General features: G+C 66.6%; 32 protein-coding genes and 5 pseudogenes. 25 read left to right on the forward strand and 12 right to left on the reverse strand.

Annotation, left to right across the window (positions count from 1 at the left end; translation table 11 throughout):
- Positions 1 to 76: 76 nt before the first annotated feature.
- From MFF01_RS11655 to MFF01_RS11665, 3 genes and pseudogenes are all read left to right on the forward strand, one after another.
- Positions 77 to 1108, forward strand: coding sequence for an IS110 family RNA-guided transposase (locus tag MFF01_RS11655; RefSeq protein WP_238225513.1), 1032 nt, complete (start codon positions 77 to 79; stop codon positions 1106 to 1108).
- A gap of 239 nt (positions 1109 to 1347) precedes the next feature.
- Positions 1348 to 1566 (forward strand): annotated as a pseudogene (locus MFF01_RS11660) (integrase core domain-containing protein); the annotation flags it as partial.
- A gap of 52 nt (positions 1567 to 1618) precedes the next feature.
- Positions 1619 to 1735 (forward strand): annotated as a pseudogene (locus MFF01_RS11665) (peptide-methionine (S)-S-oxide reductase MsrA); the annotation flags it as partial.
- 99 nt (positions 1736 to 1834) lie between these two features.
- Here MFF01_RS11665 and MFF01_RS11670 read toward each other — a convergent pair.
- From MFF01_RS11670 to MFF01_RS22055, 3 genes are all read right to left on the reverse strand, one after another.
- Entirely contained in the window at positions 1835 to 2710 is an 876-nt protein-coding gene (locus MFF01_RS11670; RefSeq protein ID WP_238225514.1) for an SDR family oxidoreductase, read from the reverse strand.
- 288 nt (positions 2711 to 2998) lie between these two features.
- Entirely contained in the window at positions 2999 to 3373 is a 375-nt protein-coding gene (locus MFF01_RS11675) for a VOC family protein (RefSeq protein ID WP_238225516.1), read from the reverse strand.
- Between the two features lie 78 nt (positions 3374 to 3451).
- On the reverse strand, positions 3452 to 3583 hold the full coding sequence (locus tag MFF01_RS22055) for a hypothetical protein (RefSeq protein WP_283207181.1): 132 nt from the start codon (positions 3581 to 3583) through the stop codon (positions 3452 to 3454).
- Between the two features lie 80 nt (positions 3584 to 3663).
- Between MFF01_RS22055 and MFF01_RS11680 the strand changes: the two genes are divergently transcribed.
- The 3 genes from MFF01_RS11680 (at position 3664) to MFF01_RS22210 (ending at position 6989) form a co-directional block, all read left to right on the forward strand.
- Positions 3664 to 4131: a hypothetical protein gene (locus tag MFF01_RS11680; protein WP_238225518.1), complete on the forward strand. Its 468-nt coding sequence runs from the start codon at positions 3664 to 3666 to the stop codon at positions 4129 to 4131.
- 329 nt (positions 4132 to 4460) lie between these two features.
- Positions 4461 to 6089: an inorganic phosphate transporter gene (locus MFF01_RS11685; protein WP_238225521.1), complete on the forward strand. Its 1629-nt coding sequence runs from the start codon at positions 4461 to 4463 to the stop codon at positions 6087 to 6089.
- Positions 6090 to 6464: 375 nt separating this feature from the next.
- Positions 6465 to 6989, forward strand: a complete 525-nt coding sequence (locus MFF01_RS22210; protein WP_494337865.1) for a CorA family divalent cation transporter — start codon at positions 6465 to 6467, stop codon at positions 6987 to 6989.
- 305 nt (positions 6990 to 7294) lie between these two features.
- On the opposite strand, the pseudogene MFF01_RS22230 reads toward MFF01_RS22210, so the two are convergent.
- Both MFF01_RS22230 and MFF01_RS11700 read right to left on the reverse strand, forming a co-directional pair.
- Positions 7295 to 8143: pseudogene (locus MFF01_RS22230) on the reverse strand (carbohydrate porin); the annotation flags it as partial.
- Between the two features lie 45 nt (positions 8144 to 8188).
- Positions 8189 to 8629 (reverse strand): hypothetical protein, encoded by a 441-nt coding sequence (locus MFF01_RS11700; RefSeq protein ID WP_238225523.1) that lies wholly within the window; start codon positions 8627 to 8629, stop codon positions 8189 to 8191.
- Positions 8630 to 9174: 545 nt separating this feature from the next.
- On the opposite strand from MFF01_RS11700, the gene MFF01_RS11705 reads away from it, so the two are divergent.
- A complete protein-coding gene (locus MFF01_RS11705) occupies positions 9175 to 9636 on the forward strand; it encodes a hypothetical protein (protein WP_238225525.1) in 462 nt (153 codons plus the stop codon).
- Positions 9637 to 9687: 51 nt separating this feature from the next.
- On the opposite strand, the gene ctrA is transcribed toward MFF01_RS11705, so the two are convergent.
- Positions 9688 to 10389, reverse strand: a complete 702-nt coding sequence (ctrA, locus tag MFF01_RS11710) for a response regulator transcription factor CtrA (protein ID WP_238225527.1) — start codon at positions 10387 to 10389, stop codon at positions 9688 to 9690.
- A gap of 803 nt (positions 10390 to 11192) precedes the next feature.
- Here ctrA and MFF01_RS11715 point away from each other — a divergent pair.
- The 5 genes from MFF01_RS11715 (at position 11193) to MFF01_RS11735 (ending at position 27079) form a co-directional block, all read left to right on the forward strand.
- Complete coding sequence (locus MFF01_RS11715) at positions 11193 to 11897, forward strand: efflux RND transporter periplasmic adaptor subunit (RefSeq protein WP_238225529.1); 705 nt, start codon at positions 11193 to 11195, stop codon at positions 11895 to 11897.
- A gap of 1 nt (position 11898) precedes the next feature.
- The gene (locus tag MFF01_RS11720) at positions 11899 to 13311 is read left to right on the forward strand and encodes an efflux RND transporter periplasmic adaptor subunit (protein ID WP_238225532.1); all 1413 of its coding nucleotides are present in this window, start codon (positions 11899 to 11901) and stop codon (positions 13309 to 13311) included.
- A complete protein-coding gene (locus MFF01_RS11725; protein WP_238225534.1) occupies positions 13308 to 15449 on the forward strand; it encodes a site-2 protease family protein in 2142 nt (713 codons plus the stop codon). Before MFF01_RS11720 ends, MFF01_RS11725 begins: the two co-directional genes overlap by 4 nt.
- Before the next feature lie 104 nt (positions 15450 to 15553).
- Positions 15554 to 25420: a tandem-95 repeat protein gene (locus MFF01_RS11730; protein ID WP_238225536.1), complete on the forward strand. Its 9867-nt coding sequence runs from the start codon at positions 15554 to 15556 to the stop codon at positions 25418 to 25420.
- An 81-nt stretch (positions 25421 to 25501) separates the two neighbouring features.
- A complete protein-coding gene (locus MFF01_RS11735; RefSeq protein WP_238225538.1) occupies positions 25502 to 27079 on the forward strand; it encodes a TolC family protein in 1578 nt (525 codons plus the stop codon).
- Positions 27080 to 27484: 405 nt separating this feature from the next.
- Here MFF01_RS11735 and MFF01_RS11740 read toward each other — a convergent pair whose 3' ends face one another.
- The 3 genes from MFF01_RS11740 to MFF01_RS11750 all read right to left on the reverse strand — a co-directional run bounded on the left by MFF01_RS11740 (position 27485) and on the right by MFF01_RS11750 (position 29532).
- Positions 27485 to 28465, reverse strand: a complete 981-nt coding sequence (locus MFF01_RS11740) for a phosphohexomutase domain-containing protein (RefSeq protein ID WP_238225539.1) — start codon at positions 28463 to 28465, stop codon at positions 27485 to 27487.
- A gap of 84 nt (positions 28466 to 28549) precedes the next feature.
- Positions 28550 to 29071, reverse strand: a complete 522-nt coding sequence (locus MFF01_RS11745) for a hypothetical protein (protein ID WP_306421598.1) — start codon at positions 29069 to 29071, stop codon at positions 28550 to 28552.
- Between the two features lie 122 nt (positions 29072 to 29193).
- Positions 29194 to 29532, reverse strand: coding sequence for a hypothetical protein (locus MFF01_RS11750; protein WP_238225543.1), 339 nt, complete (start codon positions 29530 to 29532; stop codon positions 29194 to 29196).
- 318 nt (positions 29533 to 29850) lie between these two features.
- Between MFF01_RS11750 and MFF01_RS11755 the strand changes: the two genes are divergently transcribed.
- The 8 genes from MFF01_RS11755 to MFF01_RS11790 all read left to right on the forward strand — a co-directional run bounded on the left by MFF01_RS11755 (position 29851) and on the right by MFF01_RS11790 (position 47160).
- Positions 29851 to 31245, forward strand: coding sequence for a flagellar hook protein FlgE (locus tag MFF01_RS11755; RefSeq protein WP_238225545.1), 1395 nt, complete (start codon positions 29851 to 29853; stop codon positions 31243 to 31245).
- Between the two features lie 178 nt (positions 31246 to 31423).
- Positions 31424 to 33250, forward strand: coding sequence for a flagellar hook-associated protein FlgK (flgK, locus tag MFF01_RS11760; protein WP_238225547.1), 1827 nt, complete (start codon positions 31424 to 31426; stop codon positions 33248 to 33250).
- Positions 33251 to 33452: 202 nt separating this feature from the next.
- Complete coding sequence (locus MFF01_RS11765; protein WP_238225549.1) at positions 33453 to 35294, forward strand: hypothetical protein; 1842 nt, start codon at positions 33453 to 33455, stop codon at positions 35292 to 35294.
- A gap of 477 nt (positions 35295 to 35771) precedes the next feature.
- Entirely contained in the window at positions 35772 to 35993 is a 222-nt protein-coding gene (locus MFF01_RS11770; protein WP_238225551.1) for a hypothetical protein, read from the forward strand.
- Between the two features lie 313 nt (positions 35994 to 36306).
- Positions 36307 to 42114, forward strand: coding sequence for a glycosyltransferase (locus MFF01_RS11775; protein WP_238225554.1), 5808 nt, complete (start codon positions 36307 to 36309; stop codon positions 42112 to 42114).
- 902 nt (positions 42115 to 43016) lie between these two features.
- Positions 43017 to 44411 carry a cytochrome P450 gene (locus tag MFF01_RS11780; protein WP_238225555.1) on the forward strand — a complete coding sequence of 465 codons (1395 nt, stop codon included), beginning with the start codon at positions 43017 to 43019 and terminating at the stop codon, positions 44409 to 44411.
- A gap of 46 nt (positions 44412 to 44457) precedes the next feature.
- Positions 44458 to 46821 (forward strand): putative bifunctional diguanylate cyclase/phosphodiesterase, encoded by a 2364-nt coding sequence (locus MFF01_RS11785; RefSeq protein WP_238225557.1) that lies wholly within the window; start codon positions 44458 to 44460, stop codon positions 46819 to 46821.
- Positions 46822 to 47019: 198 nt separating this feature from the next.
- Positions 47020 to 47160: a hypothetical protein gene (locus tag MFF01_RS11790; RefSeq protein WP_373319737.1), complete on the forward strand. Its 141-nt coding sequence runs from the start codon at positions 47020 to 47022 to the stop codon at positions 47158 to 47160.
- Positions 47161 to 47436: 276 nt separating this feature from the next.
- Here MFF01_RS11790 and MFF01_RS11795 read toward each other — a convergent pair.
- Positions 47437 to 48444 (reverse strand): annotated as a pseudogene (locus tag MFF01_RS11795) (IS3 family transposase); the annotation flags it as partial.
- A gap of 91 nt (positions 48445 to 48535) precedes the next feature.
- Between MFF01_RS11795 and MFF01_RS11800 the strand changes: the two are divergent.
- The 5 genes and pseudogenes from MFF01_RS11800 to MFF01_RS11820 all read left to right on the forward strand — a co-directional run.
- Positions 48536 to 48763, forward strand: a pseudogene (locus tag MFF01_RS11800) (hypothetical protein); the annotation flags it as partial.
- Between the two features lie 321 nt (positions 48764 to 49084).
- Positions 49085 to 50773 (forward strand): methyl-accepting chemotaxis protein, encoded by a 1689-nt coding sequence (locus MFF01_RS11805; RefSeq protein ID WP_238225559.1) that lies wholly within the window; start codon positions 49085 to 49087, stop codon positions 50771 to 50773.
- Between the two features lie 295 nt (positions 50774 to 51068).
- On the forward strand, positions 51069 to 51371 hold the full coding sequence (locus MFF01_RS11810) for a hypothetical protein (RefSeq protein WP_306421593.1): 303 nt from the start codon (positions 51069 to 51071) through the stop codon (positions 51369 to 51371).
- A gap of 375 nt (positions 51372 to 51746) precedes the next feature.
- Positions 51747 to 53366, forward strand: coding sequence for a putative bifunctional diguanylate cyclase/phosphodiesterase (locus MFF01_RS11815; protein WP_373319743.1), 1620 nt, complete (start codon positions 51747 to 51749; stop codon positions 53364 to 53366).
- Between the two features lie 34 nt (positions 53367 to 53400).
- Positions 53401 to 54333, forward strand: a complete 933-nt coding sequence (locus tag MFF01_RS11820) for a BLUF domain-containing protein (RefSeq protein WP_238225561.1) — start codon at positions 53401 to 53403, stop codon at positions 54331 to 54333.
- A gap of 1187 nt (positions 54334 to 55520) precedes the next feature.
- Here MFF01_RS11820 and MFF01_RS11825 read toward each other — a convergent pair.
- Positions 55521 to 56708: a hypothetical protein gene (locus tag MFF01_RS11825; protein WP_238225562.1), complete on the reverse strand. Its 1188-nt coding sequence runs from the start codon at positions 56706 to 56708 to the stop codon at positions 55521 to 55523.
- A gap of 173 nt (positions 56709 to 56881) precedes the next feature.
- Complete coding sequence (locus MFF01_RS11830) at positions 56882 to 57628, reverse strand: hypothetical protein (RefSeq protein ID WP_238225564.1); 747 nt, start codon at positions 57626 to 57628, stop codon at positions 56882 to 56884.
- Positions 57629 to 57671: the final 43 nt, after the last annotated feature.

Here is a 57671-nt window from a genome sequence, read left to right on the forward strand (position 1 = left end):
CCGTGGGAGATGGCGTAATCGGTCCCGAGTCGCGCAAGCTCTGTGGACCGAACCATCGATCCGAAAGGCTACTCCCATGCCCGACTATGTTGGCCTCGACGTTTCCCTCGACCAGACCAGCCTGTGCGTCCTCGATGCCGCCGGCCAGATCGTGCGTGAGACCAAGCTTGATACCGATCCCGACGCCATCGCCGAGTACCTTGGGCAAGCCGCTCTGGTCATCGAGCGCGTCGGCCTGGAGGCGGGGCCGCTCTCGCAGTGGCTTCACGCCGGTCTCGTCGCCCATGGGTTACCGGCGGTTTGTATCGAAACCCGTCACACCAAGGCGGCCCTCGGCGCCATGCCGGTCAAGACCGATCGCGGGGATGCGCGCGGCATCGCGCAGTTGATGCGTACGGGCTGGTTCAAGGCTGTGCACGTGAAGACGCACCAGGCGCAGGAGTGGCGCCTGTTGCTCACGCAGCGCCGTTTACTCGTCAACAAGTTGATCGACGTCGAAGCCGAGATCCGCGGCACACTGCGCGGCTTCGGCTTGAAGATGGGACGCGTGGGGCGCGCTGGGTTCGTGGGACGCGTACGCGAGTTGCTCGCGGACCGACCGAGCTTGCTGCGGGTGGTAGAGCCCGTCCTGCTCGTACAGGCCATGCTGCTGAGCCAGCGCGAAGCCCTGCATCGCATGGTGCTGCAGGCTGTTCGCGAGGAAGAGGTTTGCCGCCGGATGATGACGGTACCCGGTGTCGGCCCGATCACCGCACTGGCCTTCCGGGCGACGGTCGATAAGGCCGAGCGCTTCGCTCACTCCCGCGACGTCGGCGCCCACTTCGGCCTGACGCCGCGTCGCTACCAATCGGGCGAGACGGATCGCTCGGGCACGATCACTAAGACCGGCGACGCGCTCATGCGTCACGCGCTGTACGAGGCCGCTACCAGTATGTTGGTGCACGCGACGAAGCCCTCGGCCCTGCGCAATTGGGCACTGGTTGTCGCCAAGCGCCGCGGGCTGCAGAAAGCGCGCGTCGCCCTCGCGCGTCGCCTTGCCGTCGTGTTGCATCGGATGTGGCGTGACGGAAGCGTGTTCCAACCGCAGGGCCGGCTCCCCACGATCTGAACCGACCGCGATCGAGATCCGCGCACGACGCGGAATGGTGTCCCCGTGGGGACGAGGGTTAGGCGAGGACGGAGCCGTTCCTGTGCCCGGCATCCTTCGATGCCGAGGCCGCGTAAGGGAGATTGGTCCCGCCGCCCTTCAGCACCCCATCCTGAGGCGACCTCGGGTCGACCTCGAAGAGAAGCATGAGATCCACGGGGGATCCCATAATCCGTTGACACGCGCATCGTTGATTAGAGAAGAATGGCTATTGTGAGAGCTTCAATGGCAAGTTGAAGGACGAGTGCCTACGCCAAGAAATCTTCTACTCGCTCAAGGAGGCACAGACCGTGATTGGGATCTGGCAGAATATGTACAACCGCGTTCGACCGCATTCGTCCTTGGGCTACCGGCCGCCCGCGCCTGTCACCTTCCCGGATCTGGCCTTCCGGCTACCCATGGCCGCTACCATGCAGTAGCCTCTCAATCGGCTCGGTCCAAAATACCGGTCAGGTCAGAGGTCGCGCCGGTGGGCCGTTCTGGGCGGCCGAGCCGGAGCACCAGGACTATTTGGAGCGCAGGCCCGGCGGTTACACCTGCCATTTCGTCAGGCCGAACTGGACGCTGCCGGTCCGGGTCGAGGTTTAAGGTCGCCTGAGTTGGCGCTCGGGAGGCCGTGCCATGTTGCATGGCCTCCCTCATTCACGCTGAGCTGCCGGAAAGGCCGACGGCCGCGATACGGCTCGATCAGAGAACAGGCATGCCACCGGCCACGGTGACCAGGGCCCCTGAGGTGTAGCTGCTCTCGTCGGAGGCCAGCATTACGTAGGCCGAGGCGAGCTCCGCCGGCTGGCCCGGGCGGCCGAACGGTACCTTCGAACCGAACGACTTAACCGAGTCTTGATCCATGCCGGAGGGGATGAAGGGCGTCCAGATCGGCCCTGGCAGGACGCCGTTCACCCGGATGCCCTTCTCGGACAGCAACTGGGCGAGGCTCAGCACCATGTTGCTCAAGGCCCCCTTGGTGGCACTGTAGGCGAGCAGCGACGGCATCGGGTGTTTCGAGTTCACGGACGAGGTAAAGATCACCGAGCCGCCGGGCTTCATGTGGGCCATGGCGGCCTTCGTCACGTAGAACGGGCCGAAGACGTTCGTGCGGAAGTGGTCCTCGAACACCCTATCCTCGATGTTGTCGAGCCCCTCGTTCGGCTGCTGGAAGGCACCGTTGTTCACGAGGAGGTCAAGGCCGCCGAACGCCTCGGCAGTGCGTACCACGATCTCGCGCCCGTAGGCCGGGTCCTTGAGATCGCCCGGCAGGAGGAGTGCTCGCCGACCAGCCTTCTCGATCCAGGCCTGAACCGCTTCCGCGTCCGCTTGCTCCTCGGGAAGGTAGGAGATGGCCACGTCCGCCCCCTCGCGGGCGAAGGCGATGGCGACCGCGCGCCCGATGCCGCTATCACCGCCGGTGATCAGTGCCGCTTTGCCGGAAAGCCTGCCCGATCCCTTGTAGCTTTCCTCGCCATGATCGGGCTCAGGGGTCATTTTGCCGGTCTTGCCGGGAAAGTCCTGCGGCTGGGCTTCGAACGGTGGCCGGGGATACCTGTTAAGGGGATCTGTGGTCATGGCATGTCTCCGAAGGGAATGCCGACCCAACAGGATTTCCCGGGTGGTGTTCCCGTGGCCGGCGCATGCCCGTCCAGCCTTTCATCCCGCAGCCTGAGCAGGAACCGGTCTCTCGGACCGTTTTAAATGGTTAACGGACTCTCTCCAACGAGTAACGATATCGGATCACGCCGCATTCTTCTTCGAAGCCCGCCATCGCCCTCGTCATTGACCGGCGCCCGTCCCGGGCGAATGCGGGCCAGATGCCCAGATGAGATTTCGGTGGACACACCGAGGACGAGCCGTAGGTCATCCAGTCGGCTTGGATCCCGCGATTAGCTTGTTTCCGTCCAGATAACGGAGGTAGGCGGCGAATGTACCGTTCGGGCGCTCGGCGGGGGGGCTCTCGACCGCGTTGCCCCTGTGCTCGGTGCCTGCCCAGGGCCAGGCAAGATCATTGTCCGGGCTCGCGGCGGCTATGCCGGTTGTGCCACCGTTGGCCGAGGTCGCGGCTTGGCCGTTGATCGCCTTGGTAATTATCAAGCGACCGCCCTCGTGGACGTAGATCAATCTGCCTCTGGGGTCCATCTCGCCAGGCTGGTCGCCAAACGCGGCGAACGTGGCGTCGTAGAAGACCCTGGCTCGCTCAAGGCCGTTGCTGCCGATCATAAAGTGGGCAAACATGCCATCCCTCCAAAGACCGACGGACCCCCGCTCCGAAGGTCAACGGAGCGTGCGCTGGTACATCGCCCTCAGTTCGCCCTAGCCACGCTCGGCGCCCTCAAAGTCATGCAGGGGAAAATCCGGCATCATCCAGCCGTGCTCGGCCGGGTAGGTCTCAGTACGGAACGTCACGCCGGCGCCGGTCAGCGCTCCCTCAAGCTTGGCAGCCATTTCGGGCGGGTAGCTCCGGTCATTCTCGGCCGCCGCGGCGAGCGCCATGCCCCGCCCATGCAGAAGCCGACACCGGCGACATGGCGGTCAACGACGTCGCTGCACGTATCGAGGCAGGCAAGGAGTTCGCCCGTATCCTCGGCGGCCTTGTCGTTCCCACTCGTAGCCATCAGTGGACCGAGGATGGCTCGAAAATTGCCCTTGAGCATCTTTGCGGGCACGAACGGCTCGTAGGATCCGTAGCGTTAGAACAGGTCCAGCAGCAGCATGATGTGGCCGATGTCCGCGAGACGCTGTGCCATCTCCATCGGGCGGGCCGGATACCGCCAGCATCCATGTACATGATCGCTGCCGGCCACGGGCCAGCGCTTTCGGGCGTCAGGCTATGCGTGGGGCATGTGTCGTCGTGGGTCGGGACGGTCATTCGTTCGTGCGGCACGAGATGGCTACAGGCGTGCAACGCGGCCGGCGGTTTCGCCGCTGGCATGCGGCGTTCAGTAGGCGCTGAGTGGCTGAGTTGGGTCGGGATCTTCCGGTCCGCTCCATGACCGGGGTGGGCGGTAAGTTGCCTGTCTGCCTTCGACGAGCAAAGTCGAAAAACCGAACGTTCGCTTCAATAGTGACCCATATCAGTTTCGCGCACACCTAAGTCATCCAGCGTTACGCTGAAAATATCGAAGCATTCACGTCTTTTGCGGCTGAGCGGGTTCGATTCTCGGCTTAAATTTATATCTGTAGGCCTGCGTTCGAATGATGAATGCCCGGACATAATTTTATGTATTGATAGCTAATTTCATCTGGTTGCCGCACGATAGCGTCACTCAACTGTCATCAGCCGAATTTAATCCCGGGGGCACCAAATAAATTGAGGGTGTCCATGTCCGACGCGATTCTAGCACCGGCCTCTACGGCCGGACACGTGGCGACAGGCAAGCCCAGCCTGGACCATGGCATCCATCCCGGAGGCGTCATTGCTTTCCTGCTCGTGCTCGTCGCCGGTCTCGGCTACGCGGTCTTCAGCCTAATCGCCGACATGAACGCGGTACACCAGGAGCCCTTGGCGCTTGGCGCCTTCGCTCTCCTCGGCCTAGCACTCCTGATCGCGCTCGCCTTCGAGTTCGTGAACGGCTTTCACGACACTGCCAACGCGGTGGCGACCGTGATATATACCCACTCGATGCCGCCGCTCGTGGCGGTGATCTGGTCCGGGACCTTCAACTTTCTCGGCGTGCTGCTGTCCTCGGGCGCCGTCGCCTACGCCATCGTCACCCTGCTGCCCGTCGAACTCATCCTGCAGGTCGGCTCGAGCGCCGGCTACGCGATGATCTTCTCGCTGCTCATCGCGGCCATTATCTGGAACCTCGGCACCTGGGCGCTCGGCTTGCCGAACTCGTCCTCGCACGCGCTGATCGGCTCGGTGCTCGGCGTCGGCCTCGCCAACCAGCTCATGGGCGGCCAGGACGGCACCTCCGGCGTCGACTGGAACCAGGCGCTCGGCGTGTTCAAGGCGCTCGCCTTCAGCCCGATCTGCGGCTTCGTGGCGGCCGCCCTGCTGCTACTCGCCCTCAAGTTCACCGTGCGCCGCAAGGACCTGTACGAGGCCCCCAAGGGGGACGCGCCGCCCCCGCGCTGGATCCGCGGCGTCCTGATCCTGACCTGCACTCTGGTGTCGTTCTTCCATGGCGGCAACGACGGTCAGAAAGGCATGGGCCTGATCATGCTCATCCTGATCGGCGCCGCCCCCACCGCGTACGCCCTGAACCGCACCATGAACGCCGACGCGACCCCGGCCTTCGTCCAGACCTCCGAGTCCGCCAGCACGGTGTTCGCGACCTATGCCGGCGGCGGGGCGCGGCCCGACGCCGCCCAAGCCCGCAAGACGGTGGCCGACGCGCTGAAGGCGAAGGAGCTCAACAAGCCGGAGGTGTTCGGTGCCCTGTCCGCGCTCTCGACCGACATCGCGGCGTCGGTGAAGGGCTACGGCTCGCTGCAGCAGGTCCCGGCTGGGGCGACCTCGAACGTCCGCAACGACATGTATCTCGCCTCCGACGCGATCCGCCTGCTGCCGAAGTCGGGCGCGACCTTGTCCGAGGCCGACGCCAAGACCCTCAAGGGCTACACCGAGTTGCTGAACGAGGGCACCCGCTACATCCCGGGCTGGGTGAAGGTCTGCGTCTCCCTGGCCCTCGGGCTCGGCACCATGGTCGGCTGGAAGCGCATCGTCGTCACCGTCGGCGAGAAGATCGGCAAGACCCACCTAACCTACTCCCAGGGCGCCTCGGCTGAGATCGTCGCCGCCGGTACCATCGGGCTCGCCGAGCTCTACGGCCTGCCGGTGTCGACCACGCACATCCTGTCGTCGGGCGTTGCGGGAACCATGGCTGCCAACGGCTCGGGACTGCAGGTTTCGACCGTGCGCAACATGGCGCTGGCCTGGGTGATGACCCTGCCGGCCGCGATCGTCATCGCCGGCACGCTGTTCTTCATCCTGCGCCACGTGTTCTGAGCCGGATGGAGGCCGCCACCGCGACATGCGCTCGCCGTTTGTGCGACGAGCCGGCGCTTCCGGGTCTGCTCTGGGCGATGCACTTCGACGAGAGTGGCTGCGGTCACCTCGTCGACCACGGCGAGGCGCTGTCCGCCCGGGGGAGCTTCGGCGAGGCGTTCACCTTGCTGCACCTTAGCCGGAAAGACGCGCGCTTGCCGATTCTAAACGACGAAGGGCGCCTCGGCCCACCTCCCCTTGCCGGCGGCCTTTGCCAGCGACCCACACCAGCGCCTCATCGTCGAGGCGGGCCATATCGGCTGCGTCGTGGCCGATCTCGTCCGGGAGATCGGCGAAAGCCTTGGGATCGACGCCGGCGGTCCCCTGCATTTCGTCATGGGCCCGCGCCTGCTCGCGAGCGGTCGACGGCATCCTGTTCTCGGACTGGACGTCGCCCGTGATGCCGCCGTGGAAGGTCGCGGCATCCTGGCCCCGATGCAGCTGCTCGATGTCAACGTCGAGCCAGTCGTGACATCGATGGCCGAGACCGGCGCTCGCCTTGCCAACGAGCTTGACGAGATCGAGGACCACATCCTCGACGAGCGCGTTCGTGGCGAGCGTCAACGGCTCGGGCCGATCCGCCGGGACGCGGTCCGGCTTCACCAGCAGCTTCTCGGCCTACGTGCTATCTTCCGTCGGCTTGAGACCGCCGGGGCCGACGAGGAGGTCCCGGATGCCGCGATCGCTGCGGCCACTTGGATCGCGCAAAGGCTCGACACGCTCGACCGCGACATGGTCCTGCTCGCGGACCGCAGCCGTCTGATGCAGGAGAGCTGTCCTCCTATCTTGCGCAGGCCTCGAACCGGCAGCTCTACATGCTGTCGGTGCTCACCGCGCTGTTCCTGCCGCCGACCCTTGTGACCGGGCTGCTCGGCATGAACACCAAGGGCCTGCTGCTCACGGACAACGAAGCCGGCTCCACCGTTGCCATCGCCGTCGCCTGCCTCACGGCGGTCGTGGCCTATGCGCTGATCCGCGTCCTTGGCATCCGGCGGTCGCGGGATTGAGCAAGGGAGCGCGTTCGGCTGAGTAGCGGGTGATGGCGCGCAGGCCGAACACCCAGGCGTTGTGCACCCGTGTGCCATCGGGATCGCGGGGCTGGCGATCCCGCCTCCCGGGTGGACGACGTACTGAACGGTAGGCTGCAAGGCGATGCCGGGAGCGAGCACGGCCTGATAGGTCGCCTCCAGCAACAGCTCGGCGCTGCGGCGAGGGGCGGGCGTCGCGCTTTGCAGGGCGGCAATCGCGTCGAGCCGCCGCGCTACGGGGGAGATGTGCGTGACGCCGACGCCGAACCCGAGAGTGTCGTCCGAGCGACCGGGGAAAAGGCCGCGATAGGCAATGCCACCGTCGAGGTAGAAGTCCACGAGGTTACGGTCGCCCGGGGACGCCGAGGCCCGCAGGAACACACTAGCGCCGTCGTTGGGATCGTTCGGCTCCTGGTAGATCGTCTGGTCAATCACCCCGTAAGTTCCGGAATCGCCGGAAACTCTTGGGACGAGACCGCTCAGGGGGTAGGGCATGAGGGCATCGACGCGGCCGAACCGGTGCCAGCCCCCGAACGTCACGGTTCCGGGCAGGCCGGTGTCGCCGGGGCGAACGTTGTAGGCGTAGGAGACCTCCGCGATCGCGAGCGGCGGATCGGACAGCGGGAAGGGGGTACCGTTCGGATTGCGCCGCTGCTGATCGACCCCCGAGCGCGGATTGCCCCCGCCGGGCGTGCCGTCGATCAGGCTCGCTTGGAACGAGAGCTCCCGGGTCGGCACGTATTTGAGGCGGACGGTCGGCGCCGAGAGCGGGTAGGCCGGTCCACCATCGGTCATGTTCGCCGCAAAGATCGCCGGCCAGCCGAAGGTGCCGTTGGTGAACAGGATGCTGGTCTGGCTCACCATGTACTCGGTGTCGGCTGAGAGCTGGCCGACGCGGAGGAAAAGCCGGTCGTCAAACAGGCTCTGCTCCAGCCAAAGTTCGGACAGGCGCGAAGCTGGCAGAGCCTCGATCTCGCTGATGGTCATGAGGTTGCCGACGCGGGAGCGAGAGGTGCCGCTGCCCTGGATCTGCTAGACCGTGGCATGGGCGCTCGCCCCCTTCCACCCTGCCAGGGTGTCGAGATCGACGTCGACGTCGAGCAGCGTCAGGCCCGTGGAGCCGCGCTGCAAGCCGCCGCGGAGGTTGCGGTAGGTCTCCGCCACCGTAATCAAACCGAAGGTGATGCCGTGGCGCTCCAGGAAGGCGCGGTATCCGCCGGGGTCGCCCAAGGATCCGAGAAGGGGCTGGAACGAGGTCGTCACCTCCGCCGCCCGGCCCGCCGAGAAGACCGGCTGGGCCACCGAGGTCTGCGGATCGCCGCCCGCGCCGGATGGCGAGCCGATGGCGATGCCTTCGGCCGCGACCCGTTCGGCCGTGGCCTGCGCCTCGCCTCCCTCCGTCTGGGCCGCGACACGGCTTGGCTGCGGCCAGAGGGCGAGCGCAAGGAGGATGGCGCGGAAGGAGGAACGCACCTCGACACCCGATCCGGATGAAATGCCGACGGTCAGGTTAGGACACCATCGCGCACCACGACATCGGCGCGCAGCCTGGCTCCCACCCCGCCGGCGGCCATCAGGCCGGCCTCCAGCGCCTGTGCCCGATCCCGGTACTCGGGTCGGGAGCGAACGATGAGGCATCGGTCGGCCCCACGATGGATGGCCCAAGCCCAGCGCTTCGCCCCACCCCCGGCCGCTTCGGCCCTTACCTCCAACGGCGCGGTCTCATCGAATGGCATGATGCGTTCGTCTCCTGCGGACCCATCACCCCGGCGGTCGGACCACGGTCGGGTTTGGCGAGCCAAACCGACTTATGAGCGTCGCCGAAGCCTCTAAGGCGATGCAATGCCCGGACCGATGACGCTGGACCTGCTAGCGAACCGGTGTTCGCGCCGGATCGGCATGGCGGAGCTCAGGTAAAGGCTCCACGCCGCGGTTGATCGGGAGAGCGATGGGCTTTGTCGACAGCCAATCCTGTGCGAGCTTGGCAGCGTGGGCAACTGCCACGTCGAGGAGAACAGGTGCCGGTTGCCAGACGTCAGCTCGCGGCATCGATCCGCGCCGCCGCGCATATCGTAGATCGAGAGGCGATTGCCAGCTTCATCGCGGACGAAGCCACGGAGGTGGGCCTCAACCCATTCCCGCATACGACTGCGGGAGCCCAGGGCCATATCTGGGCTGGGCATAGCTTCGATTTCCGAGCGTCGCAGGTGGAGGCCCTCGGCCTTGCGTGCCTGCTGAAGGCCCTGGATTCCCTGGCTGGCGACGAGCCTCTTACGCAGGAAATATTTCGCTCCGGTCCCTACCGGGCCTACGTCTATCACCCTGGCGATGGGTGTCAGATCGTCGGAGCGGTCGTGTATGGCCGTGCGGGTATGGCCCTTCCCGCGCTTAAGGCGATGCCTCGACGTCGTACCCTCCGGCGCGCGCATCGGGCTCATCCGCAACAGCTCGATCTCTTTGCGCACCGGCAACATGCTTAGCTGCGCGCAGCAGGCACCAAGAACCTAATCACCCCACCAAGGACGTGGGCTTCAGCTGGCGAGGGCGCGCATTTCGGGGGCATCCTCGCGCAGGACGTAACCTCGCCCCCAGACGGTCTCGATGTAGTTCTTGCCCGAGGAGGCGTTGGCGAGCTTCTTGCGCAGCTTGCAGATGAACACGTCGATGATCTTCAGCTCGGGCTCGTCCATGCCGCCGTAGAGATGGTTAAGGAACATCTCCTTCGTGAGCGTCGTGCCCTTCCGGAGCGAGAGGAGTTCCAGCATCTGGTACTCCTTGCCCGTGAGGTGGACCCGAGAACCGGAAACCTCGACGGTTTTCTGGTCGAGGTTCACGATGAGGTCGCCCGTGGTGATCACCGACTGGGCGTGACCCTTCGAGCGGCGTACGATGGCGTGGATGCGGGCGACGAGTTCGTCCTTGTGGAACGGCTTCGTCAGATAGTCGTCGGCGCCAAAACCGAGACCCTTCACCTTATCCTCGATACCGGCCATACCCGAGAGGATGAGAATTGGGGTCTTGATCTTCGCAGCGCGCAGCGTGCGCAGCACTTCGTAGCCGGAGATGTCGGGTAGCGTCAGATCCAGCAAAATGATGTCGTAGTCGTAGAGCTTGCCGAGGTCGATTCCCTCCTCACCGAGATCGGTGGTGTAGGTGTTGAAGCTCTCGGACTTGAGCATCAGCTCGATGCTCGTAGCAACGGACGCATCGTCCTCGATTAGCAGAACGCGCATCGGCCAGGATCCTCAAAAGATGGAGGCATCCTGAAGGATCATTGGTAACAAACCGTTAAGCTTGGGCCGGGCTGGAAACAGCAGCGGCCACGGACGCTGAGATACGGTGCGCGTACATCCGGCGTCACCCCATCCCGGCATCGTGGCCGCATCCGATCAAGCGGTTGTGCCGTGATCGGTATGTTTTCTAGATGGGGGCAACGTGGTTAATTTTTAATGATCTCGATCAGCCGCTCACTGGCTGAGTTCCAGATTGATCGGCGTCGAAGGCGCCATCCTCACCCGGCTCTCGGGCGCTCCGCCGGTTGATGACCCAGTGGACATACGTGGTCCGGGGCTTCCGTAGAGCGCATTGCGCATGCTGGCCGAAATGAACCGTAGGCTAAGCCGCGTTGAGCGCCCGCTGCACCGCCTCGGGCTCCCGGCTAATGACGAGGAGGTACGCCCGTGTCGAGGCGTCCGGTGACCTGACCGGGTGGCTTTGTACCGGGCTGATTGAGAGGATCAGCCAGGACCGAAGGAGCTGGACATGAAGCGAGGTCAGAAGACGGGTGCGGAGCAGATGGTGCTGAAGCTGCGCCAGATCGAGGTACAGTCAGCCCGGTCCAAAGCCACCCGGTCAGGTCAGCCGGGCCAAAGCGACGGGGGGACGTCAAAAGGCCTAAAAATCGCCACGCCTCGGCCGGCGGCATTCTCGATTATCATGCCCCACCCTATGATGTGTTAACCATGCTGACGTACGAACCAGTCTCCCGCAGATCGGCGTAAGGAGGGTTCTCGTGCGCTTGGCAACGATCATCGTAGTGTCGCTCGTCGCCCTGCCGGCGTTCGCTCAACCCGAACCTCCAACGCGCGGGGTAGTGCGCGCGGTACGGGACGCCAGCGTCGCGACCGATCTCAACGCCCGCATCCTCACGCTGCCGTTCCGCGAGGGCGCCTCGTTCAATGCTGGCGATACGTTGATAACATTCGACTGCGATCGGACGCAGGCAGAATCCCGCGCGGCCGACGCCGAGACGTCGATCAACCGCATCGCCCTCGACAACGCTCAACTCCTCGACAAACGCCACGCAATCGGGCGCGTCGAAGTTCAGGCGGCCAAGGCGCGGTGGGATAAGGCCCACGCCTCCGCCGAGGCGTTGCGCATCAGGGTGCGCGATTGCCGGATTGTGGCGCCGTTCTCCGGGCGCGTCGCCGAACTGCGTGCGCGTGAGCATGAGATGCCGGTGGCCGGCCAGCCCCTCATCCGTATCGTCGATGCTAGCACACTGGAGATCGACCTTATCGTGCCCTCGGTCTGGCTGGCCTGGCTGCGGACCGCCGCCCCCGTCACGGTCAAAGTCGACGAGACCGGGCAGACCTATGCTGCAACGGTTGTCCGCACCGCGGCCGCCGTCGATCCGGTGTCCCAAACTATCAGGATCACCGCGGCCTTCGCCCCCGGCGACACCTCAGCGGTGCTACCGGGCATGAGTCTCAACGCCACCTTCGAACGTCCGTCCTACTGACATGGGCGCGCCGCAACCGACTGGCGAAACCGGTGGCCGCCGCGTCCGTATCGACCCCTCGGGCGCGACGCTCCTGCGGCGGCCGGAGCAGATCGCGGCCGACGATGCCGGCGCCGGCCTGCGCCAGCTCCTGGCCGTCGAGGCGACCTTCCGCCAGGCCGCGGACCGCGACGCCCTCGGCCTCGCCCTCATCAACGAGACCGTCAAGCTGGTGCGGGCACGTCAGGGCTTCCTGCTGAGGACGGATCGCCTCGGCGACCCGGCCGTCGAGCGGGTGTCCGGCACGATCCAGGTCGAGCGCAATGCGCCCCTCGTCGCCTTCGTGGAGGCGGCCATTGCCGCGATCCCCAAGGTAGAACGCGCCGCGTTCCGTTTCCTCGACCTTCCGGCGCTGGGCGGCGAGGAGGCGCTGACCTATCCCTTCGGCCACGGCCTGTGGGTCCCCCTGCTCGATCGCCTCGGAGCGTCGGTCGGCGGCCTGCTGCTGACGCGCGAGCGGGCTTTCGACGAGGCCGATATGGCCCTCGCCGGGCGGCTCGCGGAAACTGGCGCCCATGCCCTCCTTGCCCTGCGACCGCCGTTGCTGCCGCGCTTGTCGAGCGGTCTGCGCGGGCCCGCCCTCGGCGTGGCCGGCCTCGTACTGGCGGGACTTGCGCTTCCGGTCTCGATGACCGTGCTGGCACCGGCCACGATCACAGCCGAGCGACCCTTCGTGGTCGCCGCGCCGATCGAGGGCATCATCGAGGAGATTTTGGTGACGCCGAACGCCGCGGTCGCCATCGGCGACCTCGTCTTGCGGTACGTCGACACCGCCCAACGCAACGCCCTCGCGGTGTCCGAGCGCGAGGTGCAGGTCGCCGACGCGAAGCTCCGACAGGTGACGGTGGCGGCGTATGCCGACGAGCGCGCCCGGCGGGAGATCGGGCAGGCCCGCGCCGAGCTGGCATTGAAGGCGGCCGAACGGGATTTTGCCCATGACACCTTCGCCAAAACGCAAGTCCGCGCCGAGCGCGCCGGCGTCGCCGTCTATGCCGACCGCAAGGAGTGGTACGGCAAGCCCGTCGCCGCCGGGCAGCGCATCCTGGAGATCGCCGACCCGAAGACGGTGGAGATCCGCATCGACCTTCCGGTCTCGGATGCCATCGCCCTCGAAGCGGGCAGCCGGGTCCGGCTCTTCCTCGACGCCGATCCCCTCAACGCTCTGGATGCGCAGGTCGACGAGGTGACGCCCGTCGCGCGGCTGACGGAGGCCGGCGTGCTCGCCCACCGCGTCGTCGCGAGGCTGCCCGCCGCCGCGCGGCCACCACGGCTCGGGGCTCGCGGAACGGCACAGCTCTACGGATCGACTGTGCCGTTCGGGTTCACCCTCCTGCGCAAACCCCTCGCGTTCCTGCGCCAGAAAGTCGGCCTGTGAGCCGCGGGGCGGGCTCGGCGGATGACCCGCCGCTTACGGCCCTGCGCGAAGACCTGCGGATTGAGCGCGGAGCGGTGCCGGGCGACGGCGGTCCGACCCCCTGGCTGCTCTACGATCCGCTGGCGCATCGCTTCTACGAGATTGACGGCACCGGCCTCGCCTTCCTCAAGGCCTGGCGGACGGGCCTCACGCCGACCGAACTCGCCCAAGCCGCCGGCAAGGCCCTCGGACGCGCGGTCGCGCCGGCCGAGGTCGCGGGGTTTCGGGGGTTCTGCGAAGCCAACGGCCTCGTCGCGCATCGCGGCGGCTGGCAGGGTCTGGCGCGGCAGGCGGCGGCCCGCAAGCAGGGGGGCGGCGCATGGCTGATGCACAACTACCTCTTCGTCCGCATTCCCCTGGTGCGGCCGCAGGCGTTTCTCGACCGCACCCTGCCGCTCGCTCGCCGGCTCGCTGACCGGCGCAGCCTGATCGCCGTCGCGCTCGCCGGGCTGCTCGGGCTGTACCTCGCCATGCAGCAATGGGACGCGTTCCGCGCGACCTTCCTGCAGTTCCTCACGCCGGAGGGGGTGATCGGCTATCTCGCCGCCCTCGTCACCGTGAAGGCGCTGCACGAGCTCGGCCACGCCTATGTCGCCACCCATTACGGCTGCCGCGTCCCCAGCATGGGCGTCGCCTTCATGGTGCTGATGCCGGTGCTCTATACCGACACCACCGACGCTTGGCGCCTGCGGGACCGTCGCCAGCGCGTCGCCATCGACGGCGCCGGAGTCGCGGTGGAACTCGCCGTGGCGGCCGTCGCGACGCTCGCCTGGTCGTTCCTGCCCGAGGGAACGCCGCGCTCCATCGCCTTCTTTCTGGCCACGACGAGCTGGGTGATGAGCGTCGCGATCAACCTCAGTCCGCTGATGCGCTTCGATGGCTACTACATCGCCGTCGATCTGTTTGGGGTGCCGAACCTCCAACCCCGCGCCTTCGCCGTCACCACCTGGGCGCTACGCGAGACGCTGTTCGAGCTCGGCGATCCCTGCCCCGAGACCTGGAGCCCGCGCCGGCGCGCGGCCGTGATCGCCTACGGCGTTGCGGTCTGGATCTACCGGCTGGTCGTGTTCACCGGCATCGCCGTGATGGTCTACACCCTGGCCTTCAAGATCCTCGGTCTGGTGCTCTTTGCCGTCGAGATCGGCGTGTTCGTCCTGCGCCCGATCTACCGTGAAACCAAGTTCTGGTGGGTGAACCGCGCACGGATCTCGTCCGGTGAGCGCACGCGGTTCACCGTGGCGGCGCTCGGCGTGGTCCTGGCGCTGCTGGTCCTGCCGGTCTCGGGTCGCGTCGAAATCCCGGCAATTGCCGAGCCGGAGCGGACCGAGCGACTCACCGCCGTGGAACCGGCGCGCGTCGAGACCGTGGAGGTCGAGGCGGGCGCGTCGGTCAATGCCGGGCAGGTCCTGATCCGGCTGCATTCGCCCCGCCTCGTTCACGAGCTGAACACGGCGCGCATCCGCCTGGCCCTGGTGGAGGCGCGGCAGGACCGCCGCGCCGCCGATGCGCAGGACCGGGCCGGCGGCCTCGTCCTCGATGGCGAGCGGAACGCCAAGCGCGAAGCCGTTCAGGGCCTGGAGCGGCGCCACGACGAACTCGTGATCCGCGCGGCCTTCGACGGCGTCGTCGCCGAGATCGAGCCCGACCTGCAGCCCGGACGCTGGGTCAGCAGAGGCGAGGAACTCGGGACCCTGGTCTCGAACGGTCGGCGGCAGGTGCGCGGCCTCGTGCCGGAGGACGCCATGGCGCGCCTCTACGCCGGCGCACCCGGCACCTTCGTGCCCGACGATCTCACCACCGGCTCGATTCCGGTGGTCGTCAGTTCGGTGTCGAGCGCGGCGGTCGCCACCGTCGAGATTCCCTCGCTCGTATCCACTCTGGGCGGTCCTGTCGCCGTGCGCGAGGAGAAGAACGTCGGCCTGGTGCCCGTCGAGGCGCAGTACACCGTCGTCATGAACCGCCCCGAGGACGAACTGCGCCTGTCCGGTACGCCCGCCGTGGTGCGCGGGGTGGTCGCCGTCTCGGGGCATCGGGAAAGCGTCGCGGCCCACGCGTTTCGCCGCGTGGTCGCCGTGCTCGTGCGCGAGAGCGGCTTCTGAACGAGGTCACCCGAGGCGCCGCCCCACCGTTCCTTAACCATGCCGGCCTAGGCTCGCCATCGGGGAGCGCGTGACGCGTTCCGGTCGCAGGCTGGGCGGACTCGATGTTCGGACGTTTCCGGAGCAAGGCGTGGGCGGGTTCGGGGGCACGGGGCGCGATGGGGGCGCTTCCGACTCCGGCGATCCGCGCCCTCGAACCCCGCTTCGTCTTCGATGGCGCCGCCGCACCGGCCGCCGCGCAGGCGCAGTCGGACGCCGTCGCGCAGGCCCATCCGGACGCTGCCGCGCAGGCTCATCCCGACGCCGCGCGATCGCACGCCGACCAGACCGGGACGGCGGGCGACACCGCACATGGCGCGCCGGCGGACGCGCAGTCCGCCGCCCTGGCCGCCGCGCCACCGACGCACGAGACCGCCTCCGTCGACGGCCGCCACGAGATCGTGGTGATCGACCGAGGCGTTGCCGATCTGGCGACCCTCCTCGCCGGACTGCCGGCCTCGGCCGAGATCATCCTCATCGATTCCGCCAGGGACGGCTTCGACCAGCTCGCCGAGGCGCTTAAGGGACGCGGCGACATCGATGCCATCCACATCCTCTCGCATGGCTCGGCCGGCGACCTTCGCCTCGGCACCGGCGACCTGACGGCCGAGACGATCCAGGGCCGCTACGCCGCCGACCTCGCGGTCATCGGCAACGCGCTCACCGCCACCGGCGACCTCCTGATCTACGGCTGCGACTTCGCGGCGGGCGAGGCCGGCGCGCGCGCCGCCGCGCTCCTCGCGTCCGCGACCGGGGCTGACGTCGCCGCGTCGGACGACGCCACCGGCGCGACCGCCCGCGGCGGCGACTGGAACCTTGAAGTGCGGGACGGCGCCATCGAGACCGGTGTCGTCGTCGGCGAGGCGGCACAGCACGCGTGGCAGCATAGGCTGGCAGCCGCGGACAACGGGCGCGGCGCGCTGCTGGCCGTCTCGGGGCGCACAATCTACAGCGTCGACATCGCCTCCGGAAAGGCGACGCCCCTCACGGACGCCCCCGCCAGCGTCGGCGGGATCGGCCTGGGCACGTCCCTCAACTCCCTCGCGGTCGACCAAGCGAACGGGCTGATCTACTACGTCGACAACGCCAGTCCGCGTGCCTCCGACAGGAACGCACTATTCGCCTACGATTTCCGGAACGATCAGCACATCCTGATCAGCGCCGATCTCTCGAACAACGGCATCGCCACCGGCAACCAGGGCCTGGGCAGCGCCGGCGCCGCCTTCTCCAACGGCGTCCTCTACCTCGCTGTCGAGAACGTCTCCGGCGCGACCGATCAGATCTACAAGCTGACCTTCACCGGGGCCGGGCGCACTGTGGCGTCGGGGTCGACCTTCGGCAATCAGTCGAACCACAACTACGACTGGGGCGACATCGGGATCGATCAGGCCAGCGGACAGCTCGTCAGTCTGACCCGGTCCTCCTACGCCCGGTTTAACCTCAGCGACGGGAGCGAGGCCCTCTACGACGACACGGTGGCCCGGACCGACGTCCAGACCGGCGTCGATTCCGGTGGGTTCATCTACACCCTCGGCACAAACATCACCCGGATCGACCCGTCGGACGGAAGCGTCGTTGGCAGCGGCAGGGCCATCACCACGAACGGCTCGACCGCCCTCGGCACCATCAACGACGCGGCCTCCTGGACCCCGCCGACCTCGACGATCGGCGGACGGGTCTTCGCGGACGCGAACGCCAATCGCGCGTCCGATGCCGGCGAGGCCGGCATCCGGGGGGTCACCGTCGAACTCGTCGACGACGTGAACGGCAACGGCCTGGTCGATACCGGCGAGCGTGTCCTGGCGACCGAGACTTCGGCCGCGGACGGCAGCTACGGCTTCACCGGGATCCTGCCGGGCCAGTTCGTCGTGCGGGTAACCGACACCGAGGGACGCCTCAGGACGGCCACGGCGACGACGGCAACCTCCGGTGCGCTCACCGACAACAAGGTCGGGGCGACCTTGGCCGGCCCGAATTTCGGCTACAATCCGGCCCTCGTGCTCGATCTCGACGATTCGGCCGCCGGCACCGGCTACGCCACCCAGTACACCGAACGGGCGGCGGGGGTCGCCATTGTCGATGGCGACGTCTCGATCGCCGACGTCGCGAGCTCCACCCTCATGTCGGCGAAGGCCGTCATCACCAACGGCAGCGGCGGCGACACCCTCGGCATCGCCGGTACGCTGCCGACCGGCCTCAGCGCCGTCTACGACACGACGACCTTCACGCTGACGCTGACTGGATCGGCCAGCCTCGCCGACTACCGGACAGCCCTGCAGCAGATTCGGTTCTCGTCGGCCGACCACGATCCCGCGACGGTCGACCGCTCCATCACGGTGACCGCCAACGACGGGACGATCGATTCGAACACGACGGTCGCCACCGTCGCGTTCACGGCCGTCGACGACGCGCCGGTGAACGGCGTTCCGGGGGCGCAGACCGTGAACGAGGATGCCGCGCTCGTCTTCGCGTCGGCCAACGGCAACGCCATCACCGTGTCCGATGCCGACGCCCGCACCGGCACTCTCACCACGACGCTCAGCGTCGCTCACGGCACCCTCACCCTCGGCTCGACGAACGGCGTGACGGTCAGCGGCAACGGCACCGATACGGTGAGCGTCACCGGTGCGATCGCCGACATCCAGGCGGCCCTGAACGGGACGACCTACCGGGGTGCGCAGGACTACAACGGCAGCGATACCCTCACGGTCGTCACCAACGACAACGGCAACACCGGATCGGGCGGGCCGAGGAGCGACACCGACACCGTCGCGATCACGATCACGCCGGTCAACGACGCCCCCGTGCTCGATCTCGACGCCTCGGTGCCCGGAACCGGTTTCCAGACGAGTACCGGCACCGGCGGGACAGGCGTCGCCATCGTCGACACCGACGTCTCGATCGCCGACGTCGACAATGCCAACATCGCTTCGGCCAAGGCCGTCATCACCAACCATCAGGCCGGAGACAGCCTCGCCCTGGTTGGCACGCCGCCGTCGGGGATCGTCGCGACGTACGATCCCGCAACCTACACGCTCACCCTCACCGGCACGGCGAGCAAGGCCGACTACCAGGCCGCCCTGCAGCAGATCCGTTACACCGCGACCGGACCGTCCCCCTCGACGGTCGACCGCACCATCGCCGTCACGGTGAACGACGGAACCGTCGACTCCGCCGCCGCCACGACGACCGTCACCATCGGCGCCGCGAACGCTGCCCCGGTCAACACCCTGCCCGCGGGGCAGTCCGTCGCCGAGGATGCTAGCCTCGTCTTCTCGTCGGGCACCAACAACGCCGTCACCGTCTCGGACCCGGATGCGGGGAGCGGCCCCCTGACAACGACGATCGGTGTGGCGCACGGTAGGCTGACCCTCGGTTCGACCGCCGGCGTCACCGTCACGAACGATGGGAGCGGCAGCGTCACGCTCACCGGGACGGCGGCCGCGATCAACGCCGCCCTCGACGGCACGACCTATCGTCCGGCCGCGGACTACAACGGTGCCGACACACTCACGGTTGTTACCAACGACACCGGCAACACCGGCTCGGGGGGCGCGAAGAGCGACACCGACACCCTCTCGATCACGGTCACCCCCGTCAACGACGCGCCGGTCAACGGCGTCCCCGCCGCGCAGAGCGTGGACGAGAACACGAACCTCGTCTTCTCGCCGGGCAACGGCAACGCCATCACCGTGTCGGACGTCGATGCTGGCAGTGGCGGCGTGACCACGACGCTTCACGTTCAGCACGGCACCCTGACGCTCGGGGGCACGGCTAACGTCACGGTCACGGGGTCGGGTACCGGTTCGCTCACGCTGTCCGGGACCACCGCCGACATCAACGCGGCCCTGAACGGCACGACCTATCGCCCCGATGCCAACTACAGCGGCATCGACACTCTCACGATCACGACGGACGACGGTGGCAACACCGGTGCCGGCGGGCCGAAGAGCGTCACCGAGACCGTCGACCTCACCGTGCGCTCTGTCGGGACCGCGCCCACGAACAGCGCACCGGTGAACGCCGTCCCGTCCACAACCCAGACGGTGAACGAGGACACGCCGCTGGTGTTCTCGGCCGGATCCGGCAACGGCGTCAGCGTGGCCGATGCGGATGGGGGCACGCTCACGGTGTCGCTGCGTTCGGCGGAGGGCCTGCTCACCCTGTCGCGCACCACCGGCCTGACCTTCCTGCAAGGCGATGGAACCGGCGACGGCGCGATGCGCTTCTCCGGCGCAATCGCCGACATCAACGCTGCCCTGGAGGGGTTGCGCTTCGATCCCGCCGCGGACCGCAACGGCGCCGCGCAGATTATGCTCACGACTGCCGACCCAGGTGGGGCGAACGCCGCCAGCACCATCGCGGTCAGCATCGCGCCGGTCGCCGACATCGTGCCGGATTCCGTCGGGACCGACGAGGACACCGCCATCACCTTCAACGCCCTCACGGGCACGAACGGGGCCTCGGCCGACACGTTCGAGGACGGCACGCGGCAGGTGACGGCGGTCACGCAGGGCGGGCACGGCACCGTCGGCTTCCAGCCGGACGGCACCCTCACCTATTCGCCGGCGGCCGACTTCAACGGCGTGGACAGCTTCACCTACACGGTGACCTCGGGCGGTTCGACCGAGACGGCGACGGTCACGGTCACCGTCCGGCCGGTGAACGACGCGCCCGTGCTGCACCTCGCCGCGGCAGCCGGCACCGGTTACGCCACGGGCTATACCGAACGCGCGCCGGGCGTGGCGATCGTCGACGGCGGCGTGTCGGTGACCGATGTCGACAGCGCGTCCATGGTCTGGGCGACGGCGGTCGTCACAAACGGCCAGCCCGGCGATACGCTCGCATACACGGGCACCCTGCCGGCGGGCATCACGGCACGCTTCGATCACGCGACCTACACCCTGACGCTGACCGGGGCCGCGACGAAGGCCGATTACGAGACGGCCCTGCGGCAGATCCGCTTCTCCTCGAACGAGCACGATCCCGCGACCGTCACCCGCAGCATCGACGTGTGCGTCAACGACGGCACGCGCGACTCGAATGTCGCCACCACGACCGTCGCCTTCACGGCGCTGAACGATGCCCCCGTCAACGGGCTGCCGCCGGATCAGACGGTCGCCGAGGATACGCCGCTCGTCTTCTCGGCGGCCAATGGCAACGGCATCACCGTCTCCGACGCGGATGCCCGGAACGGGGCGATCACGACGACGCTCAGCGTGCTGCACGGCACGCTCACGCTCGGCTCGACCATCGGCGTCACGGCGAGTCATGACGGCAGCGGGTCGGTCACGCTGACCGGTACCGTCGCGGCCATCAACGCCGCCCTCGATGGCACCCGCTACCGGCCGGCGGCCAACTACGACGGCGCCGACACCCTGACGATCCTCACGAATGACGGCGGTAATACCGGCACGGGCGGTGCCCGGACCGATACCGACACCCTGACTCTGACGGTCACCCCGGTGAACGACGGCCCGCGGGCCGGGACGCTTCCGGCCATCGGGAGTCTCGACGGAGACGCCGTCGCCGGCACGGATCTCGGCCGCTATTTCTCGGACATCGAGAGCGACGCGCTCACCTTCGGGGCCGCCGGGCTTCCCGCGGGACTCGGGATCGATCCGACGACCGGTATCGTCCGTGGAACGATCGACCGATCCGCGTCGCGGGGCGGCACGAACGGCGACTACGCCGTGACGGTGACGGCCGACGACGGCAACGGGGGCACGACGCGCCGCACCTTCACCTGGCGCGTCCTCGATCCGGCCCCGGTCGCGCGGGACGACGGCGCCGTCACCGATGCCCGCACCCCGGCCACCGGCTCCGTGCTCGCCGACAACGGCAACGGCGCCGACAGCGATCCGGACGGTGACCCGCTCACGGTCGCGGCCGTGAACGGGTCAGTGGACGCCGTCGGGCAGACCGTGGCGGGGTCCGCCGGCGGCCGCTTCACCATTCTGGCGGACGGTCGCTACCGCTTCGACCCGGGCGCGGATTTCACTGATCTGGCCCCGGGCCAGACCCGGACGACGCGCATCGCCTACACGATCGCCGACGGCGACGGCGGGAGTGCGACGGCTGTCCTCGCGGTGACGGTCACGGGCCGTGTCGACGCTCCCGCCGCGTACGCACCGGGTGACATTGCCGTCGGGGACGGCCAAACGGTGGCCCTTCCGCTCGGCGCCCCGTTCGCGAATCCCGACGGGCCGGCCCTGCGCTACGGCGCCACCGGCCTGCCGCCGGGCCTCGTCATCGATCCGGCGACTGGTACGGTCGGCGGCACAATCGATCATGCGGCGTCCGGCGCCACCGGGCTGACGGACTACCGCGTCACCATCACGGCGACCGATCCGGGCGGCGCGTCGACCAGCAGGAGCGTCGTTGTCCGGGTCACCAACACCGCCCCCCAAGCCATGGACGATGTTGCGATCACGGCCGAGGACACGCCGGTCGCGGTGGATGTCCTGGCGAACGACAGGGACGGCGACGGGGATCGTCTTGCTCTCGTCGCGACGGGCGACGCCGCGCCGCGCGCCGGGCACGGCCGGGTGACGGTTTTGAACGGCCTGCTCGTCTACACGCCGGATCCGGACTTCAACGGAACCGACACGATCACCTACGCCATCGTCGACGAGAACGGCGGCACCAGCACCGCGTCGGTGAACGTCACGGTCACGCCCGTGAACGATGCGCCCGACGCCGAGAGCCTGCCCGACCAGTCCGGCCGCAACGGTTCCGTCGTCCGCTACGACGTCGCCGCGCGGTTTCATGATCCCGACATCGATTCCCCGGGCCTCGGGGTGCCGGGCGGGGACCGGCTCGGCTTCAGCGCCACCGGGCTGCCGCCGGGCCTGAGCATCGATCCGGCGACGGGCGTGATCATTGGGACGCTGCCGAGCGGGCCTCCGGGGCGCACCTCCTACGCCGTGACCGTCACGGCGACGGATACCGCTGGCGCCAGCGTGACACGCGGTTTCACCTGGACGGTCAGCGGTGACGCCCCGACCGCCGCGCCCGACACGGCCACGACCCGGGCCGGTTCCCCCGTCCTGGTCGCGGTCACCGCCAACGATTCCGCCGCCGACGGCGAAGCGATCCGCCTCGTCGATGCGCCCGGCGCGACGACGGCCGCGCACGGGACCGTTTCGGCCGATCCGGCCACGGGTCTGCTGACCTACACGCCGGACGACGGGTTCTCGGGGACCGACACGGTCGTCTACACGATCGAGGATGTGAACGGCGTTCGTGCCACCGGCCTCCTCACCGTCACGGTGAGGCCCGTGAACCAGCGTCCGGTCGCACCCGACATCCTGCCCGCCCGCAACGCGGCGGACGGCGAGAGCGTTCGCGTACCGGTTGGCACCCTGATCGCCGACCCCGAGGGCGCCGCCCTCGTCTACACCGCGACGGGCCTGCCACCGGGTCTCGCGATCGACCCGGCCACCGGCACGATCGGCGGTACGATCGACCCCGCCGCGTCGGGTCCGGGCGGACGCACCACCTACGTCGTGACGCTCACGGGCACGGATCCCGGCGGCCTCGCGGTCTCGCGCCACTTCGCCTGGACCGTCACCAATCCGGCCCCGTCCGCGACGGACGAGGCCATCGACATTGACGAGGACACGCCCGTCGACATCGACGTGACGGGCAACGACAGCGATCCCGACGGCGATCCGCTCGTGGTGGTGCCTGGTTCGCTCACGGCCGACCACGGCACGGTCACCCTCAATCCCGACGGCAGCCTGCGCTACGCGCCGGACCGGGACTTCAACGGCACCGACACGATCTTTTACACGATCGCGGACGGCAACGGCGGCTTCGCCACGGCCTGCGTGACCGTCACGGTGAAGCCGGTCAACGATGCGCCGGTCTTCGACCCCGCCGCGCCGGGGCTCGCCGCGCGGACGGCGAGCGATGCCGAGCGGGTATCGATTCCGGCGGGATACGCCTTCAGCGACGTCGACAAGGGCGACGGCCTGACCTTCACGGCGACCGGGCTGCCCCCCGGTCTCGCGATCGATCCGGCGACGGGCCTGATTTCGGGCACGATCGCGTCCGACGCATCGAGCCGGATTCCCGGCGGCGTTTACACGATCACGCTGACCGGCACCGATCGCGCCGGAGCGTCGGCGACGGCGCGCGTCGTACTTACGGTCGTCAACCCCGCCCCGGTCGCCCTCGACGACGCCGCGACCCTCGCGGAAGACAGCGTTCTCGAAGGCAGCGTCCTCGGCAACGACCATGATCCCGACGGCGACACCCTCCGGGTCGATCCGATGCCGGTCGCCGGCCCCCGGCATGGACGTCTCGACCTTCGGCCCGATGGCCGCTTCACCTACACGCCGGACGCCGATTTCCACGGCGGGGATTCCTTCACTTACGCGATCGTCGACTCCGATGGCGGCCGCTCCACAGCCACCGTCCACCTCACGGTCACGTCGGTGAACGACGGACCAACGGCGAGCGCGGACCTCGTGACGACGCGTGAGGACACGCCCGTCGACGGCCGCATCGCCGCCGGCGACCGGAACGCCGACCCGTTGCTCTACGCCATCCAGACGCCGCCCGCCTCGGGCCGGGTCACGCTGCGGCCCGACGGCGGTTTCACCTACATCCCCAATTCCGGGTTCCATGGCGGCGACGTCTTCACCGTTCGGATCTCGGACGGGCGGGGCGGCTCCGCATTGGTAACCATTCCGGTGACCATCGAGGCGGTCAACACGGCTCCGGACGCCCGCGCCGAACCCCTCGTGAGCCCGGCCGACACGGTCGGCAAGGGGCGGATCGTGGCGATCGACCGCGACGGCGATCCGCTCGGCTTCCGCTTGGCGGCGCCCCCGGCGAACGGGACGGTGGTCCTCGCCGGGGACGGGTCATATTCCTATGTGCCCAAAACCGGTTTCGAGGGGCGCGACCGCTTCACGGTCGACGTCAGCGACGGACGCGGCGGATCTACCCTGGTCACGGTCGACGTCACCGTCACGCCGCTTCCGACGCTGGTCCCGCCGCCGGGGGCGTTCTTCCCGATCCTCGCGGCGTCGCCCGTCTTCGGCGCTCCAGCCGCACCGCCGGTTCCGCTCCTGGAATCCGGGCTTTTCGACCCCGGGAGCCTGGAGCCCGGGATCTTGGCCAACGGCTTCGTTCTGCCGGTGGTCGCCGCGATCGAGCCGCTCGGCTCCATCGGCGCTGTTGTCCTGGCGGACGGCGCCGTGGTCGCCGCCGTCAACGGCGTCGGCCACCTCCATGGCACGACGACCCGTCTTGCCGGTCACATCATGCTGGAAGAAAGCGATCGGATCGCGCGGTTCGCCTCGGAGCGGTTCGAACGGGCGTCCGACGATGGGTGGTCCTGGTTCTCGCCGAGACCCTATCTCGGCCGTTCGTTGGACTTCCCCCTGTCGGCGGACGAGGCCGGAACGGGATCGGACGCGCTCATGATCGAGGCGATCCGACGTCCCGACACCCTGTCGATCAACCTGCGCAATGCAGCACCCGGCACCGCGCTCGTGCGGGAGGTCCGGCTGTTCGGACGGGGCGGTTCGCCGGCGCCCGACTGGATTGAGGGCGACGGACTGGGCGGCTTCTGGGGGCGCCCCCCGGCAGGCACCGGGCTCGTGGCGCTCGAACTTGAGGTCGTGCTGGAGGATGGCCGCGTCGTGCGACGGGCCGTGACCATCGATGCGGAAACGGGTGAGATCCGGGCGATTCCTCCCACTCCCGGCCCCGCCGCCGCCGCCGCCAATCCGGGGCCGGCTCTGCGCCGAGAGCCGCCGCCTGAGCCCCGCGGCGTAGCGACACTGTTTACCACCCGATTGGCGACGCTGGATGCACGCGACACACCCGACCTCGCCCTTCTGGATAGGGCGCTCGCCCGTGCTCACGACATCTGGAACAGCGGCGGAGGGCCAGATGTGACGATTCGTTTACCTTAATGATCAAAAGGTTTGGGCGTCGCGACAGCGTGCCCCGGGGCTTCCCGAGCATGCTCGAGCCCAGGGGACGCGGAGATCATAGTGCAGGTTCGGTCTATCGGCGCGGGGCGCGTGTACCGAATCGCCGTCACCCTCCTGGGAGCGACGATGCTGACGGCGGCGATGACCGCGTGCACGGTGAAACCCCAACCGCTCGGACAGGTCGAACTCGGTGCCTACGCGGCGGACAAGCTGCGCCGCGTCGGGTCCGACCAGCCGTTGCCGGGTCCCCGAATCGACCTCTACGAGGCCTTCGCCCGCGCCCTGAAGTACAATCTCGATCAGCGCGTCGAGATCATGCAGACGGCCGTGCGGGCGCGAGAGCTGAGCTTCGCCAGCTATTCGATGCTGCCGAACTTCGTGGCCAACAGCGCCTACGCGGGACGGGACAACTACGCCGCGAGTTCCTCGATCTCGGTGCTGACGCAGCGCCAGTCCCTCGAGCCGTCCTACAGTCAGGACAAGAATTTCGTCTATGGCGATCTATCGCTGAGCTGGAACATCCTCGATTTCGGCCTGTCGTATGTGCGTGCCCGGCAAGCCGCCGATGCGGTTCTGATCGCCGAGGAGAATCGCCGCCGGGTGGTGAGCCGCATCATCGAGGACGTGCGCACCGCCTATTGGCGTGCGCTGACGAGCGAGCGCCTCGCGAGCCGCCTGCGCGCACTCGAAGGCCGCGCCCAGACGGCGATCGGCGACGCCCGCCGCCTCTACGCCGATCGCCAGACCTCGCCGATCACGGCGCTGACCTACGAGCGCGAGCTGATCGAGATCCGGCGCGAGATTCAGCGGGTCGAGGCCGATCTGCTCGTGGCCCGGAGCCAGCTCGCGGCGCTGATGAACCTTCCGCCCGACCTGCCGTTCCGACTGGCGGAGATGGAGGGCGTCGAGGCCGGCCTGAAGCTCGGCGTCGCCGAGGCCGATCTCGTTCGCGTCGCCCTGGAGAACCGCTCAGAACTGCGCGAGGTCGCCTACCGGCAGCGCATCAATGCTCGCGAGGCGACCGCCGCGCTCCTCGAACTGCTGCCCGGCATCAATCTCATCGTCGGCGGCAACGCCGATTCGAACCGCCTTCTCTACAATTCGAACTGGGTCGGCTGGGGCGCGCGCGCGAGCTGGAACCTGCTGAACGTCTTCCGTTACCCTGAGCGGACCGGCCTCATCGGCGCGCAGGACGCGCTTCTCGACAAGCGTGCGCTCGCCGTCACCATGGCGGTGATGACCCAAGTTCACGTCAGCCGAATCCGCCACGCGCTGGCGATGAAGGAGTTCGAGACAGCAGCCGCGTTCCGCCAAGTTCAGCGTCGTATCGTGGAGCAGATGCGTGCGTCCGCCTCCGCGCTCTCGGCAAGCGAGCAGACGCTGATCCGCGAGGAGATGAATACATTGATCGCCGAGGTGAAGTTCGATCTGGCCCACGCCGCAGTCCAGAATGCGCGCGCCAACGTCTACGCCTCGCTCGGTCTCGATTCCTTCCCGCTGGCGACCATAGACGGACAGGATCTTCCGGGACTGAAACAAGCCGTGCGGGCAAGTTGGCTTGGGATCGGGGCGGTGTTCGCCGAAGCGCCTCCGATCCCGCGCGTACCGGCGCCCTCACCGCTGAAGCTCCGGCATTAACGGAGCCAGTCGCCGAACACGCAATCTTGGCCTGCCCGCCGTGCGGCAGGCCATCATCGCATGGCTGTGCGCCAGCCTCGTTCCGCCCGTCCGATGTCCGCACTGCCGAAGGCGCTTCACGCTCTGCTCTGACCCCAAAATGCCCCGGTAGTGCAAGGGCGGCTTGCGCCTCCATCGACGCCACGCTGCGTTCACGCAGATCGGCCGGCAGGGCTGAGGGCGTCGGGACGGTGAGCTGTCCGGCCCGAAGCCACCCTGCACGGGATGAGAAGAGCCCGAAAGCCTCCGGCAGATCAGCGGACCGACGCCCCCTGTCGGAGGCCTGCAGCGGGCTTCGCGGAAGCACCCGCCGGTCCGTTGCTCCGGCGCTCTCCGTCGTGGAACGGGCATCCTGCCGTTACAACGTCATGGCCGTCGCGGCGGCTTCCAGCCCCAGCGAACGAGACCTTCAGCCTCCGCGGCCGAGCCCGCTTCCCCGTAGCACTGCAACTCGGGTGCGTTGCCGGAGGCGCGCAAGTGGATCGTCCGCCCGCCGTCGAGATCGATCCGGACCCCATCCTGTTCGTCCAAGGCCACCGGCGTGCCGACGGGGGCCAGGACGTCCCGCCGGAACTCCGCTTCGGTGAGGCGCGCCAGCAGGGCGCCGATCCGCTCGGGCGCAATCTCGGGCAACCGCGAACTCGCCTTCTCCCCAGCATCCAGGCAGGCGACGAGGCCGGCCAGGGTCAGCTCCGCCTCGCGTGCCGCCGCGAGGGTCGCCAGGATCGACAGCACGGCACCACGCGTGGGGAGGGCGGGCAGGGGCCGCCCGGCAATGGTGAGGGGCGCGCCGAGCAGGAACCCGCCATTGGCCGCGAAGCCGACGACCGTGTCGAAGCCGGCACGTTTCACCTGCTCCATCCCGGCGATCACGAAGGGCGAGCCGACCCGGGTGCGGGTGACCCGTTGGAATTCGCCAGACCGCTCAATGGCGGAGCCCGCCGTCACCGGCACGACCACTGCGTCGACCCCGAGGTAGCGGGCGGTGATGAGGCCGAGAACATCCCCGCGCAGGATCCGCCCGGTGGCGTCCGCGACCAGGGGACGGTCGGCGTCGCCGCCCGTGGTCACGAGGGCATCGAAGCCGCCGGATGCCATGGTGTCCCGGATGAAGGCGACATCCTCTGCACGGTGGTCCTCCGTGTCGATGGGCACGAAGGTCTCGGAGCGGCCGATGGCGACGACGGCGGCGCCCAGGGCCGTCAGCAGGTCGGCCATCAGGTCGCGGGCGACGGACCTCTGCTGATAGACGGCGATCCGCAGGCCGGTCAGGAGATCGGGCGCGAAGGCATCGCGGTAGCGGCGGCGATACCGCTTGGCAGCATCGGGATCGGGCGTGGCGGCCATGTCGGGCGGCAACGCCTCGGCAATGGGGCCGAGGGCGGCCAGGGTGGCGGCTTCTTCGGTCTTGGTGATCTCGCCGTCGGGCCGTTAGAACTTCAGGCCGTTGCGATCTTCGGGAAGGTGGCTGCCCGTGACCATGACGGCGCAGGAGCCGCGCCGCATCGCTCCGAGTGCAAGCGCCGGGGTCGGGAACGCACCGCAATCGACGACCCGGAAGCCCGCCGCCGCCGCGTTGGCAAGGTCGCGGCGACGCCGGGACTGCTGTCGCGCAGGTTGCGCCCGATGACGACACTGCGCTCGGGACCGGCCGTCGCGGCAACGGAGCGAAAGAAAGCGCTGGCATAGGCGTCCGTCGCCCCGCCCACGAGGTTCGTCACGAGGCCGCGCAGGCCGTTCGTCCCGAATTTCAAATCGCCCATCCGTTCTCAATCCTTCTGCACGCGGCCGACCACGTCCGCCCTGCGTCGGTTCGGTCGGCCCGCGACCCTGTTCCGTCTGTTCCACGGCGCCCGGCCAATGCGCGCGCAACGTGGACGAAAAGAACCGAATCCAGCCTTTCGCCCGCCCGACCCGTCGCCGATGAAGCCGGGCGCGCCAACCGCCGCCCACGCACAATGGCGAGCGCCACGGTACGACGCCCCCGTTCAACGCTGTGCGCAGTCCGGTGCCTGACTGAAACCGGGTCCCTATCCTTTGTCGTCCTAGGACCGGGGCGCCTCGGGGAACCTGACCTAATCCGGCAGCGCCGGAGCTTCCGCCGGGTCGAACATCGGATCGAGCGGTTCCGGGGCGGCTCGCTCCCGTGTCCGGCGGTGGGGGGATGGACCGGCCGTGCAATTGCTGCAAATCGAGGACGTGGCCCGCCGGACTCGATCATCGAAATTCTTTTCGCGAATCTTGCGCGCGGCCTCGGCGCGGTCGCGGCGGGCCTGCGCATCGTCCGACGACCCCGCGGGGATATCGGCCTGAGGCATGGGCGGCCGCGGCTTGTAGGGGCTGGGATCGGGTTGCGCCGAGGCACGCCCGGAAAGCCCCATCAGCAGGCCGGCAACCAATAGGACGACACGCATCTCATTCCCTCGTCAGGCGGCCCACCGAAGTCGGTTGTGCGGACGCCATCGCCGGTCCCGCGCGAGACATCTGTGCTCCCACGAGACGTGCGGCGGCGAAGCGTCGGTCAGCCGATCCACCCTGGTTTAACACGTCCGCGCTCCCGCAGTCCCCGCGTGGAGGGCACAAACGGCCGGGGACGCGGCAGAACCTGCCGGGTCGTGTCGGCCACGCGCCGGGCTGCTTCCAGGTAGGTCATTGATAAATAGAGGAAAGCCTCGCGGCACGGCGGTTGCTGATCTGAGATCGACCTTAAACCGGAGGCTCAAGGGCACACCATGGATATCTTCAACGCGCTGCAGACGGCGGTCTCGGGCCTCCAGGCCCAGTCCTACGCACTCAACAACATCTCGGGCAACATCGCCAACTCCCAGACCACCGGGTTCAAGCGCGTCGACACGAACTTCGTCGACATGGTCGGGGAGCAGCCCGCGAACCAGCAGGTCTCCGGCGCCGTCGGCTCGTTCTCGCGGCTCACCAACAACGTGCAGGGCGGCCTGCTCGCCACCGGCATTCCCACCAACATGGCACTCAGCGGCAACGGTTTCTTCACGGTCCAAAGCAAGAGCGGCGACGCCGTCGGCCAGCCGACCCTGTCACCCACCCCGCGCTACACCCGCCGCGGCGACTTCCAGTCCGATTCCCAGGGCTACCTCGTCAACGGCTCGGGCGCCTATCTCACCGGCCAGAACTTCGACCCGCGGACCGGACAAAGCACCGGCATGGGGCCGATCAAGATCTCCACGGCCGCCCTTCCCGCCAAGGCGACCACGAGCATCACCTACGCGGCCAACCTCCCCCAGGTGCCCGCCACGAAGAACGCGAAGGGCGGTGATTCGGACGGAACGCTGCTCAAGACTCTGGGCGGAACCGCCATTGCGAGTCCCCTCCCCACGGTGACAGGCGCCCAATCACCTGAATTCCAGACGAAGACGCTCTCGGGCGGCGAGATGACGGTCTACAGTGTCACCGGCGCTCCCGTGACCTTGCAACTGCGGTGGGCCAAGTTGGCCGATGCAACATCGACGACGCCCGACAAGTGGAATCTGTTTTATCTCAGTGACTCGAAGGTGCCGTCGACGGATGATCCGGCTACGGCCGCGAACGACGCTGCGGGAACCGCCTGGACAAACATCGGCATCGACTTCAATTTTACTAGCGGTGTACTCGCGCCGCCGGTCGATCCTAAGATCACCAATCTGACGATTGACGGTGTCAAGGTGAACGACAGTGTCGCCCTCAACATCTTCAAGAACTCCGTCACCCAGTACGCCTCCACCGAGGGCACCGTCCGGACCGATACGGCCGTGCAGGACGGTTTCGCCTCTGGCAGCCTGACGGCGCTATCCGTCTCGGCCGAGGGCAAGATCGTCGGCACCTACTCGAATGGCAACTCCGCCGTCGTCGCCCAGGCCGGCATCGTCCAGTTCAAGGACCCCAACGCCTTGAAAGCCGATACCAGCGGCAACTACTCCGCGACCCTGGCCTCTGGCGACCCCCTGACCGGTCTCAACGGCACCGTGGTCGCCGGCGGTCAGATCGAGCAGTCGAACACCGACGTGGCGGGCGAATTCTCGAAAATGATCGTCACGCAACAGGCCTACTCCGCCAACACCCGCGTGATGTCGACCGCTCAGACCATGATGAGCGACCTGATCAACATCATTCGTTAAGGTTATCGGGGTACAGTCGGAAAGTAACCGACTATAATCCATCCTTCCGGAAGCACTGGCTCCGCGACCCCATCCGACCGCCGTCCACCGGGCGGACAAGGATGGGGCCGCGCGGTGGCTCCGGCCAGACGCCTCGCGAGCCCTGCGAGGATCTCGCGAGACGAAAAGGCTCGAACCGATGTCGATCAGCAGTGCGATCAACACCGCCACCACCGGCCTGCAGGTGGTGCAATCCCAGATCGGGGTCGCATCGCAGAACATCGCCAATGTCAACACGCCCGGCTACAACAAGCGCATCCAATCGACGGTGAGCCAGGCCCAGGCGCCGAGCGTGAGCGCCGGCGCCGTGACGCGCGTCCTCAATGCCACGTCCCTGAAGCAGCTCCGCCTCGAGACCGCGGGCGCGGCCTATACGGGCATCACTGCCAACGTGGCGACCCAGGTCGATTCCCTGTTCGGCATACCCGGTTCGAGCTCCTCCCTCGACGGGCTCCTCAACAGCTACGTCCAGTCCGTCCAGACCCTGGCCGACGATCCCCGCGTAAGTTCCGTGCGCACGACTGTGGCGAACAACGCCGCCGCCCTCGCGGGCAGTCTCGGCACCATCTCCAACGGCATCCAGACTCTGCGCACGGGCATGGAGACGCAACTCGGCAACGATGTGAAGGCCGCCGATGGTCTCCTGAAGAATATCGCGCAGCTCAACCTTAAAATCATGGGGGCCAAGGGCAACGGCGGCAGTCCCGACCTCCTCGATCAGCGCGACCAAGCCATCAACGACCTGTCCCAGTACATGGACGTGCAGACCGTCGAGCAAACCGACGGTTCGGTCACGGTGATGACCCAGTCGGGCCTCACCCTGGTCGATCACACCACGCCGGCCAGTCTTCAGTTCGACGGCGCTGCGGCCCTGAGCCCGCAGACCGTCTATTCCGAAGATCCGAGCAAGCGCACCATCGGCACCATCACGGCGGTGACGCCCGGTGGGGCGCGGATCGATCTCATCGCCGCCCAAGCCCTTCGATCCGGCTCCCTCGCGGCGGCGGTGAACGCCCGCGACGTGACCCTCGTCGAGGCCCAGCGCCAGGTCGACGAACTCGCGGCGGGTCTGGCGCAGTCTACCACCGACCGTACCGTGAGTGCCGCGGGCGGGACCGCCATCGACATCTCCGGACTGAAGAGCGGCAACCGCATCGCGCTGTCCCTCGCCGACGGTACGAAGATCGTTCTCGTCGCCTCCAGCACCGGCACCCCGAGAATCCAGACCGGCGACGTCGATTCCAGCACGGCCCTGCCGAAGAGCTTCAAGCTCGGGTCCGATGCCGACATGCAGACCGCCATCGGGGCGGCCCTGGGAGCCAACTACACCGTCTCGATCGCGAGCGGAAAGCTCACGATCGCCCGGGCGGCCGCATCGCCGAATCCCGCAGTTACGACGATCTCCGCCACGACCACGGTTCCGGCGAATGCCGCCGACACAAAGTCCGGCGACACCGAATTCGCCCTGTTCGTCGATTCCGGCAAGAACGGCGAACTCTACACCGGTGATTTCGACGCGGGCTCGCAGCTCACCGGCTTCGCCCAGCGAATCGCCCTCAATCAGGCGGTCAAAGCCGACAACAGCGCTTTCGTACTCGCGTCGTCCTCGACGGAAGCGAGTGACCCCGCGCGCCCACAGCTCATCCTGCAGGGCCTCACCACCAAGAGCCGCACGTTCTCGGCGGCCGTCGGGATCGGTGGCGTGCGGGCGCCCCTCACGACCACCGTGGCCGATTTCACCCAACGCGTCGTCGACACCCAGGGTGCGAACGCCGCCGCGGGCCAGAGCCTCGATCAGGGTCAGCAGATCGCCCTCTCCACCGCCCGGAGCCGGTACGCGAACGAGTCCGGCGTCAAGATCGACGAAGAAATGGCGAACCTGATCCAACTCCAGACCGCCTATGGCGCCAACGCACGGGTGCTCACGGCCGCCCGCGACATGCTCGACACGCTCATGCGGATCTGACGATTCGCCTGCCGCCCCGCCCGCGTCCTGTAGAGCAGGGCGAACGGGGGCAAGCGTTCCCCTGCGGTCACCCGTAGGCCGTCGTGGGAGCCGTCACCGAAGCGTTTGGCCTATCGATAACCAGGACCCAGCCAGAGCCTCGGATGCCTTCGTCCTCGCTTCCCCCTTCTGCCGACCCCTCCTCCCTTCCGAGATCGCGCCCATGACTATTCCTCCTTTCGCGGCCGGCAATTACAACACGGCCTTGAACGCGCAGCGCATGCTCGCGAGCAAAAGCAGCCTCGACACGCTGACCACGCAGATGGCCTCGGGCCGTACGGCCGAGACTTATGGCGGTCTCGGCGCGTCTCGGACCCTGAGCTTGAGCGCGAACGCCCAGGTGGCCCGCCTCGAAGGGTACGGCACCAACATCACCACCGCCCTCAACCGTATCAACCTCGGTTCCAAAAGCCTGCAGACCCTGGCGACGACCACCTCGACGCTCGCGACGAGCATCGCCAACGGAATGGCGAACACGAGTTCCCCGGCGGCGCGCAACACCACTCGGCTGACGGCGGCGAGCAACCTCGATCTGTTCGTCGATACCCTGAACCAGAACTACAATGGCACCTACCTCTTCGGCGGCCGCGCAACCGAGGCGCCGCCGGTGGCTTCGGCGGATTCAATCCTGAACGGCGACGCCAGCGGGGCCGGCCTCAAGGCAGTGATCGCCGAGCGCAAGACGGCGGACGGCACCGCCGGAACGGGCAACCTCGGCATCTCGGCACCGACGGGAACGCCGGCGACGACGATCACGCTCTCCGAGGGGGGCAACGCGGCCAATCGCGCGAATTTCGGCTTCATCCTTGGGGCCGTCACGAGTTCTAATTCCACCGCCATCGGCAGCGCCGTGGTCACCGCCGCCGCCGCGCCGACGGCGGACTTGACGTTCGGCACGCAGCCGAAGGACGGCGACGTGGTGCGGGTCAGCGTGAACCAGGCCGACGGAAGCCAGGCGTTCGTCGATTACACGGCCCGGACTGTCGCGACGGGAGCAGCCAACGAATTCGTCATCGGCGCCGACGCGACGGCAAGTGCCACCGCTCTGAAGACGGCCCTGGGTACCAGCAAGATCGCGGCCGCCCAGAGCCAGACGCCCCCGGGCGTCGCCGTCTCCTTCACGGGTGGGGCGGCCGCCAGCACCGCCCTGACGGTGAACGGGCTTCCGAATGATGGCGACACTGTCACGGTCACCCTCGGCTTGCGCGACGGCACCAAGACCACCCTCACCCTGACGGCGCGGACCACCTCGGATGGGACCGATCCCTCGGTGTTCGTAATCGGCGCCGACGCGGCCACCACGGCGACCAATCTCCAAGCTGCACTCTCGAGCACGGTGCAGGGCAGCGCGACCACCACCCTCGCGGCCTCGTCCGCCGTCCTGGCCGCGAAGGACTTCTTCGCCGGCACCAAATCCGCCGCCTTCGCGCCCCGGCGCGTCGACGCGACCAACGGCGGATTTTTAAGCAACCCCGCCGGCAAGACGATGATCTGGTACAAGGGCGACGAGAGCCTGACCGATCCGCGCGGAACGGCCACCGCGCAGGTGAGCTCGGGCCTGGCCGTCGATATCGGAGCCCAGGCCAACGAAGCCGGTATCCGCAACGCGATCACCGGCGTCGCCATCCTGGCGAGCGAGCAGTTCGCCAGCACCAAGAGCCTGAGCGACACGACCCTCTCGGCCGCGGACCGGACCCAGGCCCTGAACGAGCGCAACCGCTACACGGCCATGGCCGATCGGGTCACGACCCTGTTCAAGCCCGCTCAGGACGATCAGGGAATTACCCAAGTGGCCGCAGAGCTCAGTCTCGCCTCGGCTCAGATCGGCAACGCCAAGACGCAGAACGGCGCGCTGAGGGCTCAGTTTCAGAACACCATCGACGGCACTCAGCTGATTTCGACGGAAGAGGTCGCGACTAAGATCTTGTCGGTGCAGAGCCAGCTGCAGGCGAGCTACCAAGTCACGTCGATGCTGTCGAAGCTGTCGCTGGTCAATTTTCTATAGGGGCAGGGTCGATCCAACCTCTGTGTCTTTTGGGATAATTCCGTATCGGCCGGTCTGGGTGGGGCATTGCACCTATCCCATGCCGGTCGATCGGGTCTTTTCAGGCCGTCTGCGTTGTCGGATGCTGCGGGATGGCCGATGCGCCTGCCGAGCAATTGAACTGATTCGTCCTGTCGGACATGCCTGAACGACGGCCGGATTGGTTCGACTTCACGCTGGCGACATCGATGATCCTGCAAGTCCGGCGAAGCTCTCACAGTGAGGCAGCGTCGAGCGAAGCGCCCGCGAGGACCGGGGTGAAACCTCGTGGCGCAGGCTTGCAATCCCTGAGGGGACGCGAGTTGTTCCTGCCCTCTGTCCCCAAGGGCCACCCTGACATTTTCCGGTAAGCCTTGTAAGCAAGGCCCCCTCCGCATGTGAGCGCCGTCGCGACGGCCCACGATCAGGGGGCTGGCAGAGGCTGAGGATTCCAGGGCGTTGGCAGTCGATCTATTTCACGAGAATTGGCGGCTCGAGCGGCGGACCGACGGTCTCTACGTGATTATCGAAGAAATCGGCGGGCTCGGTGCCCTGGGTCCGTTCGCCGACGCCGAGGCCGCCCGCATCGGGTTCGCCCGCTACTTCCTCGGCCTCGACCTCGCTCCCCCCTCCGGACCGGTTCTGCCGAAGCGCGACGCCGACAAAGACGATCCGCGGTGATCGGGATCGGGCTCACGGTCCGTTGGACCCCGTTCGCGCGAAGCCCCGTCACACGCGTTCTTTCCGTGTCCCTTGACATTGCGGAGATGATGGAAAAAGCCCTGTGCTTTACGCGGCTGCGTGACCCGACCGACGTGACAGGTCGCTCGGGCCACGCGCCTGCTCGGCCAAGCATGTCCATCCTATGGGTTTGGCGCCGGGATCGTGGGGAGGGTCACGATTCCGGAAACCGACCGTACGGAAATTGTCTCCCATCCAATCGCGGTCGCCCTCGGCTTCGGTCGAGGCGCCGACCGCTGGGCCTCATGACGTCATGAACTTGATCAAAGCCTTTTTCGGCGATCGCTCCGGTCTCGATCGTGAGCCCTCGTCCGACTACGATCTCCTGGCGCGCAGCGGCCTGTTCGACGCCACCTACTACCTTCGCGAGAATCCCGATGTGGCGGAGGCCAAGGCCGATCCCATCGTCCATTATCTCACCGTCGGGTTCCTCGAAGGACGCGAGCCGTCCGCGTTCTTCGACGGGACGGGCTATCGTGAGGGAGACGTCGCGATCAAGGCGTCTGGCATCAACCCCCTCGTCCACTGGCTTCGTGACGGCGCCGCCGAGGGCCGGGCCGCCCCCTTGCGACGGGCCGGGCCGGCCACGTCGGATCAGGTCAAGTCCGATTATGCGCTCGTGGCCCGCAGCGGCCTGTTCGACATCCGCTACTATCTCGCCAACAATCCGGATGTCGCGGCCTCGGGCGAGGATCCGATCGTCCACTACCTGCAGTTCGGCTATCTCGACGGGCGCGCGCCCTCGGCCTTTTTCGATGGCAACGCCTACCGGGACCGCAACGCGGATGTCCGCGAGGCCCGGCTCAATCCCCTGGTGCATTGGCTCCGGCTCGGCAGTGCCGAAGGGCGCATGCCTCCGGTCCGCGACGGCGTCGCGGAGCCGGGCACGGACTATGCCCTCGTGGCGCGCAGCGGTTTGTTCGACGAGGCCTACTACCTCAGGTCCAATCCGGACGTCGCCGAGAGCGGTCTCGATCCGATCGTCCATTACCTCACCAGCGGGTTCCGGGAAGGACGGGAGCCAGCGGCCTTCTTCGACGGGAAAACCTATGCGCAGCGGTATCCCGACGTCGGGACGGCCGGACAGGCGCCCCTGGTCCATTGGATGCGGGTGGGGAAGGCCGAGGGGCGCCGCGCGCCGATCCGCGACGCCGCCGCGACAACGGCCGGCACCGATTACGATCTGGTCGCTCGAAGCGGGCTGTTCGATCCAGCTTACTATCTGCGCGCCAACCCGGAGGTCGCCGCCGCCGGTCTCGATCCGATCTCGCATTACCTCCAGACGGGTCATGCGTCGGGCCGGCAGCCCTCGGAATTCTTTGACGGCGCGGCTTACCTCGCGAGCCATTCCGAGGTTGCAGCCGCCGGTCTCAACCCCCTCGTGCATTGGCTCCGGGTCGGTGCGGAGGAGGGCCGCCCGGCACCCGTCGCCACGAGGAATCGCCGCGACGGCACCGATTACGATCTCGTCGCCCGCAGCGGCTGGTTCGATCCGGCCTACTACTTGCGCCAGAATCCAGATGTCGCCGAGGCCGGCCTCGACCCGATCTCGCATTATCTCACGGGTGGGTTTCGCGAGGGCCGGGAGCCCTCCGCCTTCTTCGACGGCCGGGGCTACGGGGTGCGCTACCCCGATGTGCTGCTTGCCGACATCCCCCCGCTGGTTCACTGGCTGCGGGTCGGTCTCCGCGAGGATCGGGAGGCGCCATTCCGTCCCGATGCGGAGCGCAAGACGGGATTGCGCTCGGATTACGAGGTCGTTACTCAAAGCGGCCTGTTCGATCCGGCCTTCTATCTTCGGGAGAACCCGGACGTCGCCGAAGCCGGCCTCGATCCGGTGTCGCACTACCTCGCGGGCGGGTTTCGTGAGGGCCGGGAGCCCTCCGCCTTCTTCGACGGGCGCGGCTATCGAGCCCGCTATCCCGACGTGGTGGTGGCCGACATCGCGCCCCTGCTGCATTGGTTGCGGTTTGGCCTCGGCGAGAATCGGGAGGCTCCCATCCGTCGCGACGCGGGGGGCGAGATCGGCCCCGGCTCGGATTACGGGGATGTGGCGGCAAGCGGCCTGTTCGACCGGGCCTTCTACCTGCGCGACAATCCCGACGTCGCCGAGGCCGGCATCGATCCGGTGGTGCATTACCTCACGGCGGGATTTCGCGAAGGGCGTGAGCCAGCGGCGTTCTTTGATGGGCGGGGCTATCGGGCCCGGTATCCCGACGTGGTTCTGGCTGACATCGCGCCGCTCCTCCATTGGTTGCGGGTCGGTCTCTCCGAGGGGCGAGAGGCTCCGTTCCACATCGATGCGGAGGCCGAGGCGCGGCGTCACTCGGATTACGCGGTCGCCGCGCAGAGCGGCCTGTTCGACCGGGCCTACTACCTACGCGAGAACGCCGATGTGGCTGCGGCCGGTCTCGATCCGGTCGCGCATTACGTCACCTCCGGTTTCCGGGAGGGGCGCGAACCCTCGGAATTCTTCGATGGGCGCGCCTATCACGCCCGCTATCCGGACGCGGCTGACACCGCGCCGCTAGTCCACTGGATGCGGACCGGCCTTGCCGAGGGACGCCGACCGCCGATCCGGGGCGCCGTGCCGCCGGGAACTGGCATCGACTCGGACTACGAACTCGTCGCGCGCAGCGGCCTGTTCGATGTCGGCTACTACCTCCGGACCTATCCGGACGTTGCCGCCGACGGGATGGATCCCATCGCGCATTACCTGAGCAGCGGACACCTGCAGGAGCGGGAGCCGTCGCTGTTCTTCCACGGGCAGACCTATCTTGAGCGCTATCCCGATGTGCGGGCGAGCGCCATCAATCCCCTCGTGCATTGGCTGCGCACCGGCACGCTGGAGGGACGCGAGGCCCCGCTGAACACCCTCGGGATCAAGCGGAAACTGACGTTGCGCGACCTGTGCGAGCCGGTCCGGACCGAGGCCACGCCGGGGTTCGACGATCCCGCCTTCCGCCTGAGCGTGGTCACGCCGTCCTTCAACACCGAACCCGCTCATCTGCAGGAGCTGTTCCAGACGCTACTGAACCAAACCTACGCCGGCTGGCGCTGGATCATCGTCGATAACGGATCGGAGCGTCCCGATACCCTGCACGCCCTCCGTCGAATTGCTGCCGCCGATGAACGCGTCAGCGTCACGTTCGCCGAGCGCAATCTCGGCATTGCCGGGGGGACGAACCACGCCATCGCGCAGGCCGACGGCACCCACGTGGCCCTCGTCGATCATGACGACCTTCTGCCCCGGACGGTCTTCGAGGAAATCTGGAAGGCTGTTCGGGTCAATCACGATGCTGATCTGATCTATACCGATGAGTGCAAGATCTCCGACGATGGCGAGCTCTATGACGTGGTTCTGAAGCCGGGCTGGTCGCCGGCTTTGTTGGAAAACACGATGTATCTCTCGCATCTGACCGTTTACCGACGGGAGTTCATGGCGCGAGTCGGTGCCTTCCGTCCCGAATTCGACGGAACCCAGGATTACGACTACAGTCTTCGGGCTTCGCGGCATGTCGCAAAGGCGATCCATGTTCCGGTGATCGGCTACGTCTGGCGTGCGTCGCCGTCCTCGACGGCGACGTCAATGACAACGAAGTCCTACAGTGTCGGCCGTCAGGAAACTTCGCTGATCGAATTCGCGCGCGACCGTGATCCCGCGGCGTCCGTCTCGCCCGGCTTCGGCGATGGGTTCTGGCGCACGCACTACACGCTGCCGGAGACCCCGCCCCTCCTCTCCTACGTCATCCCCACGGGGGCCGGCTCGCGGGTGGTGCGCGAGCGGCGCATCAACCTCATTTTGAACTGCATCGACAGCTTCGAGAGCAAGGATTTCTATCCGAACCGCGAATACGTCATCGTTCACAATGGTGACCTCTCGGAGGAACAGCAGGCGCGCTTGGCGGAGATTCCGGGCATCCGCCTCGTGCATTACGAGGATCGGTCCCTCAACATCGCGCGCAAGCTCAACATCGGAGTCGCGGCGGCAGAGGGCGAGTTGGTCTGCCTGCTCAACGACGACGTCGAGGCCATAACGTCCCGAGGCGGCGAGGAACTCGTCGCCTTCCTGCTCGCTCATGCCGATGTCGGGATGATCGGTCCGCTTTGCCTGTTCGAGAATGGCACCGTGCAGCACAACGGGGTGATCCTCCTCGAACAAGGCCCGTCCCATGCCGGGCTGTTCGTCGCCCCGAGCCATGCGGGGGCGACGGGCAACCTGCTGCAATGTCGTCGCGAGGTGTTCGGTGTCACCGGGGCCATGGCGATCGTACGCCGCGCCGATTACCAAGCGCTTGGCGGCTTCGATGAGCGCTTCCCGCTCAACTACAACGATGTCGATTTCTGCCTGCGCCTGCGCGAATCCGGCCGCACCTGCGTCGTGGATCCCGGGGTGCGGGTCTACCATTACGAGAGCGCCTCGAAGACCGGCACCTATCGTTGCGAGAAGGAAGCGCTCTACGCGCGCTGGCCGGGCTTGCGCGATCCCTACTTCAACCAGGGCTTCGACCAGCGCGATCCCACCTACCGCGTCCTCCTGCGGCCCGAACGCGCGCCGGTCGAGACGGATCCGGCCGCTTTCGAGAATTGGCTCGACCGCCACATCGCCTGGCGCATCCGCAACTATCCGGCCCCCGGCACGATCCGTTTCTCCCTCTGCGTCCCGGTCTACGATCAACCGGCGGCGTTCCTGGAAGAAATGCTACAATCGTGTCTGCTGCAGACCTACGAGAATCGTGAGATCGTCATCGTGGATGACGGCTCGACCCGGCAGGACACCCTCACGTGGCTCGCCAAGGTCGAGGCATCGGGCCACGCCCGGGTGATCCGGCACGAGAAAAATGTTGGCATCGCCGGCGCGAACCGTACGTGGCTCGCGGCCGCCGAGGGGGATGTTCTCGTTCCCCTCGACGCTGACGATTATCTAACCATCGATGCCCTGCAGGTCATGGCGCATTGGATCGAGCGGTATCCCGACGGACGGGTGTTCTACTCGGACGAATTCAAGTCTGACCCGTCCTCCATCAAGGCGAGTCCGTTCTTCAAGCCGGCTTTCGACCCGTTCCTATCAACGAATTGCTGTTTTGAAACGCACCTGATGGCGTGGCGCCGCGATCTCCTCCTTGAGATCGATGCCTATGGCGACGACCGGGCGACGTGGTGTCATGACTGGGACGCCATCGGCCGGGCCTGGGCGGCGGGGTATGAGCCTGTCCATGTCCCGGAACTGCTCTATGCGTGGCGGATCAACCCGGGCTCCACGGCCTCCGCCGAGACCGGCGACAAGCCGGCAGCGCTGGCGTCGCAGAAATTCGTGCTCGATCGGCTCGTCTCGGCGCGTGGACGGGCTGACGCTGTCTGCGTCCGGCCCAACGAGGCCGGCCAGAACACCGGGATGTGGTCCCTGCGGCCGCGTCGCGCGCTCGAAGGCGTGATGTCGTTGCGCGCCGAGGATGCTTGGCGCGATGGCGGCGCGGCCCTGCGCGCCGCCGCAGACAACGGCGCGGAATGGATTTTTCTTCGGGCGGGTGACGCGTCCAGTGAGGCCGATCTCAGTGAACTCTCCGCCCTCCCCGCCTGGGACGACCGGGTGGACGTGGTGTCGGGACTCCTGACGGATGCCGGCGGTACCACGCTCAAGTGGTCGGGGGCCTTCTTCTGCCCCGATGGCACCGTCCTCGACCCGTATCTCGGGCGGGCCTTCGCCGATTCGTATCACGGCCAGATCCATACGCAGCGCTGCGTCGACGTGGCAGCCCCCACCAACGTCCTGATCCGAACGGGTGCGCTGCGGCGGGTGCTTCGGGACGAAGCCGGTCCCCTGACCTCGGATCGCCTCATGATCCTACTGGGGCTCGATGCCGTTCGTGGGGGGCGCCTCGTCGCGGTCACGCCGTATCTGAGAGCCGTTTGGGTGGCGGCGCCGGGTCTCACCCTTCCCCTCGACCGGGAAGGCATCCTCAACGAGGCCAAACCAGAGCTGCTCGCCAGCCGCTGGTACGATGGGCGTCTGAGTTCGGACCGTCCCTACGGGATCGAGCCTCGGCGCTGGGGGCGTTGAGGCGTCCCGGCGCCCCTGGCCTGGGCGGTGACCGTAGCGGCCTTCGCCTGCGCGCTCCTCGGTCCCACGGCGCTCGGATCCGTTCTAACAGGGCGCCTCCTCATGACCGGGGTCCTGGTGGCGTCCGGCTGGATCGTGCTGAGCCGCGTCGATACGCTTTCGGTCTTGGCTGAGGATTTCGCCCGCTTGCCCCGACGGGCGGAGCTGTGCCGAACCGTCACGCTTTAACCTGAAACGCTGGCCCTCACCTCCATCGTGACGTCGCGACTGCTGCATGCGCTCGGGGTGGGCGCGATGGTGTTCGTGGTGTGGGCCGTTGAAGCCAGGGGGGCGCGTGAACGATGCCCGCCTTCGGGAAGGACTACGAAGAACCGCCGCCGATGATGGCCAGTGGCAGACGCCCTCGACCACCGTGTGTTGCGGCCGGCGCGACGGTTGGCCGGCCCCGGTGGGGCTTGGAAGCAGGGGAGCGAGCCTCCGATCCTTCCCCGATCCTTCCGGTCTTCCGCAGTGTGCGGGGAGGAGGGAGCAGGGCGGCCTCCGGCATCCGGGGCGCCATCACCGCCGGTTTCGCACGCATCGACCGGTTTTATATGGGAGGCGCGCGGTTGTGCCGGCGGCGCGTTTTCAAAGGCCCACATGGCACAGTCCGATCGGCCTTCAGCCCCCTCCCGGTGTCCCATCACCCTCCCGGCCATAACCTGCGTTATGGGATGACAGATGAGGTATGGAAGTCTTCTGACAATTTTGCGAAGTATAGCTCTCAGATACTGAGGCCTTCGGATTAAGTACGTTTTCGGACGTTGATTTTCTTCTGTGTTCAAGCGCGATGTGGGAGAATAACGTAAGGCCTGTTTAAGTATTTTGACGCGTGCTGGCCGGGTTCGCTCTGTGAGTTCAACGTGTCGACATCGGTTTCGAAATTGCGTGTCCGCGTTGGTCGATCGTCGGCCGACGATCTCCTGCGCGATGCCCGCGACCTGCCGACCGTGCTCCTCACCATGCTGCGCAGCATGGTCGATGCCTGGCCCGACGAAGTCTACGCGGAGCGGATCGTCGAGACGAAGCTGCTGGGGCAGCGCACGCATTTTGTCGTCGATCCCGCCCTGATCCGCACACTCCTCGTGGACGAGGCGGCCTCCCTCGAACGCGAGGCGTTCATGGCCCGAGCCCTGGCGCCAGCCCTTGGGCGTGGCCTGCTGACCTCCGACGGCCCGCTCTGGCGCAGTCAACGCCGCACCACGGCGCCGGTGTTCCGCCCGGATCACATCCGCACGTTCGTGCCGGGAATGGTCGCCGCCGCCGAGGCCACGCGGGAGCGATGGCTCAGGCGGCCGAAGGAGGCCCCGGCCGTTGACCTCGCGCAGGAGATGATGCGCACGGCCTTCGACATCATCATCACGACCATGACTTCCGGCGAGGCGGGGCTCGATGCCCCGCGCTTCGCGGCCGCCATGGAGGATTACCTCGGCCAGACCAACTGGAAGATGGCCTACGTCATGCTGGGCCTACCGGCCTGGCTGCCGCACCCCGGGGCGCGGCGGGGTGCCGCCGCCGCCCGGGCGTTGCGGGCTGCCGTCACCGGGCTCATCGCCGCGCGGCGGACGAGGAGCGGAGCCGAGCAGGATCTCCTGGGGCTGCTCCTGGCCGCTCGCCACCCCGAGACCGACCGGGCGATGCCGGACGACCAGCTCGTCGACAACCTTCTCACCTTCGTGGCGGCCGGTCACGAGACAACGGCCCTGGCCCTGACCTGGACCTTCCGGCTGCTCGCCGACCATCCCGCCGTAGAACACCGGGTGCTCGCGGAGATCGCGGCCGCCGGCTCCGACGTCGCCCGCGCGCCGGATCTCGCGGAGCGTCTCCCTTACGCGCGGCAAGTCCTCATGGAAGCGATGCGCCTCTTTCCCCCGGCCCCCCTCATGGTGCGGCGCACGACGCGGGCGATCCGGCTTGGGGATACGCCGATCCCGGCGGGACGATCCGTGCACGTGCCCATCTACGCCCTGCACCGGCATCGCCGGCTCTGGGATCGACCGGACGCATTCGATCCGGATCGGTTCGATCCGGCCCGGCACGCGGCCCGCGACCGCCACGCCTATCTTCCGTTCGGCGCCGGCCCCCGGGTGTGCATCGGCATGGGAATGGCGATGACCGAGTGCCTCATCGTGCTCACAACCCTGCTCCCCGCCTTCCGCCTGCGTCCCGCCGCGCCGACGATGCCACCGGCCCAGTTCCGCATCACCCTGCGTCCGCAGGGGGGCATGCCGATGCACCTCGCACGCCGGGTCGGCTAGCATGCTCGCGTTTGCGCGCCGTCTCAGGTTCGATCCCGCCGCGCCGATGGCGAACGCGGACCGTCCCGCCGAAGAACGGGCATCCCCCCTGGAGCACCGCCAACGAAGCGAGACCCAGGCTGAACTCCTCCATGAGACGCTGCAACTCGCCAGTTACTCGGCGATCACCCATGTCGTGGTGGTGTTCGCCCTCGCCTACATGTTCTGGAACGATGCCTCGCGGCTCTACCTCCAGGGCCTATGCACGGCGGTGTCACTCATCATCGTCGCGACCTTGTGGACGACCTGGCATCACCGAAACACCTTCAGGGGCGAGGTTTGCGAACGCGCGATCCAGCGCGGATTCCGGATCTGCAAGGCCCTCGCCTTTGCCCTGGGCATCGCCTGGGCGACGATGCCGGCCGTGCTGCTGCCGCCATCCTCCGGTAATTTCCGCATGGTCGCGGCGGCCATCACGGCGGGCCTGATCTCGGACGCTTACGTCGTCGGACCGATCCTGTCGGTCTCGCTTCTCCTCGCCGCCCCCATCGTCCTCGGCGCGTTCATCGGCCTGGCGGGATGCGAGGCGCCGTTCGGCGGTTACGTCTCGCTCCTGCTCGGCGTCTACGCGGTGTTCGTGTTCCTCAGCGTACGGCGGATGAGCCTCCTGTCGTACCAGCGTATCTGGCAGCGGATCGTCGTCCAGCATCAGGGCGAGACGATCGGGCTGCTCCTCAACGACTTCGAAGCGGGGGCGAGCGACTGGCTCTGGGAGACCGATGCACGGGGGCGCCTGTGCCACGTGCCTACCCGGATGGCTGCGACGCTCGGGCTGTCCCAACGCGTGCTTCAGGACCGGACCCTGGAGGACCTCCTCCGGGATCACGCGGCGCCCGATGGAACCGATGCCGAGCGCGCGGCCCTCCTCCGGGCGTTCGCGACGCGGACCGCCTTCAGCGACCTGTCGGTTCGGTTGCAGACCGGGACGGGCGTGCGCTGGTGGACCTTGAACGGCAAACCCACCCTCGACCGGCATGGCCAGTTCACCGGCTACCGTGGGGTCGGGACCGATTCGACGGACGGCCGGGAAGCCCAGGCCCGCATCGCGTATCTCGCCGGCCACGATATCCTCACCGGCCTGCCGAACCGCGCCGCGTTCCAGAACGCGGTCGAGGCCGCCTGCCGGCTCCGCCCAGCGGGTCAGCCGCAGATCGGACTGCTGTGCCTGGACCTCGATGGCTTCAAGGCGGTCAACGACGGTCATGGCCACGGCACCGGGGATAGGCTGCTCCGGGCCGTCGCCGAGCGGCTGCGCGCCGTCGTCGGCGACGCGGATCGGGTGTTCCGCCTTGGGGGCGACGAGTTCGCCGTGCTCCAGGAATGCCCCCGGCCGGAGCTGGCCGAGGGGCTGGCGGAGCGCATCGTCGCGGACGTGCGCCGGCCCTTCCGCGTCGATGCCGCGCATCTGGAGGTCGGCGTCAGCGTGGGGATCGCCTACACGCCGGGCGATGCCCAGGATCCGGCGAGCCTGCTCAGCCGGGCGGACCTGGCGCTCTACAGTGCCAAGGCCGCCGGCAAAGGCCGGTGGTGCTGCTTCGACGCCGGACTGGAGGACCGCATCGTGCGCCAGAGGCATCTCGACGCCGCGATGCGCCTCGCCCTCGGCACGGAGGCGATGCAGCTTCACTACCAGCCCCTGGTCGACTTGAGGAGTGAGCGGGTGATCGGCTTCGAGGCGCTCCTGCGCTGGCAGAAGCCCGGCGAGGGCTGGATCTCCCCGGTGGAGATGATCCCCATCGCCGAGGCCAGCGGATTTGTGATCGAGATCGGCCGATGGGCCCTGCACCGGGCGTGCGCCGACGCGCTGTCGTGGCCGGGCCTGCAGGTCGCGGTCAACATCTCGTCGATCCACGTGCGATGTCCGACCTTCTACGACGACGTCGCCGACGCCCTGGCCCGGACGGGGATCGCACCGGAGCGCCTCGAAATCGAGATCACCGAATCGGTGCTTCTGAATCGCGAAACCCAGGTGCTGGACAACCTGAAACGGTTGCGCCGACGCGGCGTGCGCATCGTCCTCGACGATTTCGGGACCGGCTATTCCAGCCTGAGCTACCTCACCGATTTCCCGTTCAACAAGGTCAAGGTCGACCGCTCGTTCATCCAGGATCTGCGGGACCGGCCGGAAAAGCTCGCCGTCGTCGAGGCGATCACCACCATGGCGCACGCGCTGTCGATGGACGTCACCGTGGAAGGGGTCGAGACACGGGCCCAGTCGCACATCCTGGGTCTCAAGAATTGCGGCACTGCGCAGGGCTTCCTCTACAGCGCGGCGCGGCCGGCTGCGGAGATCGACGAACTCGTGAGGATGCTGAACGCGCGTGCGGAGATCGGCCGATCCTCGCGGCATTACGGAGAGGCCGCCGAATAGGGCCGTGAGCCCGGTCCGGCACCGGCATCGAGCTCATCCAAGGACGGTACCCCGGGCCCGTTCTTGAACGTGTCGGCGAACGCCGCGCTGTGGGTTTGGACCCCATCGCCGAGGTTGCGACCGTTGGTGCCGCGCCGTGTGCCGCCGAGAGTGACGTGCAAGCGCGCCGCGCCCTTAGACGAACGGCCAAGTGGGGGGATGAACCGCACGATCGAGGGCGCAACGGTCGAATACGATCGCGACGACAGCCACGACCAGCTCCGCGTTCACTTGGCCGACTTCGTCAGCGCCTCCAATGTCGCATGCCGGTTGGAGGCCCTACACGATCTTGATTTCTAACGAAGCCCCCTGTGGGAGAGGGTTCAACGAGCCCGGTCGCTTCGTGTCAACGCCACTCTAACAAATGCTGAACCTATAAAATCTCGCGTCGAACTTGTGTCGCCGCGCGCGAAATAACTGTTCCGGCTGAAGGCGAAGACGCCGTCGACTAACGGGAAGCGCCCATCGACTAACGCGGAAAGGCCGTCGACTAACGGACTGTCCGTCGTCAGAGCATTTGGGACATTCAGCGGTGTTCAGGAGCGAAGGCTCTGGTCCATCTGGGGTGAGAGGTAAGGCAGCCTGCGCGTGGTGGCGCAAGCGTCGTTCCATGAGGGTCTGGCGCTTGATGCGTTCCCGCTCGACCAGGATCTCTTCGCCGCGTCCGAAGTAGACGTCAGCGGGCGTGAGGTTGCCCAGGCTCTCATGGGCTCGGGCATGGTTGTCGTGTTCAACGAAGGCTTCGACCCGCGTCTCCAGCTCGCCGGGCAAGTAGGCGTGTTCGAGCAGGATGCGGTTCTTGAGCGTCTGGTGTCAGCGCTCGATCTTGCCCTGCGTTTGCGGATGGTATGGCGCACCGCGGATGTGGGTCATGCCCCGGCTGCCGAGCCAGTCGGCCAAGTCGCTGGCGACGTAGCTCAGCCCGTTGTCGGAAAGCAGACGTGGCCGCTGCCTCACCCGCCCCTAATCGATCCCAGCCGCACCCAGCGCCAAGTCGAGCGTGGCGGTGACGTCTCTGGCCTGCATCGTGGTGCACAGCTTCCAGGCGACGATGTAGCGGGAGAAGTCGTCCAGCACCGTCGACAGGTCGTACCAGCCCCAGCCAACGACCTTGAGGTAGGTGAAGTCCGTCTGCCTAAGCTGGTTGGGCGCGGTGGTCTTATTGTGGAACTCGTCGGCGGCTTTGATGACGATATAGGCCGAGCTGGTGATCAGGTCCTGAGCCTTGAGCAGCCGGTAGACGGTCGCTTCCGAGACGAAGTAGCCCCGCTCGTCTGTGAAGCGCACCGCCAGCTCATGCGGGCTGAGTTCAGGCTGCTCCAGAGCCAGGGCAACGATCCGCTTGCGGATCTCCGCAGGGAGGCGGTTCCAGACCCGACTCGGCTGCGAGGGATGGTCCTGCAACGCCTCCGGACCGCCGCGCTGGTAGGCGTCGTACCAGCGGTGAAACGTCGAGCGCGTGATACCGAACTTTTCCAGGGTGGCACGCACCGGCAGGTGGGATTGCTCGACGGGTCGGATGATCTCCAGCTTCTCGGGGGCCGGGTACTTCATGCCTCGTCGCCCCCAGCCCCGCTGATGCTTATGGGATGGCCCGCCCTTCACGGAACCATCGGTGGCATGCTGCCGCCAGGGACACCTGGAGTGATCTGAAATGGCAAAGCGTTCAGTCGCGGTGCTGGGCATCGACCTCGGCATGAACAGCTGCAGCCTCGTCGGGTTCGATGCGACCGGAGCGGTGGTGCTGCGACGGGATGCGCGCCGAGGAACGGTCGTCGGCCTGACGGCCAAGATGCCGGCCTGTCTGGTCGCGATGCAGGCCTGCTGTGGTGCTCACCACCTTGGCCGGCTGCTCGACGCGCAGGGACACGCCGTCCGGCTGATGTCGCCCGAGTACGTCCGCCCCTACGGGCGGACCACTTCAATCGGGGCGGACCATAAAAGATCGCAGGCGTCTGGTTTCGGATGGCAGCATATCAACACCGGCACGTCTGTGACGGAAGAAAATCCTGCCTCATGAATGATCGAAAAGCGACTTTGTGAAAAATTTCAAACTTTAAGAAATTTTACAAGTAAGTTATGTTATTTTTACAGCTTTCAGACCGTGGGTAGTGCCGGATAGTTTGTGTAGAGAATGCGATGGGGCGCTTGATTAACACTTTTCCGCGACAACGTTGCGGATCGCGGTTCTTGGTATCTCCCGCGGTGGCTCCGGGAGCTTGTCGTGTTTTTCCAAAACCTTTCAATTCGCACGAAGCTGATTGCGGCGTTCTCCCTCCTAACTCTTTTCACCATCGGTGTCGGCCTGCTGGGTTTGGCAGGGACGCAGCGGATGCGCGAGCAAGCCCTCAATATCGAGAACAATTGGCTCCCGAGTGTGCGGGTTCTCGGTGAGATCGATACGCTCACGGCGCGGACAAGCGCGCTCGTTCTTCGACATACCCAAGCGACCGATTCAGCTCTGACGACGAGCATCGAGAAGGACATGGAGCGCTTCGGCAAAAAGCTCTCCGAGAAAAAGTCCTCCTATGAGAAGATGATTGAATCCCCCGAGGAACGGACGCTCTACGAGACGTTTACGCGCGAAGTCCAGAATTTCGAGGCTGTCCGCCAATCCATCCTCGCGCTTTCGCGGTCCGGTCAGAAAGCCCAAGCCTATGACCTTTATGAGCAAAAGGGCATTCTTCCGCGCCGCGCGGCATCGGCGGCGCTCGATAAACTCGTTGCCCTGAACAACGAGGGCGCGACAGAAGCCCAAGTTCGGAGCAAGGCGGTCTTCGAGGATACGCGCACCTGGGGCCTCACCGCCATGGGCGTCGCGGTCGTCTTGTCGGCGCTCTCCGCTGTCCTGATCACCCGCGGTGTCACGCATGGCATCAGCGCCGTCGTCCATCCCATGCAGACCCTGGCCGCTGGAGATCTTTCCGTAATGATCCCGCATCAGGGGGCCCGGACCGAAATCGGAACCATTGCGGACGCCGTGCAGGTCTTCAAGGACGGCTTGCTCCGAATGCGAGCGCTTGAGGAAGAAACGGATCTCATGCGAGCGGGTGCCGAAGCGCAGCGCAAGGCTGCGATGCGGGCCATGGCCGACGGCTTCGAGGGCGCGGTCGGCGGCATCATCACCATGGTGACGAGTTCCGCGACGGAATTGCAGGCGACCGCCCAAAGCATGGCCGGTACGGCCACTCTGACCGCCGATCAGACAACCAGCGTGGCTGCGGCCGCCGGGGAGGCCGCTTCCAACGTCAACACCGTCGCCGCCGCCGCCGAAGAACTCGGCTCCTCGGTGCAGGAAATTGGGCGCCAAGTGAGTATGTCCGCCACGATGGCTCATACGGCCGTCCGGGAGGCAGCCGAAACGGCTGAACTGGTGCAGCAGTTGAACACCGCGGTCGGTCGCATCGGCGATGTGGTGACGATGATCGCGAGCATTGCCGGCCAGACCAATCTCTTGGCCCTCAACGCCACCATCGAGGCGGCGCGCGCTGGCGAAGCGGGGCGGGGCTTCGCCGTCGTCGCGGCCGAGGTTAAGGAACTGGCCAACCAAACTGCCCGGGCCACGCAAGAAATCGGCGAGCACATTGGTCAGATCCAAGGTTCGACAGCGCGTGCCGTCTCCGCGATCGGCAGCATCACCGCGCGCATCGAGGACATCAGCGGCGTGGCGACGACGATCGCGGCCGCGGTGGAGCAGCAGGGCGCGGCCACGCAGGAGATCGTCCGCAACGTGGCGCAGGCCGCAATGGGTACGAGCAACGTGACGAGCAACATCGCAGGCGTGGCCGGAGCGGCCGAGGAGACGGGTGCAGCTGCCAGCCAAGTTCTCGGGGCGGCTTCCGAACTGTCACGCCAATCCGAGCATCTGAGCAGCGAGGTGGGCCGGTTCCTATTAACAGTGCGGGCGGCGTAAGGCCTACCGCCACGTGAACAGAGAGATTTGTCTCGGGTTTTCGATTTTGCGATGCGCCAGGCGTGATCTTGAGGGTGGGCAACGGTGCGAATTCGGCCTTTCGACGCAGCGTGGCGGCCCCAGGGCCAACACGCCATCGCTGAACCCGCAACGCACGTTCTCGGCGATCCGCTGGCGGCGCCGGAATAAGGGCAGATGGAAGGCTCTCTCGATGGACGTGCGGCCGCGGTGGCGGGTGGCCCAGATTTCTAGCCCCCCCTCCCGGCGCCAGACTCTCGATTCGAAGCCGACGAACATGAACCACCCCGTCCACGATCTGGAGGAATTGGTCCGGCGTCCGGTCCTGCCGGCCATCCACCTCGACGTGGTTGGGCTCGCCGGGCTGCGACCGGCACTGATCGACCCAGGACAGTCAGTGAATGCACCGCTCAACCTGTACATCGACGCCCCCAACGCGAGGTCGGATGGCGGGCGCATCATTATCGAGACCGCCAACAGATGGAACGACGAAGCGGCCGGCCGCCAATACGATTTCCCGCCGGGGCGGTACCTCAGCCTCTGCGTGTCCGACATCCCTGCGCGACAGCGGGCTCGATGACGGGATCTGCTTATCCCGCAACGATAGCGTTGACCGATGCTGCGACGCCTGGAACAGGCTGACTGAGTGGCCCTGGGAGATCATGTCCCTCAGACTGCGCGACCGGGTTCATCAACGCTGACCCATATCGATTGGTATCACTAGGTTTTGTCCTTCGAAACGCAGCGTAATTCACCGCATCTTTACGCGTGCGCTTGAAGGATACGCCTCATTCCCATCGAGCGCATATCGCCGAGGGAAGCGGATTGCTGTCACATGGCTCTAAATCGACGCATTCAGACCGCACCGGATGCTTGTGCGTCACCGCGGTCACCCGCCGTAAGTTCAGTCGATACAGCACCTTCGTTGACAGTGCTGCAACCCTATCTCGACGCTATGAGATACGGTTTTCTCCTCCTGAACGAGAACGGCCGTGTGGTACTCGCCTCCGGCCATGTTCTTCATCAATTCCGCATCGATGTGGGATCTATCGCCGAAGGAGACTCCCTAAGGCAGATCCTGCGTCTCGTCCGCAATCGTGCGGGTGCACGGTGGAATGATATCCGTGTGCAACTACGCAGGCTCGCCAACCCGAACCCAAGTCATACGTTTACGGTGCTTCTGGGCGAACAGCTCCTTGAGGTGCATGTTTATTCCGTTGACGGAGGCCGCTGGGCCGTCGCTTTCGAGGATATCACTGCGCGGCGCGCAGCCGAGACCCGGGCCGACGAAATGGCTCGGCACGATTCCCTCACGAGTCTGCCGAACCGCCTTTTCCTGCGGGAGCGGCTTGAGGAAGCATTGTCGCGGCTCAAGCGTAGCGGCGAGGCCTGCGCCGTCCTGTTGATCGATCTCGATCGGTTTAAGCCCGTTAACGACACCCTGGGGCATCCCATGGGCGACGCGCTGCTGAAAAAAGTCGCTGACCGCCTGCGCTCCACTGTCCGACCAACGGACACGGTTGCACGGATCGGGGGGGACGAGTTTGTAATCCTACAGACCAACGTTCGCGTTGCGTCCGATACCCAGGCCCTGGCCCGGCGCCTCGTGGACCTCGTTGGCCGAACCTACATGGTCGACGGGCATCTGCTCACCATCGGGGCCAGCGTTGGGGTTGCTCTAGCACCCTCAGACGGTACCGAGGCCGACACGCTCTCAAAGAACGCCGACCTCGCCCTGTATCGGGCCAAGCTCGACGGGCGTGCCACCTACCGCTTCTTCGAACCTGAAATGGACGCGCGCATGCAGGCGCGTCGCCGACTCGAACTCGATATGCGGCAAGGTCTGGCCCGCCGCGAGTTTCAACTGCACTATCAGCCGCAGCTGCAGCTCGAAGGCAACCGCCTCGTGGGCTGCGAGGCGCTCATTCGCTGGAATCACCCCGAGCGGGGGATGATCTCGCCCCTCGATTTCATCCCGTTGGCGGAAGAGATCGGACTGATCGTACCCATCGGCGAATGGGTGATGCGCCAAGCCTGCCGCGACGCGATGACTTGGCCCACCCCCCTCACCGTTGCCGTCAACGTCTCGCCGGCACAGTTCAAGAGTGAGCGCCTCGTTGAAATGGTGATGTCGGCGCTGGCTGCGTCGGGACTGCCGGCCACCCGTCTCGAAGTCGAGATCACCGAGGGTGTTCTCTTGCAGGAGAATGCCAAGACGCTTCAGACCCTGCACCGCCTGCGCGAACTCGGCGTCCGGGTGTCGATGGACGATTTCGGCACGGGCTATTCCTCCCTGAGCTACCTGCGCTCCTTCCCGTTCGACAAAATCAAGATCGATCGGTCGTTCGTGAGCGACCTCTCAGCCAATCGCGACGGCGTGGCGATCATCCGGGCCATCGCGGGGCTTGGAAAAAGCCTTGGAATGACCACGGTGGCGGAGGGCGTCGAGACCCATGACCAGATGGAGCGTATCCGTACCGAAGGCTGTACGGACGTTCAGGGTTACCTCATCAGCAGACCCGTTTCGGCAACCGAACTCCTCGCCTTCCTGTCGTCCGAGCACCCTCCGTGCTGATTGCCAGTTTCCTGCGTTACTTGGAGGTTTCGCTTTGAGCGACCTGTATCGTCTTGTCTATGCCAGCAAGAACCTTATCCAGGGGACGGACGAAGAGATTTTGCGTGAGGTGACGCAAATACTAGAGGCGTCGCAGCGCAACAACGTTCCCGTCGAGGTCACCGGCGCGCTAATGTTCAATGCTGGCGCCTTTGCCCAAGTGCTGGAAGGCCCCCAGCAGGGCGTCGAGGACACATTCGAGCGCATCCAGTGCGATCCCCGCCACGGCGATGTAACGGTCCTGCAGTGCGGACCGACGGGAGCTCGAAGTTTTGCGAACTGGTCGATGGCCTATGTCAGTCAATCCGATGCGGGCCGGACGCGGTGGGATGGAATCGCCGGGGCAAGCGGCTTCGACCTAAGCCAGCTTGATGGTGACGCGGTGTTCGCGATGTTGCACGAACTCGTTCTCGATGCGGAGGGCCTCAGCCCGAGATCCGGTGTTCCCCTTCAGAGACCCACCATCGCGAGGACGCCCTCCCCCGTTCTCGACGTTGAGCGGGTTCGCTCCGAATTGCCGCAGCCGAGCCAAATTCTTCAGGCTGCCGCTCGGTCCACTCCGCAGGTATTCCCGCCACCTGAGCTGGCGACGGCGACGGCGATGCCGTCCGCCGAGCCGCCGGCATCCGCGCTTGCTCCTCCGCCCGGTGCAGCCCTGACGATCCTTCGCGAGGCCCTGGCCCTGGAACGTCAGTGCACCATGGACCTTCGCAAAGTTCTCGACGATGCGCACGTCGCCCTGGCCGTGCAGGCGGAGGTGTTCAAGGCCCTGGTGCGGGAACGAGATCTGTGGGCTCATCGGGCGCGCCTCCTGGCCGACGCCCTTGGTCAGGAGGCCGGTGCCGTGGGACAGGGATTGCAGCTGCCTTCGGAGCCCTTCAAACAAGGAGGCGCGGGTGTCGGCGTCACGCTTCGTGCGACGGGCTGATGTTGTCGTAGCCACCGAACGTCTGCGAAAAACCGGATTTCTCGGGTGGGGAATGGATCACGAATCAGCCGGTATCAGATGCGACGCCGCGCTTGCCCGCCTTAAGGCCCAAGAAACCGCCAGGGCCAGAGCCGGCGGTGAGGTATCCATGGGTGAGGATGCCCCGAGATGGGCATGCTTATGATGGCATTTGGTATACCAAGGGCGGCCCCCTCGATGATTCCTGGTGGATCGTAGGGAGATCCCCTCCCCCCTTTGACCCTTGCGAACCAAGAAAACCCACGCTTGAGGGCATCGATGGTCTCCCCAGCCAGCCCGTGTGACTCAGCGTGCGGGACAATCCGTCCGGTTCGCAAGGACGTTGGCGCGGCCACCCCTCATCCGGCGCTCCTCGCTGGGGCCAAGCGCGTTCCGCGCGAGGGTAATCTGCAGCGAGACGATGCGGAGGAGTCTATCTGCGCAAGCGCCGAAACCGGTATGCCGCTTTGCCAATTCGGCCAGCGTCCTGGCCGCAGCCGTAAGGGGGTGCCTGAGGTCCTCCGTAGCGAGTGCAGGGGCGCCTTTCGGGTCATCCAAGGCTCCCTCGCAGCCTCTCGGTGCTGACTCGGCGCCTTGTGGGACGTGGGCGAAAGGCGAACCCGTAGGGCTATCAAAGGGCGCTTCGCGTGGTGGGAGATTGGTCGACCCAGCGCGGATGTGCGGAGCAGGCGGACATCGAGCGGCTTCAGCGCGTGCCATCGGCGCAAAGCTTGGCGCTTTGGCTGGCGATGGGCTGCGACCGTTCGAGGAAGGTTGTGACACTGAACCTGGTCACCCTCGCGCAGGCCGAGACCGATGCGGGTCGAGGCGCGCGGGAACCGGCGTTTCCCAGGCGATCGTGCGAGACCAAGATCCCGGCCGGCTTGGAGGATGGTTGGCGTGGGCCGAGACGAGTTTCGTCGTCCTCTTTGTGCGTGGGATCGATCCGGAGTTCTGGCCTCGATCACGGGGCCATGGTCGAATAACCAGAGGGTAGGAGAGACCACGGACTTATGGCTCGCAAAGCGCCAGAGGTCCGGTCCCGGCAAAATGTGCCTACCGCGTTTGGCCTTAATCGACCCCACGCCTTGATCATCCGCGACAGGGCGTCAGAGGCAGCGTGCGCGCCAAAGCAAAACTTGACGCCGGCATGCCGGCGAGCCGCTGCCTTATAGCTTCTTGTCCGTCGGGCTTTGATGGCCGAGGATAGGGCGAGTACCTGGTTCAGACTGAGCAGCTCTCGCGATCTGCTGCCCAGGGCCGTTCAATCGCTCGATGTAGGCTTGCCAGATCTCCGCACCGCCTTTCGTACCGCCGATCGTCGCGGGACGTGCGACGGGTTCCGGAATTGGCGTGAAATCGAACGCGGGGTCGCTATCACTCATGTCCGAAGGATCGGATCCGAGACCAACGTCCGAGTTGCGTTCAGGCTGCCGATCGGTGGCGTGGGCAGGTGCATGGCCCGGCTGCGGGAGCTCCTTGACGTCCCATCCAGACCCGGCGCGGGCATAATGAGAGCGGGCGGTATGAAGCGACAGATGGCCGGCGAGGAGGGCGATCTCCGCTGCAGAAAATCCATTCTTCTCCCACGTCGCCAGGGCGATGTGGCGGAAGCTATAGAGTGAGAGGCGACGCCCGCCGGCGACGAGGGACGCGCGAGCGAGGCTCGAGGCAATCGTATTGCGCCACAACTTGAAGACGTGAGCGTTGTCAGTCGCCGGCATGAGTGAGATCAGGGCGCGAATCGCCGAGAGGACGGTCTCGGGATAAGCCGACAGATCGATTCGGCGGACCAAATCCTGTCCATCAGCCCGTTTCGCGTTCTCGATCACTAGGATGCTGCCGTCGATGGTGGCACCGCAATACTCGATCGGCCGCAGTCCGATCCGCGGTTCCACCAAAAGATACAGCGCTGCACCCGCCGCGCTCATGCTGCGATTTCGCACGGCGAGTGTCTTGAGACGGGAGAAGGAAAGGCCCGCCTCTAAGGCCGTGGCATTCATGACGCGCCGGCTGGAACCGCGGGGTGTCGTCGGTCGCCCGCGGCGGGAGAGGAGAGCCGCTTCGATCCGTTCCATGATCGGCGCGTCCTGCCGTGGATCCTCGGCCTGTCGAGCGACGCGGACAAGGACGGACACGATGACTTTGTAGTCCTCCAGGTAGCGCCGGGTCGTGGCGGGGCGAAGCACCGGGTCGCCATCGGGGAGCGGAATTTCTACGTCGCCGACGATGGCCTGAAGTCGGCAAATTCCCGGGAAACGGGAAACGGCGCGTTTAAGGTGAACACGTCCCGCATGATAATAGGCGGCGCGCGTGGCACTCGAGCGTTTCTTTACACGTCGGGGCGGTCGCGACATTTCGGTTGTTCACTCTTCGTTGGGGGCCTGTCGCGATGTGCCGGCGTGGGCGGGGCCAGGAAGACCGTTCCAATTCTATTATGGACCGTCCTCCTGCCACCCCGAGCTCACTCGGAGCGGCACCTCGATGATGCCCATCGTTGGCGAGGGGCAAGCGACCGTTGGTTTGGATTTTAGGCGGTCGAGGGCTGCCCGGCATCGGATTCGGGGTGCCAATCCGTGGGCGCATGAGCGGGCCCATCGTGGTCGTGGTGATCCGGCAACGCGGAATCACGGTGCGTGTTCGCTCCGTCCCGGCCGTCCTCGCCAATATGGATCGTCAGATTGGTTTGCGAGACAAGAATCTCTTCGCGGGGCGTTTCGTCGACTACGGCGGATAAGTCTTTGGGGGCTAGTTCATCGAGGGCTTCGTGCTGATCGACCCCTGCGGAATCGATGGGTCCGTGCGGCGGTGATGCGATAGCCGTGACGGTGCCACCGACTGCCTCGACGACGCGTCGGACCGCAGTCTCATCTGAGCGGCCCTGATACTCCGCAAACGTCGAAGCCGCGCGCTTTCGAATCGACCGTAGTCCGAGTGCAAGAAGTTGTTGGGCGAGTTGAGGTAGCTCGTTTAGGTTCGCCGGGAGGCGTGCCACGAGATCGACGGTGTCCTGATCTTCGATGCTGGGGGGCAGCAGAGACAGACGCTTTGCGCGGCCTGCCTCGATCAACTTCTGCTTCTTTGCAGCCGGCAATTCTGCGGCTTGCATCATCAGCCCCAGTGCGAAGTCGATATCGGCAAAGAGGTGCGCAGATTTGATGGTCGCGGCGGCGGTGGCGATGTTTGCGAGGCCTTCCCGATCCTGGAGGATACCGACCTTTTTCAGATCTGAACGCCTTTGCGCTTCTGCGGACTTCGTCTTGGTTTTCGTCGTCATCTTTCTCTCCAGTCCCTGCTGACTGGAATGATCATTCGTTAGA

Origin of the sequence: Methylobacterium adhaesivum (genome assembly GCF_022179065.1) — a bacterium.
Lineage (GTDB): Bacteria > Pseudomonadota > Alphaproteobacteria > Rhizobiales > Beijerinckiaceae > Methylobacterium > Methylobacterium adhaesivum.

Coding starts and splice junctions, on each gene's coding strand:
- MFF01_RS11655 (WP_238225513.1), top strand. CDS start 77: ATGCCCGACTATGTTGGCCTCGACGTTTCCCTCGACCAGACCAGCCTG.
- MFF01_RS11670 (WP_238225514.1), bottom strand. CDS start 2,710: ATGACCACAGATCCCCTTAACAGGTATCCCCGGCCACCGTTCGAAGCC.
- MFF01_RS11675 (WP_238225516.1), bottom strand. CDS start 3,373: ATGTTTGCCCACTTTATGATCGGCAGCAACGGCCTTGAGCGAGCCAGG.
- MFF01_RS22055 (WP_283207181.1), bottom strand. CDS start 3,583: ATGGCTGCCAAGCTTGAGGGAGCGCTGACCGGCGCCGGCGTGACGTTC.
- MFF01_RS11680 (WP_238225518.1), top strand. CDS start 3,664: ATGGCGGTCAACGACGTCGCTGCACGTATCGAGGCAGGCAAGGAGTTC.
- MFF01_RS11685 (WP_238225521.1), top strand. CDS start 4,461: ATGTCCGACGCGATTCTAGCACCGGCCTCTACGGCCGGACACGTGGCG.
- MFF01_RS22210 (WP_494337865.1), top strand. CDS start 6,465: ATGGGCCCGCGCCTGCTCGCGAGCGGTCGACGGCATCCTGTTCTCGGA.
- ctrA (WP_238225527.1), bottom strand. CDS start 10,389: ATGCGCGTTCTGCTAATCGAGGACGATGCGTCCGTTGCTACGAGCATC.
- MFF01_RS11720 (WP_238225532.1), top strand. CDS start 11,899: ATGGGCGCGCCGCAACCGACTGGCGAAACCGGTGGCCGCCGCGTCCGT.
- MFF01_RS11730 (WP_238225536.1), top strand. CDS start 15,554: ATGTTCGGACGTTTCCGGAGCAAGGCGTGGGCGGGTTCGGGGGCACGG.
- MFF01_RS11740 (WP_238225539.1), bottom strand. CDS start 28,465: ATGGCCGCCACGCCCGATCCCGATGCTGCCAAGCGGTATCGCCGCCGC.
- MFF01_RS11750 (WP_238225543.1), bottom strand. CDS start 29,532: ATGCGTGTCGTCCTATTGGTTGCCGGCCTGCTGATGGGGCTTTCCGGG.
- MFF01_RS11755 (WP_238225545.1), top strand. CDS start 29,851: ATGGATATCTTCAACGCGCTGCAGACGGCGGTCTCGGGCCTCCAGGCC.
- flgK (WP_238225547.1), top strand. CDS start 31,424: ATGTCGATCAGCAGTGCGATCAACACCGCCACCACCGGCCTGCAGGTG.
- MFF01_RS11765 (WP_238225549.1), top strand. CDS start 33,453: ATGACTATTCCTCCTTTCGCGGCCGGCAATTACAACACGGCCTTGAAC.
- MFF01_RS11775 (WP_238225554.1), top strand. CDS start 36,307: ATGAACTTGATCAAAGCCTTTTTCGGCGATCGCTCCGGTCTCGATCGT.
- MFF01_RS11785 (WP_238225557.1), top strand. CDS start 44,458: ATGGCGAACGCGGACCGTCCCGCCGAAGAACGGGCATCCCCCCTGGAG.
- MFF01_RS11790 (WP_373319737.1), top strand. CDS start 47,020: ATGAACCGCACGATCGAGGGCGCAACGGTCGAATACGATCGCGACGAC.
- MFF01_RS11810 (WP_306421593.1), top strand. CDS start 51,069: ATGAACCACCCCGTCCACGATCTGGAGGAATTGGTCCGGCGTCCGGTC.
- MFF01_RS11815 (WP_373319743.1), top strand. CDS start 51,747: ATGAGATACGGTTTTCTCCTCCTGAACGAGAACGGCCGTGTGGTACTC.
- MFF01_RS11825 (WP_238225562.1), bottom strand. CDS start 56,708: ATGTCGCGACCGCCCCGACGTGTAAAGAAACGCTCGAGTGCCACGCGC.
- MFF01_RS11830 (WP_238225564.1), bottom strand. CDS start 57,628: ATGACGACGAAAACCAAGACGAAGTCCGCAGAAGCGCAAAGGCGTTCA.